This window comes from Streptomyces uncialis, assembly GCF_001905345.1.
Taxonomy (GTDB): Bacteria; Actinomycetota; Actinomycetes; order Streptomycetales; family Streptomycetaceae; genus Streptomyces; species Streptomyces uncialis.
Window position 1 is genome coordinate 1,089,484 of record NZ_LFBV01000002.1, and the last position, 57,671, is coordinate 1,147,154.

Consider the following 57,671-nt stretch of genomic DNA (forward strand, 5'->3'; position numbering starts at 1 on the left):
CCGCCTCGTCCGCCTCGTCCGTCACCGACGCGTTGGGTGCGTTCGCCCGGACCTGGCTCGAACGCATGCCCCTGGCCGACAGTTCCTCCTCCCTGGGTCGGTTGCACCCCGGTTCCCCGGCGGGGGTTCTCGACGACGAACCGATCCGCGACGCGTTCGGACAGCTGACCCGTGTCGAGGCGCTGCTGCTGGCGCTCGCCCTTGAGTCGTACGCGCCCGCCGACGCACCGTCCGGGCGGCAGGTCCGGCGGGCCCGACTGGTGCTGAGGCTGCTGGACGGGCCGGGGGCCTCGGCGAATCCGGCGCTCCAGTTCGGCGATCCCTTCGACATCGTGCTGGCCTGCGCGCATCTGGGCGGGCTCGACCTCGCCGACGAGTGGGACCCTCCGCACCTGCCCTACGTCCGGCCGGCCCGGGCCTGCCGGGACCGTTGGGCACCGCCGCCGGAGCTGCGGGACCTCCTCACGCACCGGCCCGTCGGCTTCACCGGGGACGGAGTGATCACGTTCCTCGGCACCCACCGCCTGGAAGCCGCCGAGGAGGCCGTCCGCGCCGCACGGACCGGCGACCGGATCACCGTGGCCGTCACGACGGCGGACCCGGCCGAGACCGGCCGCCTCGTGCAGCTGAGGGCCGGTGACTTCGCGCGCTGCCTGCGGCGGGTGTTCGAGCCCGGCGCCTGGCCGCGGCTGCGCCTCGTCCTTGACGAGGGCGGCCTGCTGGCGTCGGCCGCAGGCGTACCGGACGCCGATGACGACACCGAGTACGCGGTACGTGTGCGGGACGGCGATATCGTCGCCCGGGCCGGGGGACGTGGTGCCGCCCATGCGGCGGCCGCCTTCGGTCTCCCCACCGCGGCGGACTCCCCCGTCGCCCCCGACGGGACGCCGTCCCCACCGTCCGGACGCGGTCACCGCACCCCTGGAGCCACGTCATGACCCGGCCCGTCCCGTCCCACGCGACCAGCGCCGAACTGCTGGTGCTGCACACCCTCCGCTGCGTCGGTGTCTCCGGGCTGTCCAGGGTGGCCGGGGCGACAGGGCTCACCGAGTCCGACACCGAGTCGGAACTGATCGACCTCGCCTTGGCCGGACTCGTCACCCGCACCTCGGGCGACTTCGGCGGATGGGGACTCACGGAGGACGGCCGGGTCGCGGACGCCGAGCGGATCGCCGACGAGGTCGCGGCAGCCGGAGCCCGGCCCCGGCTCACCGCGGCGTTCGATCGGTTCCTGCTCCTCAACCCCGAGTTGCTCGACCTCTGCACGTCATGGCAGACCCGCACCATGGGCGGCACCATGACGATGAACGACCACAGCGACCCCGCGTACGACGCCCAAGTGCTGGACCGGTTCACGGAGTTCCACCGGCGCGCCGAGCCCGTCTGCGCCGAGCTGGCCGCGGCGCTTCCCCGCTTCCAGCGCTACGCCGTGCGGCTGGGCGACGCCCTCGCCCGGGCGCGGGCCGGCTCCCTGGAGTACGTGACGGACAGCACCTCGTCGTACCACACCGTGTGGTTCCAGCTGCACGAGGACCTGCTGACCACCCTCGGTATCCCACGCCACTGAACCGCGACTCCTCACCCGTCACCCGTCACCCGTCACCCGTCACCCGTCACCCGTCACCCGTCACCCGTCACCCGTCACCCGTCACCCGTCACCCGTCACCCGCGATGGTGCGCATCGGCGCGGGACTTGCGGCCGAGCCTGCGAAGGCGAACGCAGAGATGACCACGCGATGACCTGGATTCACCCGCTCTCGCCCGAGGTCGAGGAGAGCGTGGAAGTGCTCGGGGCCAAGGCGCACGGTCTCGTCGTGCTCCGCCGTCTGGGACTCCCCGTGCCGCCGGGCTTCGTGATCAGCACGGAGGTGTGCCGCGCCTTCCTCCGCGCCGGACGACTGCCGAGCGGCTTCGGCACCCAACTTGCGGCAGCCGTGGCCGACCTCGAAGCCGTCACACATCGCAGGCTCGGCGGTGCGGAACGGCCGCTCGTGTTGTCCGTCCGCTCCGGCGCCAGTGTGTCCATGCCCGGCATGATGAGCACCGTCCTCAACCTCGGGCTCACCACCGGGGCGACCACCGCTCTGGCCGACGAGACGGGCGACCTTCGGTTCGCGCTCGACTCACGGCTGAGGTTCCTGACCGGCTTCGCCTCCGAGGTCCTCGGCGTGGGCCCGGCGACCCTGGCGGGCATCGATCATGCGCCCGCCCGACAGAGCACCAGCACCAGCACCAGCAGCCGTCTCACCCAGGCGATCCATGATGTCGAACGGCTCATCGCGGAACGCGGTGGCGACACCGTGTCCGAGGACGCCGCCCGGCAGTTGGAGTCGGCAGTGACAGCCGTGTTCTCGTCATGGAACACACCTCGCGCGAAGGCCTACCGCGAACTGCACGGCATCCCGCACGACCTCGGCACCGCCGTTACCGTCCAGTTGATGGTGTTCGGGAACCGTGACCAACACAGCGGTACGGGGGTCGCGTTCAGCCGCGACCCCAGCACCGGCGAGCATGTCCCTTTCGGTGAGGTCATGTTCGGCCGCCAAGGTGATGACGTCGTCTCGGGCACCTCGCTGACCGGTCCCCTGAGCGAACTCGCCGACCGGGAACCCGCCATGTGGACGCGTCTGCTGTCCGCCCTGACGCGGCTGGAGGAGCACTATCGAGACGCGTGCTACGTCGAGTTCACCTTCGAGGCGGGCGAGCTGTGGGTGCTTCAGGTGCGACCCGGACGATTCGTCGGGCGCGCGGCGGTACGCGTCGCGGTCGACCTCGCCGACGCGGGCAAGATCGGGCGCGACGAAGCGCTGCTCCGCGTCTCACCGCACCACCTCGCCCAGCTGCGTACGCCTCGGATCGCGGCGACCGGACCCGGGGCCGTTTTCACCCGAGGGCTGGGCGCCTCCCCCGGAGTCGCTGTCGGCCGAGTGGCGACCACCGCCGACAGCGCGGTACGGCTTGCCGCACGAGGACCGGTCGTCCTGATACGGCCGGAGACCTCCCCGCTCGACATGCACGGCCTGGCCGCCGCCTCCGGGGTGGTCACCGCTCGTGGCGGCCCGGCCAGTCACGCGGCCGTCGTGGCGCGCTCGCTGGGGAAGCCCGCCGTCGTGGGTGCCGCGGGTCTCACCGTGGACCCCGTCGGCGGCACCGTCCGGGCAGGCGGACGTACCCTGCCCGAGGGCACCCTCGTCGCACTCGACGGGACGAGCGGAGAGGTCGTAGTCGGCGAACCTCGCGTCACCACGTCCTCGGCCGACCCTCAGCTGCACCGCTTGCTCGCCTGGGCCGACGACATCACGGCCGACGAGCCCACGGGCCGCACCGAACCCGAACGCCTCGCCGCGGCCCAGGCCGTCCTCCGCCGAACCGGCCGAGCAGCGACAGGCTGACCGCACGCACGACGGCGCGCGGAACGCCCCTCCGGTTCCGCGCGCCGCCACGTCAACTGGCCTGGTGTGTGCGGGGTATGGGCCCGACCGGCGTTGACAAGCCGTGCCACCACCGCGTTGAGTTGCCCGCGCGATGGTCCGGTCCGGGAGCATCGCGGTGCCCAGGTCCGCTGCGGCACTTCGACAGTCCGGGAGGGGAACCCCGATGGAGCTTCGATTCATAGCCGGGCCGGTGAGCGTGGGGGCAGGGGGCGTGGCGCTGGCCTTCGCGGACGTAGCCGTCGGGTGGTGGATCGCGTGGACCGTCTGCGCGCTCGTCACGGCCGCCTCGGTCGCGTACATGATCCGGCTCAGCCGCTGAACCGGATGCCGGGTGCGGGGTCGCCCCGCGATATGGGTAGCTGTGCGGCGCGGGCGGGAGCGGTGTTCCCGTCTGGGTCGGCGCCGGTTCGGCCGGTGGGTGGAGGTCCGAACACCATTGCGGTCCGGACTGGTTGAGCACCTGGTCACGCGACCGCGAGAGGGCTCGTACCGCTCACCCCACCCGCACGCGCCGTTCGTCCACCTCGGCGAGCACGCGGTCGATCCGGCGTGACCTGCGCAGCAGGGCCGGGGCCTTCGCCCCGGCCAGGGCGAGAAGGGTGACGGGGAGCGGGCGGCCCGCCAGTACGGCCAGGGCGACCGTCCAGGGCGGTATCCCGGCCAGCGCGCACATCACCACGGCGGCCCGGGGCGTCCACGGCAGCAGCGCGAGAGCGGCCAGCGCCCACCCGCCGTGGCGCTCCACCAGCCCGGCGACCTCCCGTAGTTCCGCCCGGCCCGGCGCGACGGCGCCCACCGTGTCCAGCAGCCAGGGTCCGGCCGCGTGGACTGCGGTCGCGACCAGGAAGGCTCCCAGTACCGACGCGGCGACGAAGGTCAGGGCGATCACCCGCCAGCGTCGGGGATGGAGCGCCGACAACCCGATGAGCAGCATCTGGTTGGGCAGGACCGGCAGTACGTAGTCGCTCAGCGGGAAGACACCGAGCGCAGGAAGGAACCACCGCCGGTGCGCGGCCCGGTCCAGCCGCAGCAGCAGCCGTACCGTGCGGCTGGCGGAGTTCTCCCGGGCGGCGGGAACGGGAACGGAAGCGCCGGGGGCCGGATCGGGGACGGGGGCCAGGGACTCAGCCATGGCGCAGGGACCGGTATCCCAGCGACGGCGAGAGGCGCATCAGGGACGGCAGGAGGCGCGCCTTGCCGACGTAGATCTCCGTCCGGTCCCGGCGGATGCCCTCGATCACCGCGTGTGCCGCCTGCGCCGCGCTGATCTTGCCCCGGCCCCGGCCACGCGTCATATCGGTGTCCACGAGCGGGAGGACCGCGTCGATCACCCGGATGTGCGGCGCCCCGTCCTCGCACTGGTAGCGCAGCGACCGCGTGAACGTCCGCACCGCCGACTTGGCCGCGCAGTACACGGGTGCCGAGGGCTTGGGCACGATGGCGAGTCCGCTGGTGATGTTCACGATCGCGGCCTCGGAACGGCTGCTGAGATGGGGAAGCAGCCCGGTGGAGAGGGAGATGACGGCGTCCAGATTGACGGCGAGTTCCCGCCGGAGCAGCGGTCGTGAGGCGCGCGGATCGGCGGTGAGGAAGTCGCTGGGGTTCTGCACTCCGGCGTTGTTGATGACGACCGAGAGTCCGGGGTGGCGGCCGGGCAGTTCATCGCCGAAGGTGTCGACCGCGTCCGGATCGGAGAGATCGACCACCTCGGCGGACACCCGGTCGCCGTACTCGGCTTGCAGGGCCACGAGGGGTCCGGGCGCGCGGCCCACGGCCACCACATGCGCGCCGAGCCCGACCAGCTGCCGGGTCATCTCCCTGCCGATGCCGCGCGCCCCGCCGGTGACGAGCACCGTTGTGCCGGTGAGCTTCATGCGGTCCTTCTCCTCGCTGCTTCATGGGTACGGGCCGTCGTCCGCGCGTCGGGGCCCGTCCGCACACCCGTCGGCGCATCCGTCCACTCACACGTCCGCTCGTCCGGTCGCTCGTCCGGTCGCTCGTCCATGTCGGACACCGTGTCCGGGCCGGGTCGCCGGAACGCCGACCTGTAGGCCGCCGGTGTCATCGCGGTGCGGAGCCCGAAGTGGCGGGTGAAGTGCGGCTGGTCCGCGTAGCCGCAGGCGAATCCGATGACGCCGATGCTGTGGGCGCTCCGCAGGAGCAGCGCCGCGGCGGCCTCCGTGCGGAGCTCGCCGAGGAGTCCGGTGAAGCCGCCGTCACCCGCCAGCCGCCGTTGGAGGCTCCGCACCGGCAGGCCCAGTTCGGCGGCGAGGGCGGCGAGTGTCCAGCGCCGGGCGAGATCGGCGCCGAGCAGTTCCCGGGTGCGTGCGACAGCGTCCGTACCGGCCCGCGCCGGGCGCGGGTGCACGGGTGGTGCGGTGCCGGACCAGGTGAACCGCCAGAGCCCGCCGCCGTGACCGGGCGGTGCCGCCGTGACGGTGCCGTCGGCGAACACAGTGGTCGGCTCCCCGTACCCGGCGCCGACGACGAGATCCCGGGCACCGGTCAGCGGCAGCAGCGCGGTCAGTACGCCGAGAACGACCGCGTCCTCGGCGGGTTCGGGCGGTTCCATGGGTGGTCCCACATGCTCGGCGACGAGATGTCCCGTACCGGATTCCCGTACCACCACCCGGTGCCGTGAGTGGGTGAACCGCTCCAGCCGCTGCCACCGGGCGAACAGGTCCCCCGGGCCGACCGCGCTCAGCAGCGCGGACACGGCCGGGTCGGACGGGCTGGCCGGCATCAGTGAGCCTGCCCGCAGCAGCGGCAGCAGCCCGTGATCGCGCGCCACGTCCCTCAGGAACCGCCGCTTCGCCTCGAACGGCAGCAGCGCCCCGCCGCCCCCCGGAGCGACGACCCGGATGCCCTCACCTGCCAGCGCCCGCTGGACCAGCGCCACCAGTCTGGCGCTCGCGAACTCGTCCATGACCAGCGCTCCTTCCGTCCTCACCGCGTCTTCCGGACACGTTAGGCGGGTTGACGGAAGGTGTCTTGAACGATCGCGCCACCGCATCGGAGGTCCTGCCGGGTACGTACCTCCGGAGCAGTGGGGCTCAGGTGTCGATGCGGGAGCGGTCCAGGGTGGCGGCGGAGCTGGTGATGAACTCCTTGCGCGGGGCGACCTCGTTGCCCATGAGCAGGTCGAAGACCGACTCGGCCGAGTCCAGATCGCCGATGTTGATCCGGCGCAGGGTGCGGAAGCGGGGTTCCATGGTGGTCTCCGCCAGCTGGTCGGCGTCCATCTCGCCGAGGCCCTTGTAGCGCTGGATCGAGTCCTTGTATCGGACCTTTCGGCGCCGGTACTCCAGCAGGGTCTGGCGCAGCTCGTTGTCCGAGTAGGTGTAGACGTACTTGTCCTGGCCCTTCTTGGGCTGGACGAGTTCGATCCGGTGCAGTGGCGGCACGGCAGCGAAGACGCGGCCCGCAGCGACCATCGGACGCATATAGCGCTGGAACAGCGTCAGCAGCAGGCAGCGGATGTGCGCGCCGTCCACATCGGCGTCCACGAGCAAGATGATCTTCCCGTACCGGGCCGCGTCCAGGTCGAAGGTACGCCCCGAACCCGCTCCTATGACCTGGATGATCGCCCCGCACTCGGCGTTCTTCAGCATGTCCGAGACGGACGACTTCTGGACGTTGAGGATCTTGCCCCGGATCGGCAGCAACGCCTGGAACTCGGAGTTCCGGGCCAGCTTCGCCGTACCCAGCGCCGAGTCACCCTCCACGATGAACAGCTCACTGCGCTCCACATCGTCACTACGGCAGTCCGCCAGCTTCGCCGGCAGCGACGACGACTCCAGCGCCGTCTTCCGACGCTGCGCCTCCTTGTGCTGACGAGCCGCGATCCGGGTCCGGGCAGCCGCGACGATCTTCTCCATCACGGCACGGACCTGCTGTTTGTCGTCCCGTTTGGTGGAGGTCAGATATGCCTTGAGCTCCTTGGCGACGACGGCCGCGACGATCCGGGTGGCCGCCGACGTACCGAGGACCTCCTTGGTCTGGCCCTCGAACTGCGGCTCGGCCAGCCGTACGGTGACGACCGCCGTCATGCCCTCCGTCGCGTCGTCCTTGGCCACGTCGTCCTCGGCCACGCGCAGCAGCTTCGTGGCGCGCAGCACCTCGTTCACGGTCTTGGTGACCGAGCGTTCGAAGCCGGAGAGGTGGGTGCCGCCCTTGGAGGTGGCGATGATGTTCACGAACGATTTCACGTTCGTCTCGTAGCCCGTGCCCCAGCGCAGGGCGATGTCCACACCGAGCTCGCGGGTGACCTCGGTGGCGGTCATATGGCCGCGGTCGTCGAGGACCGGGACGGTCTCCTTGAAGCTGCCCGTGCCGGTGAGGCGCAGGACGTCGCAGACCGCCTTGTCCTGGGCGAGGTATTCGCAGAACTCGCCGATCCCCCCGTCGAAGCGGAAGGTCTCCTCGGTCTTGCCGGACCCTTCCAGGGCGCGCTCGTCGCGGACGACGATCGTCAGACCGGGGACGAGGAATGCCGTCTGGCGGGCGCGCTGGTGGAGCGTGTCCAGCGTGAGCTCGGCGTCCTTGAGGAAGATCTGCCGGTCCGCCCAGTAACGCGTCCGGTTCCCGGTGCCGTTCGCGTTGCGGCTCCGCACCTTCCGCTTGCGCAGCCCTCCGCCCGGGGTGAAGTCGGCGTCCTCACCGGGTCCGGAGTAGTGGCCGGGCACGCCGCGGCGGAAGCCGATCAGGTAGGTGTGGCCCGCCCGGTCCACTTCGACGTCGAGGCGGGCCGAGAGGGCGTTGACGACGGAGGCGCCGACCCCGTGCAGTCCGCCGGAGGCCGCGTACGAGCCGCCGCCGAACTTGCCGCCGGCGTGCAGCTTGGTCATGACGACCTCGACCCCGGAGAGGCCGGTCCGGGGCTCGACGTCCACGGGGATGCCGCGGCCGTTGTCGCGGACCTCCACGGAGGAGTCCTCGTGGAGGATCACCTCGATGTGGTCGCAGTACCCGCCCAGGGCCTCGTCGACGGAGTTGTCGATGATCTCCCAGAGGCAGTGCATCAGGCCACGGGTGTCGGTCGACCCGATGTACATACCGGGCCGCTTGCGGACGGCCTCCAGTCCTTCGAGGACGAGCAGGTGCCTCGCGGTGTAGTCGGAGCCGTCTCCGGCCGGGGTGCGGGGACGGGCGGAAGGCGGGGTGCTCACGCGTTCGCTCCAGGTACAGAGGATGGGTGGGTGACGCGGCCGGGGCCCGCGAGCGCGGGCCCCGTACCGGAAAGACGCGACTGCCGTGGGCTCAGATGTCGAGGAAGCGGACGTCCTTGGCGTTGCGCTGGATGAACTGGCGGCGGGCCTCGACGTCCTCACCCATGAGGACGGAGAAGAGGTCGTCGGCCTGCGCGGCGTCGTCCAGGGTGACCTGGCCGAGCACGCGGTGCTCGACGTCCATGGTGGTGATGCGCAGCTCCTCGGCGTTCATCTCGCCGAGGCCCTTGAAGCGCTGGATGGAGTCCTCCCGGATGCGCTTGCCGTTCTGGCGGCCCAGCTCGATCAGCGCGTCGCGCTCACGGTCGGCGTAGGCGTACTCGAAGTCGTCCCGGCCCCACTTGATCTTGTACAGGGGAGGGCGCGACAGGTAGACGTGACCGGCCTCGACCAGGGGGCGCATGAAGCGGAAGAGGAACGTCAGCAGCAGGGTGTTGATGTGCTGGCCGTCGACGTCGGCGTCCGCCATCAGGATGATCTTGTGATAGCGCAGCTTCGCGATGTCGAAGTCCTCGTGGACCCCGGTACCGAAGGCACTGATCAGCGCCTGGATCTCGGTGTTCTGGAGGATCTTGTCGATCCGGGCCTTCTCGACGTTCAGGATCTTGCCGCGGATCGGCAGGATGGCCTGGTACATCGGATTGCGGCCGGACTTGGCGGAGCCGCCGGCGGAGTCGCCCTCGACGATGAAGATCTCGCACTTGGTGGGGTCGTTCGACTGGCAGTCCGACAGCTTGCCCGGCAGGGACGCCGTCTCCAGCAGGCCCTTGCGACGGGTCAGGTCGCGCGCCTTGCGGGCCGCCACGCGCGCGTAGGCCGCCTGGATCGACTTGCGGATGATGTCCGCGGCCTCGTTGGGGTTGCGGTCCAGCCAGTCGGCGAGGTGCTGGTTGACGACCTTCTGGACAAAGGTCTTCGCCTCGGTGTTGCCCAGCTTGGTCTTCGTCTGGCCCTCGAACTGCGGCTCACCGAGCTTGACCGAGATGATCGCCGTCAGACCCTCGCGGATGTCGTCGCCCGTGAGGTTGTCGTCCTTCTCGCGCAGCAGCTTCTTGTCGCGCGCGTAGCGGTTGATCAGCGCGGTCAGCGCGGCGCGGAAGCCCTCTTCGTGGGTACCGCCCTCGTGGGTGTGGATCGTGTTCGCGAAGGAGTAGACGCCCTCGGTGTAACCGCTGTTCCACTGCATCGCGACCTCAAGGGACAGGAGCCTGTCCTTGTCCTCGGCCTCGATGTCGATGACGGTCTCGTGCACCACCTCGCCCTTGCGGGAGTTGAGGTACTTCACGAAGTCGACCAGGCCGCCCTCGTAGTGGTACGAGACCGTGCGCGCGTGCGCATCGGTGTCGTCGCTCGGCTGGTCGGTGTCGGCACCGGCCGTGGCCTTCGCGGAGTCGCGCTCGTCCGTGAGTTTGATCGTCAAACCCTTGTTGAGGAACGCCATCTCCTGGAAACGCCGCGACAGCGTCTCGAAGGAGTACTCCGTGGACTCGAAGATGTCCGGGTCGGCCCAGAAGGTGACGGACGTGCCCGTCTCGTCGGTGGCCGCGCCGCGCGCCAGCGGGGCGGTCGGGACGCCCAGCTTGTAGTCCTGGGTCCAGTGGTGGCCGTCGCGCTTGACCTCGACGGCGACCCGGGTGGACAGGGCGTTCACCACGGAGACACCCACACCGTGCAGACCGCCGGAGACCGCGTAGCCGCCGCCTCCGAACTTGCCGCCCGCGTGGAGCACGGTCAGCACGACCTCGATGGCCGGCTTGTTCTCCGAGGGCACGATGTCGACGGGGATGCCGCGGCCGTTGTCGATGACCCGGACGCCGCCGTCGGGCAGGATCGTGACGTCGATGGTGTCCGCGTGACCGGCCAGCGCCTCGTCCACGGAGTTGTCGACGACCTCGGACACGAGGTGGTGCAGACCGCGCTCACCGGTCGAGCCGATGTACATGCCAGGGCGCTTGCGGACCGCGTCCAGTCCTTCGAGGACGGTGATCGCGCTCGCGTCGTACGACGAGGACACGCTGTGCGCGCTCTCGCGGGCCGCGGGTGCTTCCGGTACGGCCTCTGCGGCCGCGGCGGAATCGCCGGAGCCGGTGGAAGGGATGTTCTCGTTGGGGTTGCCGGAATCGGCCACGAAGCGCCCTTTCTGGCACAGCACAAGCCAGTCGCCCGGCGGTGGCCGGAGCGGCTGCGGCGTGATGCGTGGGTAAGCCTGTATCAGCGTTGCTCGGTGTGTGTCCCCCGAGTGCGGCGGGATTGTGCTCCAGTCTACCGGTAGCGCCGACAGCGATGGGGGTTTGCCGGTACCTGAGTCCGCATGTGCCGCCCTGAACCGGTCTCTCCCGACTCCCCATATGCGCCCCAGGGGGCGAAGTGGCTCACAGCGGCACTCAGCGCTTCGGGGCGTCAACCCCGAGCGACCACGCCCGAGTGACGCAGAACACATGATTCCGGGCGGGCGGGAAGACGCCGCGAGCCAACCGGTCGACAGCGGGTCAGGAGTCGACCGACAAGGCTGTGACCAGCGCAGACATCACCAGGGACAGGGGGTGGGGGACCGGGCGCCCGGCGCACGGGCGGCGCGGGCCGGCGGGCTCAGCCGTAGGTGTCGCCGGGTCCGGTGCTGCCGGGGGCACGCAAGGGGCCGAAGCGACGGGCGGGACCTGTGGGGCCGTGCACCTTGATCAGCTTCACGGTGCCATGGCCCAGGTCCTCGTTCAGCCGGGCCACCAGCTGCGGGGCGAGCAGCCTCAGCTGGGTCGCCCACGCCGTCGAGTCGCACTGCACGCTCAGGACGCGCTCGTCCTCGTCGTAACGCTGGGGCACACAATGATTGGCCAGATCGTCACCGACGATCTGCGGCCAGCGGCCCATGACCCCGCCGACCGCCGCCGGGGTCTCCCAGCCGCGCTCGGTGATCAGCCGGTTGATGGCGGCGCCGAGCGCCATCGGGTCGCGCCCGTCCGCGCGGGCACCGGAGCGCAGCCCGCCGCGGCGCGCCTGCTTCTTCTGGGCCGCCGCGTCTCCACGCGCGCGTGCCTGCTCCTTCGCCGCCCGCAGCGCGACCCGCGCGAGATCGACACCGCTCGGGGCGGCCGTCCCACCGGCCGGGTCCACCGCGCCGGAGCCGGGGCCGACCGCGCCGGAGCCGGGGCCAGGGCCGACAGGGCGGGAGCCGACGGGCCCGGGGGCCTGTCGAGGGCCGGAGCCGACGGGACCGCCGGGGAAGGCGCTCCCGGGGCCCGGGAAGGCACCTGGACGGCCCGTGGCCGCGCCCCCGCGTGCACCGGGTCCCTCGGGGCCGCCCACGCCCCTGCCGCCCGTCGCGCCCATACCGCTCACCGTCGCTCCACCACACCTTCGGACACCGCGTACCGCGCACCGGCCAGCACGTCGGGCACATCGTCGTCCACGGCCGCCGTCACCAGGACCTGCTCACCCGCCGCCACCAGCTCCGCCAGCCGCTCCCGGCGGCGGGTGTCCAGCTCCGCGAAGACGTCGTCGAGCACGAGCACCGGCTCATTGCCCTCGGCCCGCAGCAGATCGTACGAGGCGAGCCGCAGCGCCAGCGCGTACGACCACGACTCGCCGTGGCTCGCGTAGCCCTTGGCGGGCAGCCGGCCGAGCCTCAGCACCAGATCGTCGCGGTGCGGTCCCGCGAGGGTGACGCCGCGTTCGATCTCCTGCTTGCGGATCCCGGTCAGCGCGGTCATCAGCTGCTCGTACATCTCCTCGCGCGTGTGGCCGCCGCCGGGCGCGGACGGCTTGTACTCCAGGGCGAGCGGGCCGCCGCCGGGCGCGAGCTGTTCGTACGCCTTGTCGGCGAGCGGCTGGAGCGCGGCGATCAGATCCAGCCGCTGGGCGAGGAGTTCGGCACCGACCCGGGCGAGGTGCTGGTCCCAGACGTCGAGGGTCGACAGGTCCAGGGTCCGGCCGCCGTGGCGGCGGGCGAGCGCCGCGGACTTCAGCAGGGTGTTGCGCTGCTTGAGGACCCGGTCGTAGTCGGAGCGGACCCCGGCCATCCGGGGGGAGCGCGCGGTGATCAGTTCGTCCAGGAAGCGGCGGCGCTCCCCGGGGTCGCCCTTCACCAGGGCCAGATCCTCGGGGGCGAACAGGACGGTACGCACTATCCCGAGCACATCACGCGGTCTGACCTGCGACGACCGGTTGATCCTGGCGCGGTTGGCCCGGCCCGGGTTGATCTCCAGCTCGACGAGCTGCTGCCGCTCGCCCTGGCGGACGTTGGCCCGCACGATCGCCCGCTCGGCGCCCATCCTGACCAGCGGAGCGTCCGAGGAGACGCGGTGGCTGCCGAGGGTGGCGAGATAGCCGACGGCCTCGACCAGATTCGTCTTGCCCTGTCCGTTGGGTCCCACGAAGGCGGTGACACCGGGGTCCAGCGGGACCTCGACCCCGGTGTACGAGCGGAAGTCGGCCAGCGACAGATGCGTGACGTGCATGGTCGGGGGCCGACCTCCCCTGTGTGGGCGGGCCCCGCCGGTCGGCGGAGCGGTCCGGGACCTGTGGGGCCCGGGTGCGGACGGTGGTCAGGTGCCCGGACCGGTGGGTCCGGGACGGGCGGCCGGGCCGCTGCCGCCACGGCAGTCACCCGCGGCGGGCGGAATCCGGCGCCGCCGTCGCGGGCCGATGCCCCTGGGGGCCGGTTCCGTGACGGTCCGGCCGCCCTGCGGCAGCCGGGCCGTGGCGTCCGGCCGGGCCCTGCGAGCGCCGGGCACAGGCCGACGTCCGCCGGAACCGCCGGATCAGGCCTTCTCGACGGCGTGGCCGCCGAACTGGTTGCGCAGTGCCGCGATCATCTTCATCTGCGGGGAATCCTCCTGCCGGGAGGCGAAGCGGGCGAACAGCGACGCCGTGATGGCGGGCAGCGGGACCGAGTTGTCGATGGCGGCCTCGACCGTCCACCGGCCCTCGCCGGAGTCCTGCGCGTAGCCCCTGAGCTGCTCCAGGTGCTCGTCCTCGTCCAGCGCGTTGACCGCGAGGTCGAGCAGCCAGGAGCGGATGACGGTGCCTTCCTGCCAGGAGCGGAAGACCTCGCGCACATCGGTGACCGACTGCACGGACTCCAGCAGCTCCCAGCCCTCGGCGTACGCCTGCATCATGGCGTACTCGATGCCGTTGTGGACCATCTTCGCGAAGTGACCGGCGCCGACCTTGCCCGCGTGGACCGAGCCGAACTCGCCCGGCGGCTTCAGCGCGTCGAAGACGGGCTGCACCTTGGCGACGTTTTCCGGGTCGCCGCCGTACATCAGCGCGTAGCCGTTCTCCAGGCCCCAGACACCGCCGGAGACACCGCAGTCCACGAAGCCGATGCCCTTGAGGCCCAGCTCCACGGCGTGCCGCTCGTCGTCGGTCCAGCGGGAGTTGCCGCCGTCGACGACGACGTCGCCCGGCTCCAGGAGCGCGGCCAGCTCATCGATCGTGGCCTGGGTGGCGGCACCCGCCGGGACCATCACCCACACCACGCGGGGGCCCTTGAGCTTGCCCACAAGCTCCTCAAGGCTGTGGACATCCGCGAGGTCCGGGTTGCGGTCGTATCCGATCACGGTGTGGCCTGCGCGGCGGATGCGCTCGCGCATGTTGCCGCCCATCTTGCCGAGGCCGACGAGACCGAGCTCCATCAGTGGTTCCTTAAAGTCGCGATGTGGCGTACGGGCACGTCCGTACCCGCGTCCGAGCCTACGCCCGCGCACCGGCGCACAGCTGTGGGCTCGGCCGCTCATACGTACTCCGACCTGCGGGTCTCCTCCGGGTGCCGGCCCGTGGGGACAGGGCCACCCGGAGGAACGCCGACCGGGTCAGCCCGACAGGCGCACCGGCATGATCAGGTACTTGTACGCGTCGTCGGCCTCCGCGTCGACCGCGGGACGGCCGCTGAGGAGCGCGGGCTTGGTGGACGTCGTGAACGACAGCTGGGCGACCGGGGAGTCGATCGCGCTGAGCCCGTCCAGCAGGAACGTCGGGTTGAACGCGATGGAGATGTCGTCGCCCTCCAGGACGGCGTCGACCCTTTCCACAGCCTGTGCGTCGTCGCTGGAACCGGCCTCCAGGATCAGCACGCCCTGCTCGAAGCTGAGCCGCACCGGGGTGTTCCGCTCGGCGACGAGGGCCACCCGCTTGACGGCCTCCACGAAGGGGGCGGTCTCGATCACGGCGACGGAGTTGAACTCGGTCGGGAACAGCGTGCGGTACTTCGGCAGGTCGCCTTCGAGCAGCCGGGTGGTGGTGCGGCGGCCCGCGCCCTCGAAGCCGATCAGGCCCTCGCCCGAGCCGGACCCGGACAGGGCGATGGTGACGCTGTCGCCGCTCGTGAGGGCCTTGGCGGTGTCCAGCAGCGTCTTGGCGGGCACCAGGGCCACCGCGGACGAGTCCGGGACCTCCGGCTTCCACAGGAACTCGCGGACCGCGAAGCGGTAGCGGTCGGTGGACGCCAGCGTCACCGTGTCGCCCTCGATCTCGATCCGCACACCGGTGAGCACCGGGAGGGTGTCGTCCCGGCCCGCGGCGATGGCGACCTGCGCGGCGGCCGAGGCGAAGACCTCTCCGGGGACGGTGCCGGTGGCGGAGGGCATCTGCGGCAGCGCCGGGTACTCCTCCACCGGGAGGGTGTGGAGCGTGAAGCGGGAGGAGCCGCAGAGCACCGTGGCCCGCACACCGTCGGTGGAGATCTCCACCGGGCGGTTGGGCAGGGCGCGGCAGATGTCGGCGAGCAGCCGACCGGACACCAGGACGGTGCCGTCCTCCTCGATCTCGGCGTCGACGGAGACCCGCGCGGAGACCTCGTAGTCGAAGCTGGACAGGCTCAGCGAGCCGTCCTCGGCCTTCAGGAGAAGGCCCGCGAGGACAGGCGCCGGCGGACGGGCCGGAAGGCTGCGCGCCGCCCAGGCCACTGCCTCCGCGAGTACGTCGCGTTCCACCCGGATCTTCACGTAAGCCCGCCTCCTGCTGTTGCTGGCCGCTCTCGCCCCGTCAGGGGTCGTCCTGCTGTCGGTCCGGCGACGGGTTCGTCAGCCGTGGTTTCGGTGTCGTCGGGTCCCGGCAAGGGGAGAACACCGGGGACCAGTCTGACGCACCCCAATGACAGTAGGTGCCGGTCGTGGTCAAGTCGCGCCCGACGGCTCCGGAGCCGTCCGAGCCGAGTTGTGCACAGGACCCACTTCGAAGCGGATTTCCCGGTAACTCTAGTCGGGAGTAGTAGTAGGGGCTGTGGATACAGTGGATAACCCCGTTTTCGCAGCTCAGAGGCTGTTTTTTGTCCACCGACCCTGTGGGCGGAGACGGTGGATAACCCCGGCTCTCTGTGGACAGGCGAAAGTTGTGCACACCTGATGCACAGGTGGGGGGTAGTTCTCCCCAGCACTGTCCCCAGCTTTACCCCGGTTCCCCACAGCCCAATCCGGCACCTCGGTGTGACGCCTTTCACTCGACCCGGTGAGAGAGCGCGTCGTGTTGCCGAACAGTGGACAGGGATGTGGAGAAGCGCCGTCACGCTGGGGAAAACCGCCCTCGACCTGTGGGTGGCCGGTGGACAACCGCGGAGGCGCCCTGTGGACGAAATAGTTGTCCACACCCTGTGGACAACAGTTGTCCACGAATCCACAGCCCTTTGAACTGGGATGACGATCATCGTCGGGCACAGCCTGTGGATACAGTCTGGACAACTTCGCGATCCCCAGGGTGTGGATGCAAGAAAGTCGCCGAATCTGTGGAGAACACCCGTAACCCGGCGGTAAATCGAACACCCACGGGCCCAGCTCCGGCGCCGACCGATCGCGCGCAGCTCCCGACGGACCCTTCACACCCCCTCCGGGCGGGTCCGCACCCGGTCCGCACCCGGTGCGAGGAGCCGCCGGAGCCAGCCGCACGAGCCCGCTGAGGCCATACGGCAGCCCCACGGCAGCGCTACGGCAGCTCACGGCAGCTCACAGCAGCCCGACGGCAGCGCTACGGAGGCCCCACGCAGCCGTACGGAGGCCATCGGGACGACACGGCGGGCCGGACCGGACACCCACCGCCGTACGGGACGTCGGCGGCGAGGACGGGCCCCACCGCCCCGGCGGCGTACAACGAGAAGCGCCGTACGGCGGACCGCCGTACGACGCGGGGCTTGAGGAGCCGGGGACGGGGCCCGGCAGCGGGCTCAGCCGTTCTTGATGCGGTTGGTCAGCTCGGTGACCTGGTTGTAGATGGACCGCCGTTCGGCCATCAGCGCGCGGATCTTCCGGTCCGCGTGCATCACGGTCGTATGGTCCCGGCCCCCGAACTGCGCCCCGATCTTCGGCAGCGACAGATCCGTGAGCTCCCGGCACAGATACATGGCGATCTGCCGCGCGGTCACCAGCACCCGGCTGCGGGACGACCCGCACAGATCGTCCACGGTCAGCCCGAAGTAGTCCGCGGTGGCCGCCATGATCGCCGGGGCGGTGATCTCGGGCGCGGAGTCCTCCCCGCCCGGGATCAGGTCCTTCAGCACGATCTCCGTCAGCCCCAGATCCACCGGCTGGCGGTTCAGCGAGGCGAACGCCGTCACCCGGATCAGCGCGCCCTCCAGCTCCCGGATGTTGCGCGAGATGCGTGACGCGATGAACTCCAGGACCTCCGGCGGTGCGTTGAGCTGCTCCTGGACCGCCTTCTTGCGGAGAATCGCGATACGCGTCTCCAGTTCGGGCGGCTGCACATCCGTGATCAGCCCCCACTCGAACCGGTTGCGCAGCCGGTCCTCCAGGGTCACCAGCTGCTTGGGCGGCCGGTCGGAGGACAGGACGATCTGCTTGTTCGCGTTGTGGAGCGTGTTGAACGTGTGGAAGAACTCCTCCTGTGTCGACTCCTTGTCCGCGAGGAACTGGATGTCGTCGACGAGCAGGATGTCCATCTCCCGGTAGCGCTTGCGGAAACTGTCGCCCTTGCCGTCCCGGATGGAGTTGATGAACTCGTTGGTGAACTCCTCGGAACTGACGTACCGCACCCGGGTGCCCGGGTACAGGCTGCGCGCGTAGTGCCCGATCGCGTGCAGCAGATGCGTCTTCCCGAGCCCCGACTCCCCGTAGATGAAGAGCGGGTTGTACGCCTTCGCCGGGGCCTCGGCGACCGCGACCGCGGCGGCGTGCGCGAAGCGGTTCGACGCGCCGATGACGAAGGTGTCGAACAGGTACTTGGGGTTCAGCCGCGCGGTGGGCTCACCGGGGCCGGACGCCGGCGCGGGACGCGCGGCGAGCGGACCGGGAGCACCGCTCGCGGAGGGCATCGCGCGCACCCCGTGCGGACCCCGTGGGCCGGGCTCGCCATGGCCGCCCGGTCCCGCCGGGCCGGGCCCCCGGGACGCGCCGCCATGGGGACCGCGCGCGCCCTGCGCGGGGTCCGGGCGCTCACCCCGGTCGGCACGGTCGGAGCGGCCGTCCTGGCCGTCGTACGCCACGCGCCGCTGCTCGTACGGCGAGCGCTCCCCGTCGTAGGACGGGCGCTCGGTGTCGTACTGGGAGCGTTCCGTGTCGTAGCCGGGACGCTCCGTGTCGTAAGGGGAGCGGTCCGGGTCGTAACCCGTCCGCTCCGGCGGCTGGCCCCGGTAGTCGTGCCGCGGCTGCTGACCCGTGCTCGCGTACGGGTCCCGCTCGGGAAAGCCGAGGCGCTGCTGCTGCCAGCCGTAATCGTCCTGCTGCGGGCGGGGCCAGGCGCCCGGCTCGGGGCGCTGGTAGTCCGGGTAGGCGGGACGCGCGGTCGGCAGCTGATCGCCGCGACCGCCCGCAAGCTGCTCCCCGTGGGCCCCGGGGCCCTGGTCGGGGCGTGCGCCCGAGTGGTCGTCGGAGGGGCGGCGGCCGTAGCCGTCGTAGGAGTCCCTGGGCTGGCCCGCGGACTGCGTGAGATCCGGCTCCTCGTAGCGCTGCGGCGGCACGGACGCGCCCGGCTCGGCACCCGCGGTCTCGTCGACGGTGATCGCGATCCGGATCGGCCGGCGGCACTCGCGGCTCAGCGTCTCGCTGACGATCGGCGCGAGTCTGCCTTCCAGGACGCCCTTGGCGAACTCGTTCGGGACGGCCAGCAGGGCCGTGTCCGCGACGAGTGCCAGCGGCTGGCAGCGCTTGATCCAGTGCTCGTCCTTCGCCTCGACCCCCTGGCCGCGGCCCTCCCCGAGAAGCTGCTCCAGTACGCGTGGCCACACTGCGGCAAGATCGGCAGGTACATCAGCCACAGGGCACGCTTTCTCGCAGGTCCCACGAAGGTGTGGTTCTTGGGACGGGGTGGGAAGCAGATCGGACGATCTGGTGGGGCGCCCGGCGGCGCCGGGTCGGACGGGGCCGGCTCGCGCGCGGGACGAGGGAAGAAACGAAACGGAGTTCAGCCACGGTAGTCAGGGCGACCGCTGCGGTTCAAGTTGTTGTCCACAGGCTGTGCATAGTGTCTCGCAGTCTCCGCCGGGCTCCGGCCGAGGATCGCTGGTTTGACCTGACGGCGCGGCCCCGCGTACCGTAACCAGGTCGAGTTGTCGATGGCTGCTGCCGCCTGCCTCCGAAGGGCATGGGTCACCTCAAGTGATCGTTAGAGCGGTGCACTCGGGCGTGATACGAGCTACTCGTGGGCGCACGGTGACAGCCAGCACGGCAACAGCCACCGAATTCATTTCTGGAGCCCCCGAGTGAGCAAGCGCACTTTCCAGCCGAACAACCGTCGTCGCGCCAAGACCCACGGCTTCCGGCTGCGGATGCGCACCCGTGCCGGCCGCGCGATTCTCGCGTCCCGCCGTGACAAGGGTCGCGCCCGCCTGTCCGCCTGATCTACAGGTCATGACGTCGTGCTGCCTTCCGAGCATCGGCTGAGGCGGCGCGAGGACTTCGCGACCGCGGTACGCCGAGGACGCCGGGCCGGACGCCCGCTCCTCGTCGTCCATCTACGCAGCGGTGCCACCGACCCGCACGCGCCTGGGGAGAGCGTTCCCTTGTCGCGTGCGGGTTTCGTCGTGAGCAAAGCCGTGGGGAACGCGGTCGTACGCAACACCGTGAAACGCCGACTCCGCCACCTGATGCGCGAACGGATCGACCTGCTGCCCCCCGGTAGCCTGGTAGTGGTACGCGCGTTGCCCGGGGCGGGCGACGCCGATCACCCCCATCTGGCCCGAGACCTGGACGCCGCCCTTCAGCGGCTCCTGGGAGGGGGCACGCGATGAAATATCCGCTGCTGGCTCTCATCAAGCTGTACCAGTGGACCATCAGCCCGCTGCTGGGGCCGGTCTGCAAGTACTACCCGTCGTGTTCCCACTACGGCTACCAGGCCATCGACAGGCACGGAGCGATCAAGGGCACGGCGCTGACCGCCTGGCGCATTCTGCGGTGCAATCCGTGGTCACTCGGTGGAGTCGACCATGTTCCGCCGCGCAAGCGTCCGCGGTGGCACGAAATGCTGCGCGACGCCTGGCGCGGTCGCAAGGGCGGGAACCCCGCCCTCGGCGCGCCCTCCGGGGAAGGTCCTCGACCCCCGAGCCCGGCCGCCGAGACCCCGTCCCATGCTCAAGGAGCTTGATTAGTGGATGACATCGTAAGTTCGATCGCCAGTCTGTTCACCTTCATCACCACGCCTGTCTCCTGGGTGATCGTCCAGTTCCACAAGCTGTTCGGTGCCGTCTTCGGCCCCGACACGGGCTGGGCCTGGGGTCTGTCGATCATGTTCCTGGTGATCCTGATCCGGATCTGTCTGATCCCGCTCTTCGTGAAGCAGATCAAGGCCACTCGGGCCATGCAGACGCTCCAGCCCGAGATGAAGAAGATCCAGGAGCGCTACAAGAACGACAAGCAGCGTCAGTCCGAAGAGATGATGAAGCTGTACAAGGAGACGGGCACCAACCCGCTCTCCTCGTGCCTTCCCATCCTGGCGCAGTCCCCGTTCTTCTTCGCCCTGTACCACGTGCTGAGCAGCATCGCCTCGGGCAAGACGGTCGGCGTGATCGACCAGCCGCTGCTGGAGAGCGCGCAGAAGGCCCATATCTTCGGCGCCCCCCTCGCGGCGAAGTTCATGGACAGCGCCGAGAAGGTCGAGGCGCTCGGTTCCACGCTGGCGGACGTCCGGGTCGTCACCGCGATCATGATCGTGCTGATGTCGCTGTCGCAGTTCTACACACAGCGCCAGCTGATGACGAAGAACGTCGACACCACGGTGAAGACGCCGTTCATGCAGCAGCAGAAGATGCTGATGTACGTCTTCCCCGTCATCTTCGCCGTATTCGGCATCAACTTCCCCGTCGGTGTCCTCGTCTACTGGCTGACCACCAACGTGTGGACCATGGGCCAGCAGATGTACGTCATCCGCCAGAACCCCACCCCCGGCAGCAAGGCCCAGGGCGCGTATCTGGAGCGGCTCCTCAAGCAGGCCACGAACAGCAAGAAGATCCGCAGCCGTCGTGACCGTGCCGCGGTCAAGCTCATCGTCGCCAAGGGCCGCGACCGCAACGAGCAGGAGCGGCGCTTCGTCAACGGACTCGGCAAGGCGGGCCTGGCGGCCCAGCCCGATGGCGCCGTGGCGGTCAGCGACGTGATCCCGACCGACTCCGAGGACGGCACGCCCACCGGTGGTGCCGCCGCCCGCCGGCAGCAGCCCAAGCGCCAGTCGAAGTCCCAGCGCCAGTCCGCCGTGCCCCACAAGTCCGACCCGGACGCGCCCAAGACCTCGCTGACGAAGTCCGAGAACGAACCGCAGGACACCAGGCGTCAGCCCAAGCCCGCGGGTGGACAGCCAGGAGCCGGTGGCCGCAGCAAGGCCAAGTCCGGACAGCGCAAGGGCCCGCAGCGGCCCACCCACCCGTCCAAGAAGTAAGAAGGAGTCCATCCCGTGACGGAAGGCACCATCTCCGCCCCTGCCGAGGGCGGCGACACCCTGACCCGCCTTGAGCAGGAGGGCGAGATCGCGGCGGACTACCTTGAGGGTCTGCTGGACATCGCCGACCTCGACGGTGACATCGACATGGACGTCGAGGCCGACCGCGCCGCCGTGTCGATCATCAGCGACTCAAGCGGCCGTGACCTCCAGAAGCTCGTCGGCCGTGACGGTGAGGTCCTGGAAGCCCTCCAGGAGCTCACCCGGCTGGCGGTGCACCGGGAGACCGGTGACCGCAGCCGTCTGATGCTCGACATCGCCGGTTACCGCGCGAAGAAGCGCGAGGAGCTGTCGGAGCTGGGCGCCAAGGCCGCCACCGACGTCAAGAACAGCGGTGAGGCCGTCAAGCTCGACCCGATGACGCCCTTCGAGCGCAAGGTCGTCCACGACGCGGTGAAGGCCGCCGGGCTGCGGAGCGAGTCCGAGGGCGAGGAGCCCCAGCGGTTCGTCGTCGTGCTCCCCGCCTGATCGGTCCAGTGATGTCCCGGCCCCGTCTGTTCGCAGACGGGGCCGGACTTTGTCAGCCTGATACTCAAGCCCCAGTGGGGTTACGCGGTACGGAAGGACGGTCCCCGTGACGGAGGAAGCGGAACTCCCCCCGGCGCCGGAGCAGGCCCGGGCGGTCTTCGGCGATCACTACGACGACGCCGTCCGGTATGCCGAGCTGCTGGCCGAGGCGGGTGTACGGCGCGGGCTGATCGGCCCGCGCGAGGTGCCCCGCCTGTGGGAGCGCCACATGTTGAACTGCGCGGTCCTCTCCGAGGTCGTGCCCCAGGGCGTCACCGTCTGCGATGTGGGGTCCGGCGCGGGACTGCCCGGAATCCCGCTCGCCCTGGTCCGCCCCGACCTCAAGATCACTCTGCTGGAGCCGCTCCTGCGGCGCACCAATTTCCTGAACGAGGTCGTGGAGCTGCTCGGCCTCGACCATGTCACCGTGGTGCGCGGCCGTGCCGAGGAGGTGCTCGGCAAGCTCACCCCGGTCCATGTGGTGACCGCCCGTGCCGTGGCCCCGCTGGACCGGCTCGCCGCCTGGGGCGTGCCACTGCTCCGCCCGTACGGGGAGATGCTGCTGCTCAAGGGCGACACCGCCGAGGAAGAGGTCAAGAACGCGGGCGCCGCTCTCAGCAAGCTCGGCGCGGTGGACACCTCCGTCCTCCATGTCGGTGAGGGCATCGTCGAGCCCCTGGCGACCGTGGTCCGGGTCGAGGTGGGCGAGAGCCCCGGTGGTGTGCGTTTCGCCGCCAAGCGCGCCAAGGCCGCCCGCACCGGAAGGGTGCGTCGGCGCCGCTGATCACCGGGCTCCGGCTGTGTGCTTCGTCACCGGCCGGAGCCTTCGCGGTCGCGCCCGGACGCGTGGCGCGGCGATCGGTGATCGTGTGGGCGGGGCCGAATGGCCGTGTGGGACGGTTCCGGGGTGTGGCGGTACTCCACACCAGCTGCCGAAGCCCCTCTGGTCGGAGTGTCGCGCCTGATCGGCGGTGTCGGCTCGGCATCGTGTTTCACGTGAAACGTCGCTCACTGCTGCACGGCATCATCAGCCGCGGTCGGGCTGCGGCCGAACCTCGTGACCGCAGACCCCTTGGCTCCCTGAAGTCACCCGCCCGAGCCAAGGAGATTTCCACAGAGGTGGATTTCTCCACAGAAGACCAAGCCTCGCTGGTTCACCACCCCGCAGACATGGGAGGCTCTGTTCATTGCGAGCCTGAAGTCGAGGAGAGTGAATCCTTGCGGTCCGACGCCAACATCGCGGGACCGATGACCGATCCGGTCCCCGGTCCCCGTACCGAGACAGCGGGGGAGGATGTTTCACGTGAAACACCGCCCCCGATGGACGACACCCCCATCGGTCGTGCTGCCCAACAGGCGATGGAAGCACTGGGGCGAGCAGGAGAAGGTCTGCCCCGGCCGGAACAGACCCGGATCATGGTGGTCGCCAACCAGAAGGGCGGGGTAGGCAAGACCACCACGACGGTGAACCTCGCCGCCTCCCTCGCGTTGCACGGCAACCGGGTCCTGGTGATCGACCTCGACCCTCAGGGCAATGCCTCGACCGCCCTGGGTATAGACCACCACGCCGAAGTGCCCTCCATCTATGACGTGTTGGTGGAGAGCAAGCCGCTCTCCGATGTGGTGCAGCCCGTCCCGGATGTCGAAGGTCTCTTCTGTGCGCCGGCCACCATCGACCTCGCGGGCGCGGAGATCGAGCTGGTGTCGCTCGTGGCTCGGGAGAGCCGCTTGCAGCGCGCCATCCAGGCCTATGATCAGCCGCTCGACTATGTGCTGATCGACTGCCCGCCGTCCCTGGGGCTGCTCACGGTCAACGCCATGGTCGCGGGCGCGGAAGTGCTGATCCCGATCCAGTGCGAGTACTACGCGCTGGAGGGGCTGGGCCAGCTGCTGCGGAACGTCGACCTGGTTCGGGGGCACCTCAACCCGAACCTGCATGTCTCGACGATTCTGCTCACCATGTACGACGGCCGTACCCGGCTCGCCTCACAGGTCGCCGAGGAGGTCCGCACCCACTTCGGCAAAGAGGTACTGCGGACGAGCATTCCCCGCTCGGTGCGGATCTCCGAGGCGCCGAGCTACGGACAGACGGTCCTGACCTATGACCCTGGGTCGAGCGGCGCCCTCTCCTATCTGGAGGCCGCGCGGGAGATCGCGCTGCGTGGGGCCGAGATCGTCTACGACGGGCAGTACGCCCACTCGGGTCACCAGAACAAACAGCAGAGCATGGCGGAGGGGATTCAGTGAGTGAACGACGTAGGGGTCTGGGCCGCGGACTTGGTGCCCTGATCCCAGCTGCCCCGACGCCCGAGAAGAGGGCGGCACAGGGAGGTCCGGTGTCCCCGTCCGCGCCGCTCCTCACGGCGGAGCGCGGAGTGGCCGCGGCGAAGGTGACCTCGCTCCCGCAGAGCACCGTGTCCCCGGAAGCCTCCGTGGCCGTGGTCCCGGAATCGACGACAGGCGCGCACTTCGCGGAACTGCCGCTCGACTCCATCACCCCCAACCCCCGCCAGCCGCGTGAGGTCTTCGACGAGGACGCTCTGGCGGAGCTGGTCACCTCCATCAAAGAGGTCGGCCTTCTCCAGCCCGTGGTCGTACGGCAGGTGGGGCCGGGGCGCTACGAGCTCATCATGGGCGAGCGCCGGTGGCGGGCCTGCCGCGAGGCCGGACTGGACCTCATCCCGTCGATCGTGCGCGCCACGGAGGACGACAAGCTCCTTCTGGACGCCCTGCTGGAGAACCTGCACCGGGCCCAGCTCAACCCGCTGGAGGAAGCAGCCGCGTACGACCAGCTGCTCAAGGACTTCAACTGCACCCATGACCAGCTGGCGGACCGGATCGGCAGGTCCCGGCCGCAGGTCTCCAACACCCTGCGGCTGCTGAAGCTGTCCCCCGGGGTCCAGCGCAGGGTCGCCGCCGGAGTGCTGTCGGCCGGCCATGCGCGCGCCCTGCTGTCCGTGGACGACTCGGAGGAGCAGGACCGCCTGGCCCACCGGATCGTCGCGGAGGGTCTCTCGGTCCGTGCGGTCGAGGAGATCGTCACGCTGATGGGCTCGGGCCCGCAGCCCGCCGCGAGGTCCAAGGGACCGCGTGCCGGTGGTCGGGTCTCGCCCGCGCTGACCGACCTCGCGACCCGTCTCTCGGACCGCTTCGAGACCCGGGTGAAGGTCGACCTGGGTCAGAAGAAGGGCAAGATCGTCGTCGAGTTCGCCTCGATGGAGGATCTTGAGCGCATCCTTGGCTCACTGGCTCCGGGCGAGGGCCAGGTCCTTCAGAAGGGCCTGACCGCCCACGCTCCCGAGGACGAGCAGGACTGAGTTGGCTGTGCGCTCCTGTGGTGTGGGAGGAGCAAGCGGGAGCGGGTCGCGTCCGGTGCGCCGGAGGGCGGCCCGCTTCTTTCTTCCGTCGCGGCTCGACCTGCTCAGCAACCGAGCGTTCTGACAGCCGCCCGTTCTGACACGGGCGAGAAGAGTGAGGACCTGCCTTCATGGGGCGTCGGCTCGTACCGCTCACGCTGGACAACCTCAAGGATCTTCCCCAGCGTTGCCGGTCGTGTGTCTACTGGGAGCTGGACCCGGTCAGCGGGCAGGCGGCGGTACGGGCTGGGCGGCCCGGCCTGGAGAAGGAAGCCTGGATCTCCGCCGTCCTGTTGGAATGGGGCTCCTGCGGACGGGTCGTGTATGTGGACGACCTGCCGGTGGGCTTTGTGCTCTACGCCCCGCCCGCCTATGTGCCACGTTCCACCGCGTTCCCCACCAGCCCTGTCTCCGCTGACGCCGTGCAGCTCATGACAGCGTGGATCGAACCGGGATTCCAGGGCCAGGGACTCGGCCGGGTGATGGTCCAGACGGTCGCCAAGGATTTGATCCGGCGCAATGTCCGGGCCATCGAGGCATTCGGGCATACGCGGTGGAAGGGTCCGGCGTGTGTGCTTCCGGCGGACCATCTGCTGGCGGTGGGCTTCAAGACGGTCCGGCCTCATCCCACTTACCCACGTCTCCGGCTTGAGCTGCGGACCACGCTCTCATGGAAGGAAGATGTCGAGATGGCACTCGACCGCCTTCTGGGAGCTGTACAGAAGGAGCCGGTCCTGCGGCCCCTCTGACGATGTTTCACGTGAAACATCGCGGGTTGTCAGTCGGCGATGAAGTCTTCCAGGTCGCGCACGATCGCGGCCTTCGGCTTGGCGCCGACGATCGTCTTCGCGATCTCGCCGCCCTGATAGACATTGAGGGTCGGGATCGACATCACGCCGTACTTGGCGGCAGTGGCCGGGTTCTCGTCGATGTTCAGCTTGACGACCTCGATCTTGTCGCCGTACTCGGAGGCGATCGCTTCGAGCGACGGCGCGATCTGCCGGCACGGACCGCACCAGGCCGCCCAGAAGTCCACCAGGACGGGCTTGTCGTTCTTGAGGACGTCCTCGTCGAAGGAATCGTCGGTCACGTTCTTGAGGCTGCCAGCCACGGCGAGCTCCTTAACTCGATGATGCGATGAGGCAGTGCAGGGGAGGATCAGACAGCCGCGACAACGGCTGCCTCTTCGTCGGCCAGGGCCGCGAGGTAACGCTCGGCGTCCAGAGCGGAGGAGCACCCCGTCCCGGCGGCGGTGATCGCCTGGCGGTAGGTGTGGTCGACGACATCGCCGGCGCCGAAGACACCCGTCTGGTTGGTCTTGGTGGAGGGAGCTTCCACCTTGAGGTAGCCCTCGTCGTCGAGGTCCAGCTGGCCCTTGAACAGCTCGGTACGGGGGTCATGGCCGATGGCGATGAACAGCCCGGTGACCGGCAGCTCGGAGGTTTCACCCGTCTTGAGGTTGCGCAGCGTCACCCCGGAGAGCTTCGGGTCGCCATGGATCGCGGCGACCTCGTTGTCCCAGATAAACTTGATCTTGGGGTCCGCGAACGCGCGGTCCTGCATCGCCTTCGATGCACGGAGGCTGTCCCGGCGGTGCACGATGGTCACCGACTTGGCGAAGCGGGAGAGGAAGGTCGCCTCCTCCATCGCTGTGTCGCCGCCACCGATGACGGCGATGTCCTGGTCCTTGAAGAAGAACCCGTCACAGGTCGCGCACCAGGAGACGCCACGACCGGAGAGCGCGTCCTCGTTCGGGAGGCCGAGCTTGCGGTGCTGCGAACCGGTGGTGATGATCACGGCCTTGGCCCGGTGCACGGTACCGGCGGTGTCCGTGACGGTCTTGATCTCGCCCGTGAGATCGACGGCCACCACATCGTCCGGTACCAGCTCCGCGCCGAAGCGCTCGGCCTGGCCGCGCATGTTGTCCATGAGGGCCGGGCCCATGATGCCGTCCTGGAAGCCAGGAAAGTTCTCCACCTCGGTGGTGTTCATCAGCGCGCCACCCGCGGTGACAGCGCCCTCGAAGACCAGAGGCTTCAGCGACGCGCGTGCGGTGTAGAGCGCGGCCGTGTATCCGGCGGGCCCTGAGCCGATGATGATCACGTTACGGACGTCGCTCACGGCTTCATTCCTCGTCTCTGGAGACTGCTGCTTACTGCCAGGGTGGGAAGTCGACTGGTAGAGCTCCCACACCACCCAACGGATACTACGGGGCGTGCATTCCCCTACGGTGCCGGGCACACTGACGGCCCGGTGCGGACGCCCGCCCGATCTTGTGGCCACCTCATGCCGACGCCCTCGACCGTGCGGGCCAAGGGCGTCCCGGACAGTGGCGCGGGGGTATCAGTCGCGGGCGTACGAGTGACTGAAGAGCACCTCGCCCGAGGCATCCGCCGAGCGCTGAGCGACACAGGCGGTGTCGACCAGATAGGCCGAGACCTGCCCGCTGTCGGAGGGATGGGGCAGCACGACCAGGAGGGCATTCCGGCCCTTGAAGGTTCCCTGCTCGGCGGCCAGGGGAGCGTCACTGCGGCCGATGCCCTGCTGCACACACGCGGGTACCTGCACGGCCGCCGCTGTCGTTGTGTCCTCACCGCGCAGCGGAGTGTTGGGGCGGCTCGGATCCGAACTGGAATGGGCTCCGAAAGAAGAGGACCCGGTCGACTCCGCGGCAGACGGCTTCTCCGCCAACAGCTTCGAGACCCGCTTCTCCAGCTCATCGGTGGAGAAGCCACTGGTGCCGCTGGTCCCTCGGATGGGCCGGTGGGTCGAGGTGTCCCGGGATGAGGAGTCGTTGTCGAGCGACTGCACCAGGAAGGTGCCCAAGCCGATCGCGGCCACGGTGAAGACAGCGCCGATGGAGACGGTCCGGCGGCGGCCGGTCCGCTGACGGCCACCCCGACCGGGCCCGGTGGAAGTACGAGCGTGCCCTGCGGGACGGTCGGTGGTGGATACCAGGGGCGATGTTCCACGTGAAACATGCGCGGTTCCACGTGAAACATTCTCGGTCCCCGTACGCGCGCGCCCCGACCCGGTCGTCTCCTGGGCCTCGACGACATCCTTCTCGACGGTGTTCCGGCCCCCGGGGACGGCCGCTGCTTCCGGGGCCGACCGGGGGGCCGGCGGCGCGGTCGCGGAACCGGACGCGGTGAGCGGGCGGGATGCCTGCGCCGGGCCGATCGTGGATGACTGCGCCCCGTGCATGGCCTCTGCCGCGAGTGCGAGGTCGATCCTGGTGATCACATCGTCCGGCATGGGCCCGGTGTCCGGGACGTCGCCCAGCAGATCACGGATCTCTTCGAGCGAGGCGTACAGATCGGCGCAGTCGCCGCACCCGCCGAGATGCAGACGCAGATCCGTGGCACGGCCGAGGGACAGCAGGCCCTCCGTGAGGTCCGACAGCTCCTCGACGCCCGGATGCCCGGTCGTATCGGTGCTCGAAGTCACGCTCGCCCACCTCCGCCCTTCACAGCAGTGGAATCGGTCGCCCCGGAATCGGGTGCTTCCCCTGCGGGTGGGACGGATGTCCCCGAAGACTGGTTCCTCTTTCGGCCGTGCTTCTTGCCCTCCGTGTCCTCCGTCCGCGTCCGGAGGTGGGAGAGCAGCGGCAGCAGTCTCGCGCGACCCCGGGCACAACGGCTCTTCACCGTGCCCGGCGGTACGTCGAGAACCTGTGAGGCTTCGGCGACGGAGTAGCCCTGCATGTCCACCAGGACCAGGGCGGCCCGCTGGTCGGGAGGCAGTGTGGCCAGCGCGTCGATCAGCTGCCGGTGGAGATCGTTGCGCTCGGCCGGGGCATAGGCCGACTCATGGGGCTCCAGCAACTGCTCCAGCCGCTCGGTGTCGTCCACCGGCGCCGTCTTGCGTGACGCGGCCTTCCGGACCCGGTCCAGACAGGCGTTCACAGTGATGCGGTGCAGCCAGGTGGTGACGGCGGACTGGCCGCGGAAGGTGTGTGCGGCCCGGTACGCGGAGACCAAGGCGTCCTGGACGGCGTCGGCCGCCTCCTCCCGGTCCCCCAGGGTCCGCAGGGCCACGGCCCACAGCCGGTCGCGGTGGCGCCGGACCAGCTCGCCGAAGGCGTCCGCGTCCCCGTCGACGTGGCGTGCAAGAAGGTCGTGGTCGCCCACCCCGTCGTACGCGGCGTCGGACACGGTCGAACCACCCTCCCCGGACGTCTGCGTGCGGTCAGCCGGTGAACTTCACATCGGTGATGCCCTGCTTGTACCCGGCACCACTGAACTGATCGCCGGAAGCGTAGGGCAAGTCGGTGAGCCACACCACGACGTACCGGGTCTTGACCGGTTTGTCGACGTCGATCTTCAGCTCCTGGCCCTGGGTGGTGGCCGTGGCGAGCTTCTTCATGAACGTGAGCGGCGTCGAGGAGGACACCGAGTCCGCCGCGTACAGGGACCCCGTGGTGCGGTCCCCGGCGTAGCTGAGCCCTATCGACGCGGACGCGACGGCCTTCTCGGAACCGAGGTCGTAGACCAGTCCCACGCCCTGCTTGAAGGGAGCCAGCGTGGGCCCTCCCCGGAAGGAGTAGCTGCGCCAGTAGGTGGAGCTGTCGCCGTCGTAGGTCAGTCCGGCGTCGGCCGCGTGCTGCGGCTTGCCGTCCGGGTAGTACTCCTGCGCGGTCTGGATCTTCAGCGGCGCGAGAGGCTTCTTCTCGGCGTTCTTCTTGCTGGTGTCCCTGGTCTGGGACTCGCTGGGCTCGTTCGGGTTGTCCTGGTCCATCAGCGCGTCCGCGAGCTGCCAGCTCCCGAGGCCCAGGGCGGCGATCAGCAGCGCGGAGACGGCCCACTTGAGGGCCTTCCCGGTGCGGCTGTGGAGCGGCGGCGGAGGAAGCGGGATATGGGCCGTGGAACGGGCAGGGGCACCGGCGGGCCGGCCGTACGAGCCCTGCTGGTAGGTGGTCCGCTGGTATTCCGGCGGATTGGTGAACGTGGGCTCCGGCGGACGGATACGCGGCATCTCACCGACGGCCCGCGCCAGATCCTCCGGTGTGGTGCACGGCGGCTCCTGCCGGGAAGCGGTGGCTCCCTCGTTGACAAGGGCACGCATGGCGAGCTCGGCGAGACCGCGGTGCACACCGGCGCGCACCTGATCGGGGGAGATCAGCCCGACGCCCTTGGGCAGCCCGCGCAGACCATGCGCGTCGTTCTCGTAGGGCCAGCGCTGGGTGAGGGAGGCGTACAGGAGTGCGCCGATCGCCTCGGTGTCGGTGCGCTGAGGGGTCTGTGAGGTGATGCCCCGCAGCGCCGCGTTGACCGCCAGGCCCCGGATGCGCCACTGGCCGGACGCGGTCCGCAGCACCGCGCTCGGGGTGAGCCTCAGATGGGCCAGCCCCTCACGGTGTGCGGCGGCCATCGCCTGGGCCACCTGGTCGACCATCTCGTAGGCGTGGTGGACCTCCAGCGGGCCCGCGGCGAGCAGGGCCGTCAGCTCGGTCGCGTCGGGCAGCCATTCATGGACCACATAGACGAGGTCGTTCTCCTCGACCGCGTCCAGGACATGGACGAAGCGAGGGTCGCCCAGCAGCGCCGACGAGCGGGACGCGGCCAGCACGGACCGCGCTCGGGGATGGTCCGCGGGCAGGATGTGGACACCGGTCGCCCGGCGGAGCTTCTCGTCCACCGCGCGCCAGCTGCTGAATCCGTCCAGACGGGTGACGCACTCCTCAAGGCGGTAGCGTCTGGCGAGTTTGTGCCCGCTGTGCAACTCCGGCGGTGCGGTCTTCTCGGATCCGCCCGCCGTGCCGGTGTTCTCCGCGTCCGTGTCCGTGGTGTTCTGCTCCCCGGTCTCGCCGGTCCTGGCCACCCCGTCGGCCGTGGACTGCCCCGCCTTGGCGGTCAGCGGTTCGTCACCGCTGTTGTCTGCCACGTCGACGGCAGCCGTGCTCCGTTCCGCCACCGTCGTTCCTGCCTCCCCATCCGTTGCGCTCTGTCGACGCCAAAGCCAATTGTGCCCACAGTCCGGTGCTATGCACGACACGCAAAGGCGGCCGATGGTTGTGCGACTTCCCCGTACTCAGCGTCCCAGACGTCCCCGGACCATGCCGACCATCGAGTTCAGCTCCTCGATCCGCATCCTGCGGGCCGCCACGTAGAACACCGCCAGTAGGGCGAAAGTACCGAAGACGAGTGCGGTCGCGGAGCCCAGCGCACCCTGCCCGAGGAGTCCCGTGATCCCGAAACCGACCGCACCGCCGACGAGGGCCGCCGGGACGCACGCCAGCGACAGCCGGGCGTACGTCCGCAGTACCTGCGCACCGTCGAGGTCGCCGCCCAGCCTGATCCGCAGCCGGCGCCAGGCCACCCCGACACCGACCGCGTACGCCAGCCCGTAGGAGGCGGCCATACCGACCACGGCCCACCGCGCGGGCAGGACGAAGTAGCAGGCGGCCGAGGCACCGGCGTTCACCGCGGCGACGATGACCGTGTTGTAGAAGGGCGTCCGGGTGTCCTCGTAGGCGTAGAAACCGCGCAGCACCACGTACTGCACGGAGAAGGGGATCAGGCCCAGGCCGAACGCCATGAGGATGTAGCCCATGGACTGCGCCGACTGAAGGCCGGTGGACGCGAAGAGCAGGGTGCACATGGGGACACCGAGCGCGACGAACAGGAACGCGACGGGCACGATCGCGACCGCCGAGGTACGCAGACCGCTGGAGATGTCGTCACGGACCGCGCCCGGATCGTTGTCGTGGGCGGCCCGGGAGATCCGGGGCAGCAGCGCGGCCATCACGGAGACGGTGATGATCGCCTGGGGCATGCCCCAGATCAGCTGGGCGTTGGAGTACGCCATGATGCCCGCGCCCGGCACATCGGCCGAGACACCCGCGGCGGTCGCCAGCTGGGTGACGACGAGGACACCGGCCTGGTTCGCCAGGACGAACAGCACCGTCCACTTGGCGAGCCGTACGGCCTTGCCGAGTCCGTGGCCCTTCCAGTCGAAGCGCGGCCGGAACCGGAAACCGGCTTCCCGCAGATAGGGGATCATCGCGAGCGACTGGACGACCAGGCCGAGGAGCGTCCCCATCCCGAGCAGCCGGACCCCGTCGTCGGGGATCGTGGTGACCCGCATGTTCGAGTCGGCGGCGCTGCCGTACACCCAGATGAACAGCCCGAAGCTGGCGATCATGACGATGTTGTTCAGGACCGGGGTCCACATCATCGCGCCGAATCTGCCGCGGGCGTTGAGGATCTGCCCCATCACCACATGGACGCCCATGAAGAAGATCGTCGGCAGGCAGTAGCGGGCGAAGGTGACCGCGACATTGTTCGCGTCCGGGTTGTCCGCGATCGGGTCCGACATCAATTGGACGAGCAGCGGGGCGGCGAACACCGACAAGCCGACGATGACGGCCAGGGCCACCATGACCAGCGTCAGCAGCCGGTTGGCGTAGGCCTCGCCACCGTCCTCGTCGTTCTTCATGGAACGGACGAGCTGCGGCACGAAGACCGAGTTGAGGCCGCCACCGATGCTGAGGATGTAGATCATCGTCGGCAGGGTGTAGGCGACGGTGTAGGCGTCACCGAGGATCGCCGTACCCAGCGCCGCGCTGATCACCACGGTCCGGACGAAGCCGGTGAGACGGGACACGATCGTGCCGGACGCCATCACCGCGCTCGACTTCAGCACACTCGAACCGCGGCCCTTGGACCGCGCCGGGGGAGGCGCGGCCGGCTCGGGGGCCGGGGCGGGCACTGCGGGCGCGGCCACGGCCGCGACCGGTGCCATGTAGGTGGTGGCCGCACTCTCGTCGTGCACGGGGGGACGTACCCCGCCCGCCTGCTGCTGGTCCCGGAAGAGATGGGCGAACGCGTCCGGCTCGTGACGCTGGTCCCCCGCCTGGGTGACCAGGTCGTCCACCCCGACGAACTGGGTGGTGCGCGCGTCGTCACCGTACGGAAGGTGCTGGGTGAGCCCCTCGGGCTCGGGCGCGGGGGGCTGGGCCCAGAGCCGGGGGTCCGGCGCGTACTGCGCCGACGGCGGCTGGGCGTAGAGCTGCTGCGGATCCTGATAGGTGCCGGGCGGCGGCGGGGGGTGCGCGGCGCGGTCGTACAGCGCCTCGGCCACCGGGTCCTGCGCGGAGAGATCCTGTGTCCGGTACGGGTCCTGGGCGTAGGCGTCCTGGACGTACATATCGGCAGCGTGCTGCTGCGGCGGTACCTGGTGGGGGTCATGAGGGTCGGGCCAGGGACCCTGGGCGGAGGGGTCGCCGTCCGCGCCCTGCCCGCGGTCACCGTCGTACGGCGCGTTCATGGTTTACCCCACCTCATCGTCCCCGGGCCCACCGGCCACGACATCGCTCAACGGTCCACTCTCTCACCCGTGCCGGACGGGTCGGCGCTTTCCGCAGCGGTGTCCGGTGTCGGGTCACTCGGCTGCACGGGATCGGCTGCCCCGGTCGTGGCGGGCGACACGCCGTCGGCCGTGGTGGCACCGCCCGGTACGGCGTCCGTCCCCGCCGTACCGTCCGTTCCCCCGCCGGTGTCCGTGGCCCCGGGCGCGTCGCCGTCCCGCTGGGCCTCCTCGGCGGCCTGCCGGGCCACCGCGCGCTTGCGCTGCTGGTACATCCGGAACCCGGCGAGGACCAGCAGCAGCAGCCCGCCCGCGATCACCAGCATCACCGTGGGCGTCAGCTCATTGACGTGGACCTGGAACCGTACGGGGTCGCCGTACGGGGTGCCGTCCCTGGTGAAGAGCTGCGCTTCGACATCGACGATGCCGTTGGCGTTGGCGTTCGTGTCGAACTTCAGGGTCTGGCTCCGCTGGGCGGCCACCTTGACCGGCTGCTCCGCGTACGCCTCGTCGCCGATCTTGAGGCGGGTCGGCTTGCTGGAGGTCAGCCGCAGCACCAGATCGTCGACGCCCTGGACGAGCGTGTTCTTGACGGTCACCGGGATGATCGCGCTTCTGCCGGAGAGCTGTGCGTCCGACTTGTCGATCAGCTGGACGCTGCGCATCAGATCGGCCAGATGGCTCTCCACCCCGTCCCGGAAATCCGACGCCTCCCCCGCCCGGCCGCGCCACGAGGTCGACATGGCCCGGTCGATCGCCCGTCCGAAGGGCGTCACCACCCGGTCCGGCTCGGCGAGGATCACCTTGAAGCTGCCGAGCTCCGACTGGATGCGCTGGATCTGCTGGAACGCCTGCACGTTCAGTTCCTGCTTGCGCAACCGCTTCGGGTACTCCCCACCGGACGGGACCCGGGTGGTCGCGCCGGGGTCGGGCTTTGCCTTGGCCGCGGCCGGCAGGTCCTGGATGTCCGTCCAGCGCCCGTCCTGGAGCGTGTGGAGCACGGCCGCCATGGACTGGGCCTGACTGGCGGTGGGCATACGCTGCGGGGCCACCACGACGCTGCGCGGCTCGCCCGGGTCCTGGAGGGTGATCATCAGGCTCTGGGCGAGGAACTCCTGCACGGCGTGCGTCGCGGTCCCGGCGCGGGTCAGATCGCCCTGGAACACCGTGGAAAGCCGTGCGTCGGCCACCACCGCGGTCGTTCCGCCGCCTATGGGTCGTGGCGCGCTCGGTGTGTAGGGGAGTCCACCGGTCTCACGGAGGCTGTCGCTGCGGGTGATGACGGTGTCGGCTCCGGCGGAGGTCGCCACATCCACGACGGACGGGTCGATCGCGCCGTCGGCGGGCCAGGCGAAGTCGGTGACCGGCTTCACGTTGAGCGTCGACTCGACGGTCACCGACGCCACATCGGTGGCGTTCTTGAGGTGCCCCAGGGAACCGGCGACATGCTTGCCCTTGTGCGCGAGGGCCGCCAGGTCGGGGTCGGCGAACGGCAGGGCCACCACGGTCTTGCCCTGGACGGCCTTCTGGAGATCGCCGAGCCACTGACTGGCCACGGCCCGGTTCTTGCCCGGGACCGTGCCGTCACCGTCCTTGACGCGATACCCGGAGGCCATCGCGGCGACGGACGCCAGCAGATCCGGATCGACGACCCAGGTCACGTCCAGGGAGCTGCCGAGGGCGAGCATCTGCTGGAGCCGGCCGCCGGGGCCGATCTCCTCGACGAGGGCGTCGTCCTCGAACACCCTGGTCTGCTGCTCGTCCGAACCGGTCTCCGCCGTGAGATGGGTGGCGGAGACCAGCGGCCACAGGAACGCCGTCTTCGTCTTGGCGTCGGACTCCCCGGGCTGCCAGGGCAGGAAGGTCCGCTCGATCCCCAGCACCTGCTCGTACGACTGCGCCGAGGGAAGGCCGGTGAGGGCGACCCCGAGCTGGTAGACGCCCTCGGAGTCGAGATCGAGGTCCTTCACGGGCACCGAGATGCTGAAGTCCTGGGTGAGCCCGGGAGGCAGCTCGGCGATGTCCTGGACGTACTTGCCGCCCACCCGCTCGCCGTCCACCCCCTGGATGTACTGGCCGCGCCTGTCGGCGGCGTCGAGGGCGCTGCGGGTGCGCAGCACGGAACCGACCATCAGATCGACCGTGCCGTCGGTGATCGTCCGCTTGCTGTTGTTCGTGACCGTGCCCCGGACGGTCAGGGTGTCGTCCTCGCCGGGCGCGGTGGGCGTGAGGGTGTTGAGCGAGACATCGACGACGCCCTTGTCCGCGTCGGCCTGGGGTGCCGTCTCCGGCCGCGCGTGCGCGGGCATGGCGGCGGGGAGCGCCGCTCCGGCCAGTAGGGGGACCGCGGCGGCCAGGACACCGGTGCGCCGGAGCCACCGGCGGGCAGGTGAGGGAGTGGTCCCCTGGAAGTCTGCCGCCTCGGCCACGCGCTTGCCCGTCCCTCGTCGTCGTCAGTGGTCGTCCATAAGTGCGTCCACGCATGGTAACGATGCGCGCTGGGTACAAGTGCCGCGGTCCACTCCAGATCATGGAGGGCGGCGGTCGTCGGATCGTACGGCCCGCCGGTGCCGCCCGGCGCCACCTCGCGGGATCGGGCGCTGTCCGATCATGACCGTATTAATGGCCGCATGATCAGGAATGGCACACGCAGAAGAAGGAGCGTCTCTCCCGCGCCTGCCTTCCACCCGCCGGCCGATCATCGCGGATAACGGGGCGCCCGCCCCAGGCGGAGCCACGTACCCTTTCCTGTTGTGCCGAACGCCAATGAAGACAACCTCAGCGCCCTGAGCCAGGCGCAGCATCTCGCCGTCAGTGAGCTGCTGCGGGTCTCCCCTGTCGCCGACGAGCTAGCCCGCCGATTCCAGGCTGCCGGGTTCTCCCTGGCCCTGGTCGGCGGCTCGGTCCGGGACGCGTTGCTCGGCCGTCTCGGCAATGATCTCGACTTCACCACGGACGCGCGTCCGGAGGATGTGCTGAAGATCGTGCGGCCCTGGGCGGACTCCGTCTGGGAGGTCGGGATCGCCTTCGGGACGGTCGGCTGCCAGAAGGACGCCCGGGTGGAGAGCCCGGACGCGGACGGTGGGGCGGCGGAGCAGCTATTCCAGATCGAGATCACGACGTACCGGTCGGAGGCGTACGACCGCAGCTCGCGCAAGCCCGAGGTGTCGTACGGGGACTCCATCGAAGAGGATCTTGTACGTCGGGATTTCACGGTGAACGCGATGGCCGTCGCGCTGCCGGAGAAGGAGTTCATCGACCCGCACGGCGGGTTGCGTGATCTCGCGGAGCGGGCGCTGCGGACGCCCGGTACCCCGGAGGAGTCCTTCTCGGACGATCCGCTGCGGATGATGCGGGCGGCGCGGTTCGCGGCCCAGCTCGATTTCGAGGTCGCTCCGGAGGTGGTCGCGGCGATGACCGCGATGGCCGACCGGATCGGCATCGTGTCGGCGGAGCGGGTACGGGACGAGCTGAACAAGCTCATCCTCTCCGCGCATCCCCGTAAGGGCCTCACACTGCTGGTGGATACCGGCCTCGCCCAGCATGTGCTGCCCGAGCTTCCGGCGCTGCGGCTGGAGCGGGACGAGCACCACCGGCACAAGGACGTCTACGAGCACACGCTGATCGTGCTGGAGCAGGCGATGGCCCTGGAGGAGGACGGTCCGGACCTCGTCCTGCGGCTCGCGGCCCTGCTGCATGACATCGGCAAGCCCCGCACCCGCCGGTTCGAGGACGACGGGCGGGTCTCGTTCCACCACCATGAGGTGGTCGGCGCGAAGATGACCAAGAAGCGGCTGACCGCGCTCAAGTACTCGAACGAGCTGGTGAAGGACATCTCGCGCCTGGTCGAGCTGCATCTGCGGTTCCACGGCTACGGCACAGGGGAGTGGACCGACTCGGCCGTCCGCCGCTATGTGCGGGACTCGGGCCCCTTGCTGGAGCGGCTGCACAAGCTCACACGGTCCGACTGCACCACCCGGAACAAGAGGAAGGCCGCTGCTCTCTCCCGGGCCTACGACGGGTTGGAGGAGCGTATCGAGCGCCTCCAGGAGCAGGAGGAGCTGGATTCCATCCGCCCCGACCTGGACGGCAACGAGATCATGGAGATCCTCTCGGTGGGACCCGGCCCGGCGATCGGCCAAGCCTACGCGTTCCTGCTGGAGCTGAGGCTGGAGAACGGGCCGATGCAGCGCGATGACGCGGTGTCCGCGCTCAAGGAGTGGTGGGCCACGCAGTCACAGGGCTGACCGCCCCGCTCGATGTTTCACGTGGAACATGAGCCAGGAGCGGACGGTGGCGATCAGACGGAGGGGCGATGTTTCACGTGAAACATCGCCCCTCCGTCTGATCGTCGGCCCAGCCGGATCATCGTCAGCGCGATCACCGCGTACAGGCCCGCCACGGTGATCACCAGTGGTGCGGACCGTCCGTCGGCGGGAAGCATCAGGGCGGCCACTCCGGCCGCGCCCACGAACGCGACATTGAACAGGACGTCGTAGACGGAGAAGATCCGGCCCCGGTAGCGGTCCTCGACCGAGGACTGCACCACCGTGTCGGTAGCGATCTTGGCGCCCTGGGTCACCAGTCCCAGCACGAAGGCGGCCACCAGGATCGGGGCCGGGGCGAAGGACAGACACAGAGCCGGTGCCAGCACGGCCGCGGAACCCGCGCAGACGGCGATCCAGCCACGGGTGCCCAAGCGGCTCACCGCCCAGGGAGTGAAGACGGCGGCGACGAAGAATCCGGCGCCGGAGATACCCACCGCGAGCCCGAGCAGGGCAAGCCCGCGCTCGGAGCCGTCGTCATCGGCCGACCAGGCGTACCGGCACAGCATCAGCACCATCACGGTCAGGGCGCCATAGCAGAACCGCATCACCGTCATCGCGCCCAGCGCCCAGGCGGCACCCTGACGGGGCGGCTCCAGCAGATGGCGGACCCCGGCGGCGAGTCCCCGTGCCGTCCCGGTCAGCTGGGCCGTCAGACGGTCGTGGCGGTGCCGGGTCGCGTCGGGGCCGAGGGCCTGACGGCCGAACCGCAGCGCCGCGAGCGCGGCACAGAGATAGAGGGCGGCACCCAGCAGGACGACGGCGACATCGGAGTCGTCGACGATCAGCCGGACACCGAAGGCGAGTCCCCCGCCCGCGGTCGCGGCCAGGGTTCCGGCGGTCGGGGAGAGCGAGTTCGCGATGACCAGCCGGTCGGCGTCCACGACCCGGGGCAGGGCGGCCGAGAGCCCGGCGAGGACGAACCGGTTGACGGCGGTGACGCACAGCGCGGAGGCGTAGAACAGCCAGTCCGGCACGCCGCTGATCATCAGGACACCGGTCAGCGCGGCCAGGACCGCCCGCAGCAGGTTTCCGTGAAGGAACACCTGCCGGCGGGGCCAGCGGTCGAGAAGCACACCGGCGAACGGGCCGATGAGCGAGTACGGCAGAAGCAGGACCGCCATCGCCGAGGCGATCGCGGCGGGCGAGGTCTGCTTCTCCGGGGAGAAGACCACATAGGTGGCGAGGGCGACCTGGTACACCCCGTCGGCACCCTGGGACAGCAGACGCACGGCAAGCAGACGCCGGAATCCCTGGAAGCGCAGCAGTACACGCAGATCCCGAACGACAGTCATCTCCACACCCTCACCTGTGCGAAGGTCCCCGGGCAGGAGACCCGGGGACCTTTGACAACCCTGTGGAGCGGCGGCCTCGGCCGCCTTCCGGAACGAGGGCGTCAGCGCGGTGTGTGCCGCGCGGACGCCGTCCTGGTGCTCGTCAAGCTTCCGGCACCGCCGATGCCCTCAGCTTCGCTGGGTCTTGCCGGCGCGGTTCAGCCGTCGACCTCACCCTTGATGAACTTCTCCACGTTCTCGCGGGCCTCGTCGTCGAAGTACTGCACCGGCGGGCTCTTCATGAAGTAGCTGGACGCCGACAGGATCGGGCCACCGAGCCCGCGGTCCATGGCGATCTTCGCCGCGCGCAGCGCGTCGATGATGACACCGGCGGAGTTCGGGGAGTCCCAGACCTCCAGCTTGTACTCCAGGTTCAGCGGAACGTCACCGAACGCACGGCCCTCCAGGCGGACGTAGGCCCACTTGCGGTCGTCCAGCCACGCGACGTAGTCGGACGGGCCGATGTGGACGTTCTTCTCGCCGAGGTCCCGGTCGGGGATCTGCGAGGTGACGGCCTGCGTCTTGGAGATCTTCTTGGACTCCAGGCGCTCACGCTCAAGCATGTTCTTGAAGTCCATGTTGCCGCCGACGTTGAGCTGCATCGTGCGGTCCAGGACGACGCCCCGGTCCTCGAACAGCTTCGCCATGACGCGGTGCGTGATGGTCGCACCGACCTGCGACTTGATGTCGTCACCGACGATCGGCACACCGGCCTCGGTGAACTTGTCCGCCCACTCCTTGGTACCGGCGATGAAGACCGGCAGAGCGTTGACGAAGCCGACCTTGGCGTCGATGGCGCACTGCGCGTAGAACTTCGCCGCGGCCTCGGAACCGACGGGCAGGTAGCAGACGAGGACGTCGACCTGCTTGTCCTTGAGGGTCTGGACGATGTCGACCGGGGCGTCGGCGGACTCCTCGATCGTCTCGCGGTAGTACTTGCCGAGACCGTCGAGCGTGTGGCCGCGCTGGACCGTCACACCGGCGGACGGCACGTCACAGATCTTGATGGTGTTGTTCTCGCTGGCCCCGATGGCGTCCGAGAGGTCGAGGCCGACCTTCTTGGCGTCCACGTCGAAGGCTGCGACGAACTCCACGTCACGGACGTGGTACTCGCCGAACTGGACGTGCATGAGGCCCGGGACCCTGGCCGCCGGATCGGCGTCCTTGTAGTACTCGACGCCCTGCACCAGTGAGGCGGCGCAGTTGCCCACGCCGACGATGGCTACGCGAACCGAACCCATTCCGCTTGCTCCCTGTATGTAACGGTGAAGTCCTGAGCGGACTTCAGATGGCGGTGTCGTCGGACGAATCCGGCCGGGAGGTGTCCCCGGGCCGGGGCAGGCCGTCCGATTTCCCTGATGTGTCCTGATGAGCTGACGCTCGGTGCTGAGCGGGGTCCCCGCCGGGGGCCGGTGCGGGCGGGGACGGCCGCTGGTTCCGTCCCGCCCGCTCGCTCTCGATCAGCTCGTTCAACCAGCGCACTTCCCGCTCCACGGACTCCATTCCGTGTCGCTGAAGTTCGAGGGTGTAGTCATCGAGGCGCTCCCGGGTCCGTGCCAGGGAGGCGCGCATCTTTTCGAGGCGCTCCTCCAGCCGGCTGCGGCGCCCTTCCAGTACGCGCATGCGTACATCTCTCGACGTCTGCCCGAAGAAGGCGAAGCGAGCAGCGAAGTGCTCGTCCTCGTATGCGTCGGGGCCTGTCTGCGAGAGCAGGTCCTCGAAGTGCTCCTTACCTTCCGCGGTCAGCCGGTAGACGATCTTCGCGCGGCGCCCCGCCAGCGGTGCGGCCAGGGCGTCCTCGGGGGTGCCTGAGGACTCCTCGATCAACCATCCGCTGGCGACGAGGGTCTTCAGGCAGGGGTAGAGCGACCCATAGCTGAAGGCGCGGAACACCCCCAGCGAGGTGTTGAGCCGTTTGCGCAGCTCATAGCCGTGCATGGGGGACTCACGCAGCAGGCCGAGAACGGCGAACTCAAGGATGCCGGAGCGCCGGCTCATCGTCGCCTCCTCCTTGTCGGTCCACTGTCGTCGGCCGGGGGCCGAAGTCCCCTGTCACAGTCTTTATACCGGGCCGATGTATCGACTCGATACATCACGACGATAGAACGGTCATCCGGATGGGACAAGAGGGGGCATGGTGAACGGCGTCACATCACTGATTCGTGGGAGCAAGTTGCCTGATTTGGGGTGAACTTCGGAGCTAGGTGGGTTTTGGTGGTGCGTAGTCTGTGCGGCATGCAATCCGGGGGGAACCGCGCGAGGCTTGAACGCGTCGTCGTCCCGGATGCGTTGCGGATGGGAGCTGACCGGGCCGCATCCGTATGTCGGGGGGAACCGGGAACCAGCCGCCGTTTCCAGGCGCGGGAGCGCCTGCCCTAGGAGTAGTCGTTCGATGAGCGAGCACCGTCGGAAACCGCCGCAGCCGCAGAGCGGTGGACGCGCCGCGGCACGACGCGGCACGTCCGGATCGTCAGCGGGGCGTCGTGCCGCCCCGCGCAACACCACAGAATCCCCCGCGGATTCCTACGGCCCCCAGGAGTCCGGGCCCGAGGACCGCCCCTATGGAAGCCGTGCCGAAGCGCGCCGTGCCGCCCAGCGGACGGGCGCCGGTCGCCGCAGGTCGGCCGACGGCGCCGGACGGGGCGGATCGGGCGGCGGAGGCCGCAGATCCGGTGGAGCGGGTGACACGAGCGGTCCGGGCCGGGGCCGCGGCCGGGGCCCGGCCGCAAAGAAGCGTTTCGTCGACTACCCGCGATCCGGCAAGTACGGCTGGCGCCGCTGGGTGCCCTCCTGGCGACTGGTGACGGGCACCTTCGTGAGCTTCCTCGGCCTGCTGATGGGCGCCGCGGGTATCGCGTACGCCATGGTGGGAGTACCCGACGAGAAGGCCGCGGCGATGGCCGAGAGCAATGTCTTCTACTGGGCCGACGGCTCGCAGATGGCGTCCACGGGGGGTGAGAAGAACCGCCAGAACGTGAAGTTCGCGGACATCCCCAGGTCGATGCAGGACGCGGTCATCGCGGCGGAGAACGCCACCTTCTACCAGGACAAGGGCGTCGACCCGATGGGCATCGGGCGGGCCGTCTACAACATGGCCCTCGGTGGGGACACCCAGGGTGGTTCGACGATCACCCAGCAGTATGTGAAGAACACGTATCTGGACCAGAGCCAGACCGTGAGCCGCAAGGTCAAGGAACTCTTCATCTCCATCAAGGTCGGCGCCGAGGTCGACAAGGAGAAGATCCTCACGGGCTACCTCAACACCGCCTTCTACGGTCGCAACGCCTACGGCATCCAGGCCGCGTCACAGGCGTACTTCGGCGTGGACTCGAAGCACCTCACGCCGGAGCAGTCCGTGTTCCTGGCCTCCGTGCTCAAGGGCCCCAACCTGTACAACCCCGACGGTGGGGTGGGGGCGATGGCGACCCCGGAGGCGAACCGGGAGCGGGCCGAGAAACGCTGGAAGTGGATCTTCGACCGGCAGGTCGAGGTCGGGCGGATGTCGGCCGAGGACCGGGAGAAGTACACCAAGTTCCCGGACTTCGTGAAGCAGAAGTCGTCGCTGGCCGGACAGAGCGGCTACCTGGTCGACACCGCCAAGGAGTTCGTCGCCAAGAAGGCGGGACTCACGCCCGAGGAACTGGAAAAGGGCGGCTACCACATCACCACCACGTTCCAGAAGGACAAGGTCCGGGAACTGGAGAAGGCCGTCAACGCCACGAAGAAGGACTTCCTCGACAAGAAGAAGCGCCCCAAGACCGACGATCTCGTCCAGTTCGGTGCGGCGTCGGTGGACCCGGAGAGCGGCAAGATCGTGGCCCTGTACGGCGGCGAGGGCCAAGAGGCAGGCCACTACAGCAACAACGCCAACACCACTGGTGTGCCGGTCGGCTCCACCTGGAAGCCGTACGTCCTCGCGGCGGCGATGAAGTACGGCACCTTCCGCAGCAAGGGCGTTCCGCTGTCGCCGTTGACCAAGTACAACGGCAATGACCTCATCGTGATCAACGACCAGAACGGTGATCCCATCAAGGACGCCAAGGGTCGCCCCTTCCGCCAGAAGAACGAGAGCGAGAAGGTGTGGGGTGATGTGACCCTGTTCGATGCCATGCAGGACTCGATCAACACCCCGTTCGTGCAGCTCGGTATCGACGTCGGCCTCTCCAAGACCCGGTCCGTCACCAAGGATCTGGGCATCCTGGAGAGCAGCTTCGACGAGGGAAACCTGAACAACGCCTCCTTCTCGCTCGGTACGTCGACCCCGAGCGCGATCCGGATGGCCAGCTCGTACGGGACCTTCGCCAACTCCGGCAAGCACTTCGAGCCCTACTCCGTGACCGAGGTCAAGCACAAGGACAAGCCGCTTCCCGGCTTCGAGGCACCCAAGCAGAAGAGGGCGCTGAGCGCCCCGATCGCGGACAACGTGACCAAGGTCCTGGAGAACGTGGTCCAGAACGGCACCGCCAAGGGGATCAAGGACATCGGGTTCCCGGTCGCGGGCAAGACGGGTACCACCGACAAGAACAAGTCCGCGTGGTTCGTCGGCTACACCAGGGAGCTGTCCACGGCTGTCACCCTGTTCCGCACCGACCCGAAGGAGGGCAAGCTGCTCTCCATGAACGGCACGGGCGGTGTCTCGTCGATCCACGGTGGTGACATCCCGGCGGAACTCTGGCAGGACTACATGGCCCAGGCGATGAAGGGCGTCGATCCTCAGCCCTTCCCCGAGCCCGGTGAGATCGGTGAGATCTTCGAGGAGTCCCCGTCCCCGCTTCCCACCCCTTCGGCCACCAAGACCGAGGAGGAGGAGCCCGAGCCCACTCCGGAACCCACGCCGAGCCCGACGAAGTCGGAGGTGAAGCCGTCCCCGACGCCCAGCCAGACCTGCGAGCCGGGTGACTGGGGCTGCGGCAGCGGCAGCGGTAACGGCAGCGGCGAGAACACCGGCGGCAACGAGAACGAGGGCGCGGAGAACGGCACCACCGAGAACGGCGGTGCTGACGGCGGCGGCTCCGACAGCGGTGGGTCCGACAACGGCGGTGGCGATATCGGCGGTGCCTCACCCGGCACCTCCGCCCCTGGTCAACCCGGAGGCAATGCGAACGCCGGCAACAACAACGGCGGCAGCGCCAATACCGGCAACAACAACGGCGGTGCCGACAACGGAGGACTCTTCGGAGGAACGGAGACACCATGAGGCCCGGAAGGCGCTGCTTTCCGGGGCTCATCCCCTGAGACCGGGCAGTCGGGGATCAGGGACAACCGAACCGAAGGTCACGGAAAGTGATCGTCGTTTCACGTGAAACGAGGGCCGTCGCACTCCCCGTGCGGCGGCCCTCGCCGTGTTCCCGGCTCGGTACGGCAGGATGTCGGCCATGCCCAGTGCAGACACGACACCCTCCGATGTGCGCCAGCCGGAGCCGATTCCACCGACCCGGACCGATCCGGTCGCGCCCACCCGGGAGGACAGGGTCGCCGCGACCGGCAGTGAACTGATCGGCGGCCCCCTCGGCCGCCGCGCGTTGCTCGGCGCCCATTGGTGGACACCGGTGCGGATCATCGCGCTGGTGATGATCGGTATGTTCGCGCTCGGCATGGTGCAGAAGTTCCCCTGCTACGACGGCGGCTGGTTCTTCGGCGCCAGTGCGCAGTACACCCATGCCTGCTACTCCGACATTCCGCACCTCTACCAGGGCCGTGGATTCGCCGCTGGGCTGGTGCCGTACTTCGACCGGCTGCCCGACAAGATGGAGTATCTGGAGTACCCGGTACTGACCGGGATCTTCATGCAGGTGGCGGCATGGCTCACCCCGGGCAGCGGCAGTCTCCAGGACCAGCAGCAGCTCTACTGGTTCGCCAACGCGGGCATGCTCATGGTCTGCGCGGTCGTCATCGCCGTCTGCGTGGCCCGCACCCACCGCCGTCGCCCCTGGGACGGACTGCTGGTGGCCCTCGCACCGGCGTTCATACTGACCTCCACGATCAACTGGGACCTGTTCGCCGTCGCGCTGCTGGCCGCCGCGACGCTGATGTGGGCGCGAGGGCGTCCGTTCGCCTTCGGTGTGCTGCTGGGGCTGGCGACCGCGGCGAAGTTCTATCCGTTCCTGCTGCTCGGCCCGCTGTTCCTGCTCTGCTGGCGGGCGGGGAAATGGCGGGCCTTCGGCACGGCCCTGTGGGGAGCGGCCGGCGCCTGGCTGATCGTGAATCTGCCGGTGATGGTGCTGGCCCCGGAGGGCTGGGCGAAGTTCTACTCGTTCAGCCGGGAACGGGGTGTCGACTTCGGGTCGATCTGGCTGCTGATCTCGCAGCGGGGAGACTTCCAGATCGACCCCCAGGAGGCCAACAACTACGGGATCGCCCTGATGGTGATCATCTGTCTGGCCATGATCCCGCTCGTCCTGGCGGCGCCCCGGCGTCCCCGGTTCGCACAGCTCGCCTTCCTGATCGTGGCCGCCTTCATCCTGACGAACAAGGTCTACTCCCCGCAGTACGTCCTGTGGCTCGTTCCGCTCGCGGTGCTGGCCCGGCCCCGCTGGCGGGACTTCCTGGTGTGGCAGGCCTGCGAGGTGGCGTACTTCCTCGGGATCTGGATGTACCTCGCGTACACAACCAGCGGTGACGCCCACAAGGGGCTTCCCCCGGACGGCTACCACCTCGCCATCGCCGCCCATCTGCTGGGAACGCTGTATCTGTGCGCGATGGTCGTCCGCGACATCCTGCTGCCGGAACGGGACGTGGTGCGGCGCGGCGGCGACGACGATCCGTCGGGCGGGGTGCTGGACGGTGCCCCGGATGTCTTCGTGGTGGGCCTCGGCAGGAGGTCGGAGGGCCGTACCGCCCACGCCATCGCGGGATGGGGCCCCTCCGCGGCGCCGGGGTCCGTACGGAGTGGCCCGGAGAAGCGTTCGCTCTGAGCGAACATGCTCGCAAGAGGGCAGGCCGGGTGGCCAGGACATGCGTGAGGGGTGGTGCACGGCGTGAGCCGTGCACCACCCCTCACGCATGTCCACCGGGCCGTAAGCCCCTGCCTCACCGGGCCGGAACACCGGCCATGGCCTGCACCTGCGGTTCTGAGCGACTGGAAGCCTTCAGTGGCCCCTGGGAGCCTTCTGGTCGCCAATGGGGCGCCAGAGGCTCGCTCAGCGCTCCACCAGGCGGTCGAACTGGGTGGTGGTGTGCCGCAGGTGCGCCACCAACTCGTCGCCGACCTTCGGCTCGGGCGCGTCCGAGGGCACGAACAAGATCGACACCTGCATGTGCGGCGGCTCCGCGAACCAGCGCTGCTTACCGCCCCACACGAACGGCGACAGGTTCCGGTTCACCGTCGCCAGACCCGCACGGGCGACGCCCTTGGCGCGGGGCATGACGCCGTGCAGCGCCTTCGGCGCCTCCAGCCCCACCCCGTGGGACGTTCCGCCGGCGACCACCACGAGATAGCCGTCGGAGGCCACCTTCTGCTGCCGGTAGCCGAAGCGCTCGCCCTTCGAGACACGGGTGACGTCGAGAACGGCGCCCCGGTACTCCGTGGCGTCATGGTCACCGAGCCACAGCCGTGTCCCTATCCGGGCGCGGAAGCGCGTCTGCGGGAACTGGTGCTGGAGACGCACCAGCTCCTCCGCCCGCAGATGGCTCACGAACATGGTGTGCAGCGGCAGCCGGGCGGCCCGCAACCGGTCCATCCACCCGATGACCTCCTCGACGGCGTCCGAGCCGTCGGTACGGTCCAGGGGGAGATGTATTGCGAAGCCCTCCAGCCGGACGTCCTCGATGGCCGCGTGGAGCTGCGGCAGATCCTGCTCGCTCACCCCGTGCCGCTTCATCGTGGACATGACCTCGATGACGACGCGAGCGCCCACCAGGCCGTGCACGCCGTCCACCGAGGAGACGGAGCGGATCACCCGGTCGGGCAGTGGTACGGGCTCCTCGCCCCGTCGGAACGGGGTGAGAACAAGCAGGTCACCACTGAACCAGTCCTTGATCCGGGCGGCCTCGTACGTGGTGCCGACGGCGAGGACGTCGGAGCCGAAACGGGTGGCCTCCTCGGCGAGCCGTTCATGACCGAAGCCGTAGCCGTTGCCCTTGCAGACCGGGACGATCCCCGGAAACTGTTCGAGGACGTGCTTGTGGTGTGCCCGCCAGCGCGCGGTGTCGACATAAAGCGTGAGCGCCATGGCCGGTCCCGGAACCTTTCTCGTGGCTGCGGTGTATCAGAGATATGGACGGAAATTCTGCCAAGTGCCCCGGAGCGCCCGCGTACCGGACCCTCCGAGCGGCTTTCTCAGCGGCGCGACATATAGATGTCGAGCGCCTTGTGCAGCAGCTTGTTCAGCGGGAAGTCCCACTCACCGAGGTACTCGGCAGCCTGCCCACCCGTGCCGACCTTGAACTGGATCAGGCCGAAGAGGTGGTCGGACTCGTCGAGCGAGTCGGAGATGCCGCGCAGGTCGTAGACGGTCGCTCCGAGCGCGTAGGCGTCGCAGAGCATCCGCCACTGCATGGCGTTCGAGGGGCGGAACTCCCGCCCCTTGTTGTCCGAGGCCCCGTAGGAGTACCAGACATGCCCGCCGACGACGAGCATCGTCGCCGCCGCCAGGTTCTCGTGGCCGTAGCGGGCGAAGTAGAGCCGCATACGGTTGGGGTCCTCGGTGTTGAGGGCCGACCACATGCGCTGGAAGTACGACAGCGGGCGCGGCCGGAAGCGGTCGCGCACCGCGGTGATCTCGTAGAGCCGCTGCCATTCCTCAAGGTCGTGGTAACTGCCCTGGACGACCTCGACGCCGGCCTTCTCGGCCTTCTTGATGTTCCGCCGCCAGAGCTGGTTGAAGCCCTTGTGGACATCCTCCAACGAGCGGTTGGCCAGGGGCACCTGGAAGATGTAGCGGGGCTGGACGTCACCGAAACCGGCACCGCCGTCCTCGCCCTGCTGCCACCCCATCCGCCGCAGCCGGTCGGCCACCTCGAAGGCGCGCGGCTCGATGAAGTCGGCCTCGACGTCCCGCAGCCGCTTCACATCCGGGTCCTGGATGCCCTTCTTGATCGACGTGGACTCCCAGCGGCGGATGATCACCGGCGGGCCCATCTTCACGGAGAAGGCGCCCTGCTGCTTGAGATGCGCCAGCATCGGCCGCAGCCACTCGTCGAGATTGGGGGCGAACCAGTTGATGACCGGGCCCTCGGGCAGATAGGCCAGATAGCGCTTGATCTTCGGGAGCTGGCGGTACAGCACCAGACCGGCGCCCACCATCTCGCCGGTCCTGTCGTCGAACCACCCAAGGCTCTCGGAGCGCCACTCCGCCTTCACATCGGCCCATGCGGGGACCTGCATGTGGCTTGCCGCGGGCAGGCTCTGGATGTACGCCAGATGCTGCTCTCGGCTGATGGTCCTCAGGGTCAGGCTCATGCGGGGCGCTCCTCGGGCTCGTTGTCCCCATGGTGGCAGGGGCTCCGGCTCTCGCGCCGAAGCCTACTGCGCCCGGGAAGCGCCCCGACTGACCAGTACGGCACCTTCGGTCCCGCGGGGCGTTCTCAGCCGACGACGCCGCCGAAGAGACCGCCGTGGGCCATACCGAGGAAGAAGCCGACCGCCGAGGCGCCCAGGCCCAGGATCAGACCGAAACGTTCGCGGGTGGTCACCGAGATGTACTGGCCGTACCCACCGGTCAGGATGCCGATGAGACCCGCCCAGGAACTGAGCAGATGGAGGCCGGTCCAGAGGGAGGAGATGATCGCCGTCAGTCCGAGGACCAGGGTGATCACCATGAGGGTGTCCTGAAGGGGATGGGGCTTTCCGTCGGTGGCGAAGATCGACACCCCGGAGTTCGGTCGCATTGCCTGTGCCATGGGCACCTCCTGCGAAAGGGCGGCGCATCGTAGCGCCGTACACACCCGATGGATACAGAGTGCGACGCAGTACCGCCGGATTTCAACCGGAAGCGGGTAGGCGGGTAGTCTGTACCGTCTGCACCGGTGTCTGCCCTGTACCTGGCCGGACCCCTCCAGGGGTCCTCAGTGTCAGTGGCGGCCGATACCGTTGCGTACGCATCACAACCCTCCTGCCACGGAACGACCGTGGCCGTTGAGTCCAGAGGAGGTGGGTTTTACATGCGTCACTACGAGGTGATGGTCATCCTCGACCCCGATCTGGAGGAGCGCGCTGTCTCCCCCCTGATCGAGAACTTCCTTTCCGTGGTCCGTGAGGGCAACGGGAAGGTCGAGAAGGTCGACACGTGGGGCCGTCGTCGGCTCTCGTACGAGATCAAGAAGAAGCCCGAGGGCATCTACTCGGTCATCGATCTGCAGGCCGAGCCTGCGATCGTCAAGGAGCTCGACCGCCAGATGAACCTGAACGAGTCGGTCCTCCGGACCAAGGTCCTCCGCCCCGAGACCCACTGAGCCACGGCTCAGCGGTTCCGGGACACGAGTAGCAGCACAAGCAGCCAGCAGCAATCGCCGAGAGGTTCCCCATGGCAGGCGAGACCGTCATCACGGTCGTCGGCAATCTTGTCGAAGACCCCGAGCTGCGCTTCACCCCCTCCGGTGCGGCCGTCGCGAACTTCCGTGTCGCGTCCACCCCCCGCACCTTCGATCGTCAGACCAATGAGTGGAAGGACGGCGACAGCCTGTTCCTTACCTGCACGGTCTGGCGTCAGGCGGCGGAGAACGTCGCGGAGTCGCTCCAGCGAGGCATGCGCGTCATCGTGCAGGGCCGGCTGAAGCAGCGGTCCTACGAGGACCGTGAGGGTGTCAAGCGCACGGTCTACGAGCTGGACGTCGAGGAAGTCGGCCCCAGCCTGAAGAGCGCCACGGCCAAGGTCACCAAGACCACCGGTCGCGGTGGCCAGGGCGGGTACAGCGGCGGTGGCCAGCAGCAGGGCGGTGGCGGCAACTGGGGCGGAAGCCCCGGTGGCGGCGGTCAGCAGCAGGGTGGCGGAGCCCCCGGCAACGACCCCTGGGCGACCGGAGCACCGGCCGGCGGCGGCCAGCAGCAGAGCGGTGGCGGCGGTGGCTGGGGCGGTGGCTCCGGCAACGGCGGCAACAGCGGCGGCAACAGCGGCGGCGGCTACTCGGACGAGCCTCCCTTCTGAGGGCGGGCCCGTACCCACACTTCTTGATCACACAGGAGAATCACCATGGCGAAGCCGCCTGTGCGCAAGCCTAAGAAGAAGGTCTGCGCATTCTGCAAGGACAAGGTCACGTACGTGGACTACAAGGACACGAACATGCTGCGGAAGTTCATTTCCGACCGCGGCAAGATCCGTGCCCGCCGCGTGACCGGCAACTGCACGCAGCACCAGCGTGACGTCGCCACGGCCGTGAAGAACAGCCGTGAGATGGCGCTGCTGCCCTACACCTCCACCGCGCGATAAGGGAAGGGTGACCGAAACATGAAGATCATCCTCACCCACGAGGTCTCCGGCCTCGGTGCCGCGGGCGACGTCGTGGACGTCAAGGACGGTTACGCTCGCAACTACCTGATCCCGCGGAACTTTGCGATCCGCTGGACCAAGGGTGGCGAGAAGGACGTCGCGCAGATCCGTCGTGCTCGCAAGATCCACGAGATCGCGACGATCGAGCAGGCCAACGAGATCAAGGCGCGCCTTGAGGGCGTCAAGGTCCGTCTGGCCGTCCGCTCCGGCGACGCCGGTCGTCTCTTCGGGTCCGTCACCCCGGCCGACGTCGCTTCGGCGATCAAGGCCGCCGGTGGTCCCGAGGTCGACAAGCGCCGCATCGAGCTGGGCACGCCGATCAAGACGCTGGGCGCCCACGCGACGTCCGTGCGACTGCACCCCGAGGTGGCCGCCAAGGTCAACATCGAGGTCATCGCCGCGTAAGCGTTGCCTTGCGCCTGACGTCGTTCAGGCTCACTGAGTGGGGCCGCACCCTGACGGGTGCGGCCCCACTTCGTTGTTCCTGGCTGGTGGCCCCTGGTGGCCCCTGGTGGCTCCTGGTGGCTCCTGGTGGCCTCCGGGGGACGTCGGGGCGCGGGCAGAGATGCTGTTCGTCCTGAAGCGGCGGACCTTCACCTGCCGTGTTCCACGTGAAACACCGGGCCCGGTGCTGTGTTCCCGGTGCTGTGTTCCACGTGAAACACAGCACCGGGCCGGTGAAGGGCGGGGAACGGATGCCTGACCCGGCGGCCTTGCCGGCCCCCCGAACAGTCGGCCTGTGCCCGTCGGCGGCACCTGCGGGCGCCGGTCAGCGCATGCCCATCAGCGCGTGCCCATCAGTGCGTGACCAGGCGTGCCCGACTGCGGGTGCCTGACGGCGCGGGTGGCGGCCTCAGCGGGTGGCGCCGGTGACGATCCAGCGGCCGGAGCGGGAACGGAGCCAGAGGGTGACCATCCGTACCGCCATCATCACGTTCATGGTGATCCAGACGGCGGTGAGACCACCGTCGAAGACAGGGATCAGCAGAGCCATTGGAGTGAAGACGGCCAGGGTGACGATCATCGCCCAGGCGAGGTAGGCACCGTCCCCGGCACCCATCAGCACTCCGTCCAGGACGAAGACGATGCCGCAGATCGGCTGGGCGATCGCCACGACGATCAGTGCGGGAAGGGCGGCGCTCTGTACGGCAGGGTCACTGCTGAAGAGCGGGACGAAGAGCGGCCGGGTGGCGATCACCAGTACGCCGAGGACGATCCCGGAGACGACTCCCCACTCGACCATGCGGCGGCAGGCCGCCTTGGCTCCCTCGGGATCGTTCGCTCCGAGGTAGCGCCCGATGATGGCTTGCCCGGCGATGGCGATCGCGTCGAGCGCGAAGGCCAGCAGGGTCCAGAGGCTCAGGATGATCTGGTGGGCGGCCACATCCGCGTCACCGAGCCGGGCGGCGACGGCCGTGGCGATCATGGTGATCGCGCGCAGGGAGAGCGTACGGATGAGGAGCGGAGCTCCTGCCTGGGCGGTGGCCCGTATCCCCGCTGCGTCCGGTCGCAGGGAGGCACCATGGCGTCGGGCTCCCCGGACGACCACAAAGCCGTAGACGGCGGCCATCCCGTACTGAGCGATGACGGTGCCCCAGGCCGAACCGGCGATACCGAGACCGGCGCCGTAGACGAGGACGACGTTGAGGACAGCGTTGGCCGCGAAACCGCCGATGGCGACGTAGAGCGGGGTCCTGGTGTTCTGAAGGCCCCGCAGTACACCGGTGGCGGCGAGAACGATCAGCATCGCGGGGATGCCCAGCGCCGAGATCCGCAGATAGGTGAGAGCGTAGGGAGTCGCGGTGTCGGAGGCGCCGAAGAGCTCGACCAGGGCGGGCGCGGCGGGCAGGGTGAGGGCGGTGACGGCCACGCCGAGCAGGATGGCGAGCCAGATACCGTCGATGCCCTGGCGTATCGCACCGGGGAGATCCCCCGCGCCGACCCGGCGGGCGACCGCGGCGGTGGTGGCGTAGGCGAGGAAGACGAAGACGCTCACCGCGGTCAGCAGCAGCGCGGACGCGATGGCGAGACCGGCGAGCTGGGCGGTGCCGAGATGGCCGACGATCGCGCTGTCGGTCATCAGGAACAAGGGTTCGGCGACGAGGGCGCCGAACGCGGGAACGGCGAGCGCGACGATCTCGCGGTCATGCCGTCGGCGGGCAGCCTTGGTCGTCGCGGAAGCCTGTGTCATGGCCATCAATGTAATCGTCCACAGGTAAGAGATGCAAGACAGCTGAGACCCTTACTCGCGTTACGCCGGAGCGCGCTGTGGCGTGCGACTCGAACGGATCTTGCTCCGACTGGGAAAGTTTTTCTTCTGCACAGCCGGTGGATGGGAAAGTGCCAGGTCAGGATGGGTCCGTTGCGGCGGACGAGTGCTTGTTCACAGCGCTGTCCACCGGGTCGTGCACAGTTTTCAGCGACTTCTCCACAGCGTAGGGGCTGTTATCCACAGAGCCTGTGGATAACCAGATTGGCTGACGGTGCCCGCGGGCCTACCGTGGTCCGGCGCCCGTCCTGTCCTCCGCTGTCGGAAAGCTCGCAAAACCGACGCGTCGTCACCGGAGTTGGGGCTCTTATTTGTCAGTGTCGTGCCGTAGGAATGAGGGGCACGGCGAGGTCCGCTCCGCGGACGGGAGGAGGTGGCCCGGTGAGCATTTCCGAGCCCTTGGACGAGCCGTGGGCCGACAGCGGTCCCAGTGACCGGCTGCCCGTCTCCCGCCAGCGCGGGGAACGCGGTGAGCGAGGTGAACGCGGCCGAGGCCGTGAGGACCGGCACGACCGGGGCGGCGAAGGGTCCTGGGAGGGGGGCGGCGGAACCGCCTTCGAGCGGGTGCCCCCGCAGGACCTCGACGCGGAGCAGTCGGTGCTCGGCGGCATGCTCCTGTCCAAGGACGCCATCGCCGACGTCGTCGAGGTCATCAAGGGCCATGACTTCTACCGGCCCGCACACGAGACGATCTACCAGGCGATCCTCGATCTGTACGCGAAGGGGGAGCCCGCCGACCCGATCACGGTCGCCGCGGAGCTGGTCAAGCGCGGTGAGATCACCAAGGTGGGCGGTGCCTCGTATCTGCACGGTCTGGTGCAGACGGTGCCCACGGCGGCGAACGCCGAGTACTACGCGGAGATCGTCCATGAGCGGGCCGTGCTGCGCCGTCTGGTCGAGGCGGGCACCCGGATCACCCAGATGGGGTATGCGGCGGACGGCGACGTCGACGAGATCGTCAACAGCGCCCAGGCGGAGATCTACGCGGTCACCGAACAGCGCACCAGCGAGGACTACCTTCCGCTCGGCGACATCATGGAAGGCGCGCTCGACGAGATCGAGGCGATCGGGTCACGCAGCGGGGAGATGACGGGTGTCCCGACCGGGTTCACCGATTTCGACTCCCTCACCAACGGGCTGCACCCGGGACAGATGATCGTCATCGCGGCCCGGCCCGCGATGGGTAAGTCCACACTGGCGCTGGACTTCGCCCGCGCCGCCTCGATCAAGAACAATCTGCCGAGCGTGATCTTCTCCCTCGAAATGGGACGCAACGAGATCGCGATGCGTCTGCTGTCCGCCGAGGCGCGGGTGGCGCTGCACCATATGCGCTCGGGCACCATGACCGACGAGGACTGGACCCGGCTGGCCCGCCGGATGCCCGATGTCTCGGCCGCGCCCCTGTACATCGACGACTCCCCCAATCTGTCGATGATGGAGATCCGGGCGAAGTGCCGTCGGCTGAAGCAGCGCAACGATCTGCGGCTCGTCGTGATCGACTATCTCCAGCTCATGCAGTCCGGTGGTTCGAAGCGGGCCGAGAGCCGTCAGCAGGAGGTCTCGGACATGTCCCGGAATCTGAAGCTGCTGGCCAAGGAGCTGGAGGTACCGGTCATCGCGCTGTCCCAGCTGAACCGTGGCCCCGAGCAGCGCACCGACAAGAAGCCCATGGTCTCGGACCTGCGGGAGTCCGGTTCCATCGAGCAGGACGCCGACATGGTGATCCTGCTGCATCGCGAGGACGCCTACGAGAAGGAGTCGCCGCGCGCCGGTGAGGCCGACCTGATCGTCGCCAAGCACCGAAACGGCCCGACCGCGACCATCACGGTGGCCTTCCAGGGCCACTACTCACGCTTCGTCGACATGGCCCAGACGTAGGCCGCTGCCGTTGTAGGTTCCCAGATCTCGCGTCCTTTCCCACTGACGATGTCCACTGCGTGTTCAATTGGACAGGCGAATGGGACTCATGCCGTGTGGGCGGTAGTTGGGCGTTAGCCAGTTGACCGGGTGGCACCGGTTGGGCAGGCTCCAGCACGACCCGCCTGCCCCCACCGGGAGACCTACGGATGACTTCTCACCTGCACGCGCTCTCCTTCGATGCGCACGACCCGCTCCGTCTCGCGCGCTTCTGGGCGGACTTTCTCTGCTGGGAGACAGCTGAGGACTCCCCCGACGGCATCACACTGCTTCCCAGCGATGACACCGGGTTCCGGCTCCGCTTCCTCCCGACCCAGGAGCGGAAGACAGGCCAGAACCACATGCACTTCGATCTGACGAGCACGTCCCTCGACGACCAGAAGCAGGTGGTGGAGAGGGCGCTCCAACTCGGCGCCCGGCACATCGACATCGGGCAACGCCCGGAAGAGGGGCATGTAGTGCTCGCCGACCCCGAGGGCAATGAGTTCTGTGTCATCGAGCCGGGCAACAGCTTCCTCGCCGAGTGCGGATTCATCGGAGCGCTGGCGGGCGACGGTTCGCAGGAGACCGGGTACTTCTGGAGTCGAGCGCTGGGCTGGCCCTTGGTCTGGGACCAGGACCAGGAGACCGCGATCCGTTCACCGCACGGAGGTCCGAAGGTCACATGGGGTGGTCCACCCCTGATGCCGAAGACGGGGAAGGAACGGCTGCACTTCGACCTCGCTCCACCGGCCGGCAGTGACCAGCAGACGGAGGTCGATCGGCTCGTCTCCCTCGGGGCAACGCGCATCGACATAGGCCAAGGGGACGTCGACTGGGTGGTGATGGCCGACCCCGACGGTCACGAGTTCTGTGTGCTGACCCCCCGATAGGGCCTCAGATTTTCCACGACCCCGAGACGCTGACCTCTGAGCAGTTCGAGGAGATCTGGGACACCGCCCGCCGGCGAATCACAGCCCAGCCGTCCTGACTTCTGACGCCACCCGCTCAGCGCCTCGTCTCGTACCTGTTCAGGACCACGCCGCCGGGAAACGTCCGTGTCTCCACCAGGTCGAGGTTCACCTGGTTGTCCATCGCGGCGAAGAACGGCGTGCCGCCGCCCGCCAGGACCGGGGCCGTGGCCAGCACGTACTCGTCGATCAGTCCGGCCCGCATGGCCGCCCCGGCGAGCGTCGCGCCGCCGATGTCCATCGGGCCGCCGTCCTCGGCCTTGAGCCGGGTGATCTCGGCGACCGCGTCGCCGCTGACCAGGCGGGTGTTCCAGTCGACCTTGTCGATCGTCGAGGAGAACACCACCTTCGACATGTTCCGCCAGCGGCGCGCGTACTCGATCTCCGCCGGGGTGGCGTCGGGCTGCTGGTCGCCGGTCGGCCAGTAGGAGCTCATCGTCTGCCACAGCTTGCGCCCGTACAGCGTCAGGTCGGTCGCCCGCAACTGGTCGGACCAGAACTGGAACAGCTCGTCGCTCGGCACACTCCAGCCGATGTCGTCGCCGGGCGCGGCGATATAGCCGTCCAGGGTCAGGTTCATGCCGTAGATCAGTTTCCGCATTGCCCAGCCTTCCGTCCGTGGGTGTCCGATGTACAGACCGGCGCGGTGCGGGAAGCTCATCGGTGCGTGATCCGGGTTCGCCGGCAGTCCTCGTGCTCGGGGCTCAGCGTGGTGTACTCGGCCGGCCCGGGCAAGCCACCTGATCCCGGCCTCGGCCTCGCCCTCGCGGGGAAATGCCGCGGATTCAGGATTGATCATGGGTGCCTGGACCGTGAGGCAGCCAAGACCGCCCCAGGTCACGCAAGATCGACAGGTCACCGACGGCGAGACCCGGCACGGTCGTCTGTCGCGCCGACCGTACGACTGCCCCGCCCTGGTCGTACGCGGCTGCCCTCAGTGCCCTCAGCCGGGTCGGAAGAACGCGAGCATGTGCTGGGCGGCGTCCGGTGACATCAGCAATTCCTGGAGGTCGGCGGACATCCGGGCGGCAGCGCCGGTGCGGGCGAACATCTCGCGTTCGTAGTCCTTGACGGCGGTGGGGAAGTCGTCCGGGTGGGTGGCCAGCGCGCGACCGAGCAGGGCGCCGTCCAGCAGCGCCATGTTGGCGCCCTCTCCCACCGGCGGCATCAGATGCGCGGCATCGCCGACCAGCGTGACGTCCGGCGCCGACGGCCAGGTCAGGCCGACCGGGAGGGTGGTGATCGACCGCGGTACGACCGTGTCGTCGCAGGCCGCGATCAGCGCGGTGAAGCGTGGGTCCCAGCCGGGGAGCAGCTCGATCAGCCGCGCCCGGGCGGCGGCCGGGTCGTCGAACGGGATCTCGCTGGTGGCGAACCAGTCCTCTGCGGTGTTGTAGAAGCTGAGCCCGATGCGGACGCGGCCGTCGCCGTTGCGCTGTGCCGCCAGGGACAGCCCGTCGCCGAGCACCCAGTAGCTGCCGCGCCCGACCATCGCCGCGAGACCGGGGTGGGTGCGATCGATGTCGGGTATGCCGATCTCGACGACATTCTGGCCGATATGCGTCGGGCGGGCATCGGTGAGCAGCGCGCGGACCCGGGACCGTGCGCCGTCCGCGCCGACCAGCAGGTCATACGGCGCGCTGCCGCCGTCGGCGAAGCGCAGCAGACCGTTGTCGGCGGATGCGCACGCGTGCCCCCAGCGCACCACCCCCTCGGGGAGGGAGTCCAGCAGCAGGTCGCGCAGATCG

General features: G+C 69.1%; 48 protein-coding genes (2 of these 48 only partly in view). 22 read left to right on the top strand and 26 right to left on the bottom strand.

Going from position 1 to position 57,671, the window contains the following annotated elements; genetic code table 11:
- From AB852_RS12940 to AB852_RS39715, 4 genes are all read left to right on the top strand, one after another.
- On the top strand, positions 1–938 hold the 3' portion of the coding sequence (locus tag AB852_RS12940; protein WP_073787181.1) for a TetR/AcrR family transcriptional regulator. Its footprint begins 262 nt before the window's first position; 938 of the gene's 1,200 nt are visible here — the last part of the coding sequence; the start codon falls outside the window, past its left edge; the stop codon is at positions 936–938.
- Positions 935–1,567 carry a transcriptional regulator gene (locus AB852_RS12945; RefSeq protein ID WP_073787183.1) on the top strand — a complete coding sequence of 211 codons (633 nt, stop codon included), beginning with the start codon at positions 935–937 and terminating at the stop codon, positions 1,565–1,567. The genes AB852_RS12940 and AB852_RS12945 overlap by 4 nt, the downstream gene beginning before the upstream one ends.
- A 169-nt stretch (positions 1,568–1,736) precedes the next feature.
- Positions 1,737–3,392, top strand: a complete 1,656-nt coding sequence (locus tag AB852_RS12950; protein ID WP_073787185.1) for a pyruvate, phosphate dikinase — start codon at positions 1,737–1,739, stop codon at positions 3,390–3,392.
- Between the two features lie 205 nt (positions 3,393–3,597).
- Positions 3,598–3,753 carry a hypothetical protein gene (locus AB852_RS39715; protein ID WP_178391001.1) on the top strand — a complete coding sequence of 52 codons (156 nt, stop codon included), beginning with the start codon at positions 3,598–3,600 and terminating at the stop codon, positions 3,751–3,753.
- A 174-nt stretch (positions 3,754–3,927) separates the two neighbouring features.
- Here AB852_RS39715 and AB852_RS12955 read toward each other — a convergent pair whose 3' ends face one another.
- The 10 genes from AB852_RS12955 to dnaA form a co-directional block, all read right to left on the bottom strand.
- Positions 3,928–4,566: an SNARE-associated domain-containing protein gene (locus AB852_RS12955; protein WP_073787187.1), complete on the bottom strand. Its 639-nt coding sequence runs from the start codon at positions 4,564–4,566 to the stop codon at positions 3,928–3,930.
- The gene (locus tag AB852_RS12960) at positions 4,559–5,308 is read right to left on the bottom strand and encodes an SDR family oxidoreductase (RefSeq protein ID WP_073787189.1); all 750 of its coding nucleotides are present in this window, start codon (positions 5,306–5,308) and stop codon (positions 4,559–4,561) included. The genes AB852_RS12955 and AB852_RS12960 overlap by 8 nt, the downstream gene beginning before the upstream one ends.
- Positions 5,305–6,360: a helix-turn-helix transcriptional regulator gene (locus AB852_RS12965; protein ID WP_073787191.1), complete on the bottom strand. Its 1,056-nt coding sequence runs from the start codon at positions 6,358–6,360 to the stop codon at positions 5,305–5,307. Before AB852_RS12965 ends, AB852_RS12960 begins: the two co-directional genes overlap by 4 nt.
- A 127-nt stretch (positions 6,361–6,487) precedes the next feature.
- On the bottom strand, positions 6,488–8,602 hold the full coding sequence (locus tag AB852_RS12970) for a DNA gyrase/topoisomerase IV subunit B (protein ID WP_073787193.1): 2,115 nt from the start codon (positions 8,600–8,602) through the stop codon (positions 6,488–6,490).
- Positions 8,603–8,693: 91 nt separating this feature from the next.
- The gene (gene gyrB / locus AB852_RS12975) at positions 8,694–10,814 is read right to left on the bottom strand and encodes a DNA topoisomerase (ATP-hydrolyzing) subunit B (protein WP_073787195.1); all 2,121 of its coding nucleotides are present in this window, start codon (positions 10,812–10,814) and stop codon (positions 8,694–8,696) included.
- Between the two features lie 437 nt (positions 10,815–11,251).
- Positions 11,252–11,773: a DciA family protein gene (locus AB852_RS12980; RefSeq protein WP_073787198.1), complete on the bottom strand. Its 522-nt coding sequence runs from the start codon at positions 11,771–11,773 to the stop codon at positions 11,252–11,254.
- A 221-nt stretch (positions 11,774–11,994) separates the two neighbouring features.
- Positions 11,995–13,116, bottom strand: a complete 1,122-nt coding sequence (recF, locus tag AB852_RS12985; protein WP_073787200.1) for a DNA replication/repair protein RecF — start codon at positions 13,114–13,116, stop codon at positions 11,995–11,997.
- A 303-nt stretch (positions 13,117–13,419) separates the two neighbouring features.
- Complete coding sequence (gene gnd / locus AB852_RS12990) at positions 13,420–14,295, bottom strand: phosphogluconate dehydrogenase (NAD(+)-dependent, decarboxylating) (protein WP_073787203.1); 876 nt, start codon at positions 14,293–14,295, stop codon at positions 13,420–13,422.
- Positions 14,296–14,472: 177 nt separating this feature from the next.
- A complete protein-coding gene (gene dnaN / locus AB852_RS12995; RefSeq protein ID WP_073787205.1) occupies positions 14,473–15,603 on the bottom strand; it encodes a DNA polymerase III subunit beta in 1,131 nt (376 codons plus the stop codon).
- A gap of 1,211 nt (positions 15,604–16,814) precedes the next feature.
- The gene (gene dnaA / locus AB852_RS13005) at positions 16,815–18,860 is read right to left on the bottom strand and encodes a chromosomal replication initiator protein DnaA (protein WP_073787209.1); all 2,046 of its coding nucleotides are present in this window, start codon (positions 18,858–18,860) and stop codon (positions 16,815–16,817) included.
- 444 nt (positions 18,861–19,304) lie between these two features.
- Between dnaA and rpmH the strand changes: the two genes are divergently transcribed.
- From rpmH to AB852_RS13050, 9 genes are all read left to right on the top strand, one after another.
- Positions 19,305–19,442, top strand: coding sequence for a 50S ribosomal protein L34 (rpmH, locus tag AB852_RS13010; protein WP_073787211.1), 138 nt, complete (start codon positions 19,305–19,307; stop codon positions 19,440–19,442).
- Between the two features lie 18 nt (positions 19,443–19,460).
- A complete protein-coding gene (gene rnpA / locus AB852_RS13015) occupies positions 19,461–19,832 on the top strand; it encodes a ribonuclease P protein component (protein WP_073787213.1) in 372 nt (123 codons plus the stop codon).
- A complete protein-coding gene (yidD, locus tag AB852_RS13020; RefSeq protein ID WP_073787215.1) occupies positions 19,829–20,185 on the top strand; it encodes a membrane protein insertion efficiency factor YidD in 357 nt (118 codons plus the stop codon). The genes rnpA and yidD overlap by 4 nt, the downstream gene beginning before the upstream one ends.
- Positions 20,186–20,188: 3 nt before the next feature.
- On the top strand, positions 20,189–21,472 hold the full coding sequence (yidC, locus tag AB852_RS13025; RefSeq protein WP_245876738.1) for a membrane protein insertase YidC: 1,284 nt from the start codon (positions 20,189–20,191) through the stop codon (positions 21,470–21,472).
- A gap of 15 nt (positions 21,473–21,487) precedes the next feature.
- Positions 21,488–22,000: a Jag family protein gene (locus tag AB852_RS13030; protein WP_073787217.1), complete on the top strand. Its 513-nt coding sequence runs from the start codon at positions 21,488–21,490 to the stop codon at positions 21,998–22,000.
- Between the two features lie 106 nt (positions 22,001–22,106).
- On the top strand, positions 22,107–22,823 hold the full coding sequence (gene rsmG / locus AB852_RS13035; RefSeq protein WP_073787219.1) for a 16S rRNA (guanine(527)-N(7))-methyltransferase RsmG: 717 nt from the start codon (positions 22,107–22,109) through the stop codon (positions 22,821–22,823).
- 386 nt (positions 22,824–23,209) lie between these two features.
- Positions 23,210–24,286: a ParA family protein gene (locus AB852_RS13040; RefSeq protein WP_073787834.1), complete on the top strand. Its 1,077-nt coding sequence runs from the start codon at positions 23,210–23,212 to the stop codon at positions 24,284–24,286.
- Positions 24,283–25,356, top strand: coding sequence for a ParB/RepB/Spo0J family partition protein (locus AB852_RS13045; protein ID WP_073787221.1), 1,074 nt, complete (start codon positions 24,283–24,285; stop codon positions 25,354–25,356). The genes AB852_RS13040 and AB852_RS13045 overlap by 4 nt, the downstream gene beginning before the upstream one ends.
- Before the next feature lie 170 nt (positions 25,357–25,526).
- A complete protein-coding gene (locus AB852_RS13050) occupies positions 25,527–26,144 on the top strand; it encodes a GNAT family N-acetyltransferase (protein ID WP_073787223.1) in 618 nt (205 codons plus the stop codon).
- Between the two features lie 29 nt (positions 26,145–26,173).
- On the opposite strand, the gene trxA is transcribed toward AB852_RS13050, so the two are convergent.
- From trxA to AB852_RS13085, 7 genes are all read right to left on the bottom strand, one after another.
- Positions 26,174–26,506 carry a thioredoxin gene (trxA, locus tag AB852_RS13055; RefSeq protein WP_073787225.1) on the bottom strand — a complete coding sequence of 111 codons (333 nt, stop codon included), beginning with the start codon at positions 26,504–26,506 and terminating at the stop codon, positions 26,174–26,176.
- Between the two features lie 47 nt (positions 26,507–26,553).
- Positions 26,554–27,516, bottom strand: a complete 963-nt coding sequence (trxB, locus tag AB852_RS13060) for a thioredoxin-disulfide reductase (RefSeq protein WP_073787227.1) — start codon at positions 27,514–27,516, stop codon at positions 26,554–26,556.
- Positions 27,517–27,738: 222 nt separating this feature from the next.
- Positions 27,739–28,842 (bottom strand): anti-sigma factor, encoded by a 1,104-nt coding sequence (locus AB852_RS13065; RefSeq protein ID WP_073787229.1) that lies wholly within the window; start codon positions 28,840–28,842, stop codon positions 27,739–27,741.
- Entirely contained in the window at positions 28,839–29,549 is a 711-nt protein-coding gene (gene sigM, locus AB852_RS13070; RefSeq protein ID WP_073787231.1) for an RNA polymerase sigma factor SigM, read from the bottom strand. The genes AB852_RS13065 and sigM overlap by 4 nt, the downstream gene beginning before the upstream one ends.
- A gap of 34 nt (positions 29,550–29,583) precedes the next feature.
- Positions 29,584–31,308: a protein kinase family protein gene (locus AB852_RS13075; protein ID WP_073787233.1), complete on the bottom strand. Its 1,725-nt coding sequence runs from the start codon at positions 31,306–31,308 to the stop codon at positions 29,584–29,586.
- A gap of 117 nt (positions 31,309–31,425) precedes the next feature.
- Positions 31,426–33,663, bottom strand: a complete 2,238-nt coding sequence (gene murJ, locus AB852_RS13080; protein WP_073787235.1) for a murein biosynthesis integral membrane protein MurJ — start codon at positions 33,661–33,663, stop codon at positions 31,426–31,428.
- Between the two features lie 47 nt (positions 33,664–33,710).
- Positions 33,711–36,131, bottom strand: a complete 2,421-nt coding sequence (locus tag AB852_RS13085) for a DUF6049 family protein (protein WP_073787237.1) — start codon at positions 36,129–36,131, stop codon at positions 33,711–33,713.
- A gap of 324 nt (positions 36,132–36,455) precedes the next feature.
- Between AB852_RS13085 and AB852_RS13090 the strand changes: the two genes are divergently transcribed.
- On the top strand, positions 36,456–37,949 hold the full coding sequence (locus tag AB852_RS13090; protein WP_073787239.1) for a CCA tRNA nucleotidyltransferase: 1,494 nt from the start codon (positions 36,456–36,458) through the stop codon (positions 37,947–37,949).
- A gap of 53 nt (positions 37,950–38,002) precedes the next feature.
- Here the strand turns inward: AB852_RS13090 and AB852_RS13095 are convergent, their stop codons facing one another.
- The 3 genes from AB852_RS13095 to AB852_RS13105 form a co-directional block, all read right to left on the bottom strand.
- Entirely contained in the window at positions 38,003–39,322 is a 1,320-nt protein-coding gene (locus tag AB852_RS13095; RefSeq protein ID WP_073787836.1) for an MFS transporter, read from the bottom strand.
- 197 nt (positions 39,323–39,519) lie between these two features.
- Positions 39,520–40,602, bottom strand: coding sequence for an inositol-3-phosphate synthase (locus tag AB852_RS13100; RefSeq protein ID WP_073787241.1), 1,083 nt, complete (start codon positions 40,600–40,602; stop codon positions 39,520–39,522).
- A gap of 43 nt (positions 40,603–40,645) precedes the next feature.
- Complete coding sequence (locus AB852_RS13105; RefSeq protein WP_073787243.1) at positions 40,646–41,359, bottom strand: PadR family transcriptional regulator; 714 nt, start codon at positions 41,357–41,359, stop codon at positions 40,646–40,648.
- Positions 41,360–41,753: 394 nt separating this feature from the next.
- On the opposite strand from AB852_RS13105, the gene AB852_RS13110 reads away from it, so the two are divergent.
- Together AB852_RS13110 and AB852_RS13115 are read left to right on the top strand one after the other, a co-directional pair.
- Positions 41,754–44,558 carry a transglycosylase domain-containing protein gene (locus tag AB852_RS13110; protein ID WP_079184560.1) on the top strand — a complete coding sequence of 935 codons (2,805 nt, stop codon included), beginning with the start codon at positions 41,754–41,756 and terminating at the stop codon, positions 44,556–44,558.
- 178 nt (positions 44,559–44,736) lie between these two features.
- Complete coding sequence (locus AB852_RS13115; protein ID WP_178391002.1) at positions 44,737–46,275, top strand: glycosyltransferase family 87 protein; 1,539 nt, start codon at positions 44,737–44,739, stop codon at positions 46,273–46,275.
- Positions 46,276–46,500: 225 nt separating this feature from the next.
- On the opposite strand, the gene AB852_RS13120 is transcribed toward AB852_RS13115, so the two are convergent.
- The 3 genes from AB852_RS13120 to AB852_RS13130 all read right to left on the bottom strand — a co-directional run bounded on the left by AB852_RS13120 (position 46,501) and on the right by AB852_RS13130 (position 49,201).
- Positions 46,501–47,532, bottom strand: coding sequence for an alanine racemase (locus AB852_RS13120; RefSeq protein WP_073787247.1), 1,032 nt, complete (start codon positions 47,530–47,532; stop codon positions 46,501–46,503).
- A gap of 107 nt (positions 47,533–47,639) precedes the next feature.
- The gene (locus AB852_RS13125) at positions 47,640–48,761 is read right to left on the bottom strand and encodes a lipid II:glycine glycyltransferase FemX (protein ID WP_073787249.1); all 1,122 of its coding nucleotides are present in this window, start codon (positions 48,759–48,761) and stop codon (positions 47,640–47,642) included.
- Between the two features lie 125 nt (positions 48,762–48,886).
- Positions 48,887–49,201, bottom strand: coding sequence for a hypothetical protein (locus AB852_RS13130; protein ID WP_073787251.1), 315 nt, complete (start codon positions 49,199–49,201; stop codon positions 48,887–48,889).
- A gap of 261 nt (positions 49,202–49,462) precedes the next feature.
- Between AB852_RS13130 and rpsF the strand changes: the two genes are divergently transcribed.
- From rpsF to rplI, 4 genes are all read left to right on the top strand, one after another.
- Positions 49,463–49,753 (top strand): 30S ribosomal protein S6, encoded by a 291-nt coding sequence (gene rpsF / locus AB852_RS13135; RefSeq protein WP_073787253.1) that lies wholly within the window; start codon positions 49,463–49,465, stop codon positions 49,751–49,753.
- Positions 49,754–49,824: 71 nt separating this feature from the next.
- Positions 49,825–50,445 carry a single-stranded DNA-binding protein gene (locus AB852_RS13140; RefSeq protein WP_073787255.1) on the top strand — a complete coding sequence of 207 codons (621 nt, stop codon included), beginning with the start codon at positions 49,825–49,827 and terminating at the stop codon, positions 50,443–50,445.
- Positions 50,446–50,490: 45 nt separating this feature from the next.
- Positions 50,491–50,727, top strand: a complete 237-nt coding sequence (gene rpsR, locus AB852_RS13145) for a 30S ribosomal protein S18 (protein WP_003949403.1) — start codon at positions 50,491–50,493, stop codon at positions 50,725–50,727.
- A gap of 18 nt (positions 50,728–50,745) precedes the next feature.
- The gene (gene rplI / locus AB852_RS13150; protein ID WP_073787257.1) at positions 50,746–51,192 is read left to right on the top strand and encodes a 50S ribosomal protein L9; all 447 of its coding nucleotides are present in this window, start codon (positions 50,746–50,748) and stop codon (positions 51,190–51,192) included.
- Between the two features lie 448 nt (positions 51,193–51,640).
- On the opposite strand, the gene AB852_RS13155 is transcribed toward rplI, so the two are convergent.
- On the bottom strand, positions 51,641–52,978 hold the full coding sequence (locus AB852_RS13155) for an MATE family efflux transporter (RefSeq protein ID WP_178391003.1): 1,338 nt from the start codon (positions 52,976–52,978) through the stop codon (positions 51,641–51,643).
- A 459-nt stretch (positions 52,979–53,437) separates the two neighbouring features.
- Between AB852_RS13155 and dnaB the strand changes: the two genes are divergently transcribed.
- Both dnaB and AB852_RS13165 read left to right on the top strand, forming a co-directional pair.
- On the top strand, positions 53,438–54,934 hold the full coding sequence (gene dnaB, locus AB852_RS13160) for a replicative DNA helicase (protein ID WP_073787261.1): 1,497 nt from the start codon (positions 53,438–53,440) through the stop codon (positions 54,932–54,934).
- Between the two features lie 188 nt (positions 54,935–55,122).
- Positions 55,123–55,845 (top strand): VOC family protein, encoded by a 723-nt coding sequence (locus AB852_RS13165; RefSeq protein ID WP_073787263.1) that lies wholly within the window; start codon positions 55,123–55,125, stop codon positions 55,843–55,845.
- 115 nt (positions 55,846–55,960) lie between these two features.
- On the opposite strand, the gene AB852_RS13170 is transcribed toward AB852_RS13165, so the two are convergent.
- Entirely contained in the window at positions 55,961–56,524 is a 564-nt protein-coding gene (locus AB852_RS13170; RefSeq protein ID WP_073787265.1) for a dihydrofolate reductase family protein, read from the bottom strand.
- Positions 56,525–56,866: 342 nt separating this feature from the next.
- Positions 56,867–57,671, bottom strand: partial view of an FAD-dependent oxidoreductase gene (locus tag AB852_RS13175; protein ID WP_073787267.1) — the 3' portion only. 305 nt of this gene lie beyond the right edge of the window; 805 of the gene's 1,110 nt are visible here — the last part of the coding sequence; its start codon lies beyond the right edge, outside the window — the gene reads right to left on this strand; its stop codon occupies positions 56,867–56,869.

Excerpts from the sequence above, each read along its gene's own strand:
- AB852_RS12945 (WP_073787183.1), top strand. The coding sequence starts at position 935 with ATGACCCGGCCCGTCCCGTCCCACGCGACCAGCGCCGAACTGCTGGTG.
- AB852_RS12950 (WP_073787185.1), top strand. The coding sequence starts at position 1,737 with ATGACCTGGATTCACCCGCTCTCGCCCGAGGTCGAGGAGAGCGTGGAA.
- AB852_RS39715 (WP_178391001.1), top strand. The coding sequence starts at position 3,598 with ATGGAGCTTCGATTCATAGCCGGGCCGGTGAGCGTGGGGGCAGGGGGC.
- AB852_RS12955 (WP_073787187.1), bottom strand. The coding sequence starts at position 4,566 with ATGGCTGAGTCCCTGGCCCCCGTCCCCGATCCGGCCCCCGGCGCTTCC.
- AB852_RS12960 (WP_073787189.1), bottom strand. The coding sequence starts at position 5,308 with ATGAAGCTCACCGGCACAACGGTGCTCGTCACCGGCGGGGCGCGCGGC.
- AB852_RS12965 (WP_073787191.1), bottom strand. The coding sequence starts at position 6,360 with ATGGACGAGTTCGCGAGCGCCAGACTGGTGGCGCTGGTCCAGCGGGCG.
- recF (WP_073787200.1), bottom strand. The coding sequence starts at position 13,116 with ATGCACGTCACGCATCTGTCGCTGGCCGACTTCCGCTCGTACACCGGG.
- gnd (WP_073787203.1), bottom strand. The coding sequence starts at position 14,295 with ATGGAGCTCGGTCTCGTCGGCCTCGGCAAGATGGGCGGCAACATGCGC.
- yidD (WP_073787215.1), top strand. The coding sequence starts at position 19,829 with ATGAAATATCCGCTGCTGGCTCTCATCAAGCTGTACCAGTGGACCATC.
- AB852_RS13040 (WP_073787834.1), top strand. The coding sequence starts at position 23,210 with ATGGGAGGCTCTGTTCATTGCGAGCCTGAAGTCGAGGAGAGTGAATCC.
- AB852_RS13050 (WP_073787223.1), top strand. The coding sequence starts at position 25,527 with ATGGGGCGTCGGCTCGTACCGCTCACGCTGGACAACCTCAAGGATCTT.
- murJ (WP_073787235.1), bottom strand. The coding sequence starts at position 33,663 with ATGAACGCGCCGTACGACGGTGACCGCGGGCAGGGCGCGGACGGCGAC.
- AB852_RS13095 (WP_073787836.1), bottom strand. The coding sequence starts at position 39,322 with ATGACTGTCGTTCGGGATCTGCGTGTACTGCTGCGCTTCCAGGGATTC.
- AB852_RS13100 (WP_073787241.1), bottom strand. The coding sequence starts at position 40,602 with ATGGGTTCGGTTCGCGTAGCCATCGTCGGCGTGGGCAACTGCGCCGCC.
- AB852_RS13105 (WP_073787243.1), bottom strand. The coding sequence starts at position 41,359 with ATGAGCCGGCGCTCCGGCATCCTTGAGTTCGCCGTTCTCGGCCTGCTG.
- AB852_RS13110 (WP_079184560.1), top strand. The coding sequence starts at position 41,754 with ATGAGCGAGCACCGTCGGAAACCGCCGCAGCCGCAGAGCGGTGGACGC.
- AB852_RS13115 (WP_178391002.1), top strand. The coding sequence starts at position 44,737 with ATGCCCAGTGCAGACACGACACCCTCCGATGTGCGCCAGCCGGAGCCG.
- AB852_RS13120 (WP_073787247.1), bottom strand. The coding sequence starts at position 47,532 with ATGGCGCTCACGCTTTATGTCGACACCGCGCGCTGGCGGGCACACCAC.
- AB852_RS13125 (WP_073787249.1), bottom strand. The coding sequence starts at position 48,761 with ATGAGCCTGACCCTGAGGACCATCAGCCGAGAGCAGCATCTGGCGTAC.
- AB852_RS13130 (WP_073787251.1), bottom strand. The coding sequence starts at position 49,201 with ATGGCACAGGCAATGCGACCGAACTCCGGGGTGTCGATCTTCGCCACC.
- rpsF (WP_073787253.1), top strand. The coding sequence starts at position 49,463 with ATGCGTCACTACGAGGTGATGGTCATCCTCGACCCCGATCTGGAGGAG.
- AB852_RS13140 (WP_073787255.1), top strand. The coding sequence starts at position 49,825 with ATGGCAGGCGAGACCGTCATCACGGTCGTCGGCAATCTTGTCGAAGAC.
- rpsR (WP_003949403.1), top strand. The coding sequence starts at position 50,491 with ATGGCGAAGCCGCCTGTGCGCAAGCCTAAGAAGAAGGTCTGCGCATTC.
- rplI (WP_073787257.1), top strand. The coding sequence starts at position 50,746 with ATGAAGATCATCCTCACCCACGAGGTCTCCGGCCTCGGTGCCGCGGGC.
- AB852_RS13155 (WP_178391003.1), bottom strand. The coding sequence starts at position 52,978 with ATGACACAGGCTTCCGCGACGACCAAGGCTGCCCGCCGACGGCATGAC.
- AB852_RS13165 (WP_073787263.1), top strand. The coding sequence starts at position 55,123 with ATGACTTCTCACCTGCACGCGCTCTCCTTCGATGCGCACGACCCGCTC.
- AB852_RS13170 (WP_073787265.1), bottom strand. The coding sequence starts at position 56,524 with ATGCGGAAACTGATCTACGGCATGAACCTGACCCTGGACGGCTATATC.